Raw genomic sequence first — 52953 nt, 5'->3', positions numbered from 1 at the left:
ACAGCCTTTCAAGACCAACCTCGGCCAGCACTGCCACGATGTCGGCATCACTCGCGGGCGCATGCCCGTTCGCGTGATTGAGCACCTCGCGCAACGTGCCGGCCGGCAAATACGGCACGCGCGGCACGAAGATGAGGGTTTCTCCAGCCGGCAGGCCGATCTTTCCGCTGCCCCACGGCCAAAGCCCGGCAATGGCGCGGAAGAACAGCGTCTTGCCGGCGCCCGGCTCGCCGGTGATCATCACGCGTTCGCCGGGGCGGACTTCGACATGCTGGTCGGAGAGTTTGGTACAGCCCTCCGGCGAGGCCACCTGGAGCTTCTCGAACGTCAGGCTGCCATTGGCGTTTTGATCGAAGGTGATGCGCCTTTCGGTGTCGTGCAGCACGTCGGTTTCATCGAGCGCGATGCGGAAATCGGCGACGCGCATCAGCGTGGCGCGCCAGTCGGCGATGCTGCCGATGTTGTTGACGAACCAGCGCAGGGAAGAGTGGACCTGGTTGAAGGCGCCGACCGCCATCATTAGCCCGCCAAAGCTGATATCGCCTGAGAAATAGACCGGCGAGGCGACCAGGATCGGCGCCACGACGGTGATCCAGCCATATGTGTCGGTCACCCAGGACAGGTTGATCTGCGCGGTGTAGATGCGCCGCATGGCGCCAAGCACGGTGCCGAGGTCGAGTACGAGCCGTTGCCTGGCATCGGCTTCGCCATGGTAGAGGGCGATAGCATCGACATTCTCGTTGACGCGCACCATCGAGGAGCGCAGCTCCGCCTCTCGCGTGTAGCGGTCGCTGTTGAGGCTGATCAGCGGTCGCCCGACCAGCCAGCTCAGCCATGAGGCGATGCCGGCATAGAGGAACGCAGCCCAGACCATGTAGCCCGGTATGGCCAGCGACCAGCCATTGTAGTGGAAGACGAAGCCCGAAGACAATTCCCACAGCACACCGACGAAAGACACGAGCAGGATGAGCGACTGCAAGAGCCCGACACCGAGGTCGGTCGATAGGTCGGACAGATGCGCGGCATCCTGCTGCATGCGCTGATCGGGATTGACGCCGATGGCGCCGGCATTGGCCAGCCGGAAGGCACGCGCCGGCCGCATCCACTGATCGATCAGGTCCAGCGTCAGCGCCTCGCGCAGCTTCAGCCGGGTCATCTGGTTGAGCCAGGTCTGGCCGATATTGAGCACCAGCAGCCCGCCGGCGATCATCGCAAAGACGAGAAGCTGATGCAGGAAAGCCGCCATGTCGCGGCGTGCCAGAGCATCGTAGAAGGGCTGGTTCCAGCTGTTGAGCAGAACCTGGCCGATCGACGTCGCGATGATGACGGCCATGATACCGACCGACGTCCACAGCAACCATTTGCGAACCGGCGATCCCACCAGCGCCCGCTTGATCGTCGCCACTTGATCGCGCAGGCTGCTGACCACAGCGACTGGCTGAACGGTGGCCTGATTGTCCGGTTGATCAGCCATTGCCTGGGTCCTTGCGTTCAGTAGCGGTGCTGAAACCGGGTGGAGAGATGTGAAGGCATCCGTCGTTCAAATGGACTGGCATGCACTTGAGGCGACAGATAGGTTGGAAAACGCGGCGCCACTACCATGATCACGAAGGTGTCACCTGGCGCATCGCCGTTGTCGCGTTACCGGCCTCGGCCCGGCGGCCGAGCCGCGTCGCGCCGTGCGGCGACAGCACCGGCACGAAGACACGGCGGGACGCACGCTGGACCACCGGCACCCCCTGATAGAGCCGTTTTTGCGCCTCGACGACGATGACGCCGGAAAAGATCGGCCACAGCCGCCGGCCGGCCCGCTCCAGGACATTGTGGAAGCGCATCATGAAGCGCCGCCGCGATGGCGGGAAGAACAGCGCATCCGACCAGGAAGCCGGCGTGAAGTTCGCCTCGCGCAGCAGTTCCGTCAGCTGGCCGCGTGAAAACGGCCGGCCATTGCCGAACGGCGTATGCTCGAAGCGCGCCCAGACACCGCGCCGGTTTGGCACGACGATGACGACGCGTCCCGCCGGCGACAGCACCCGCCAGATCTCGTTTAGCGTCTCGCGCGGATTTTCGACATGCTCGAGCGAATGGACGAGCAGCATGCGGTCGATGCAGGAATCGACCAGCGGCAGTTCCTCGTCGAAGACCAGGGCGGTCGCCGCCGGCCCCGTCGCCGGCCAGACCACGGCGCCCTGCGTCGCCGGCATGAAGGCAAAGACCCGCTCGGCATCGGTGCCGAAGCGCTCCAGCCAGGGCAAGGTATAGCCGAGACCGACCAGCCGTTCATTGGGGACAGTGGCCCATATCGACGACAGCGCCATGGTGATCGAGCGCTCGGCGAACCGGCCGAGCGTTGTCGAATAGAAGGAGCGAAGATCGACGATGTCGGAATGCATGTGAGGGATGTAGCCGTGATATCGGCCGGATTCAACAAAGGCGCTCGGATGAGGCCGACTTTGGAGGAGTGACATTTGTCATCTCCGGGATGACATCCGGGCTTAGGCGCCCTATGTCTGCGGCGACAAATGGAGAGATGCGATGGCGGTCGAAATCGAACAGTTCATGTGCCGTAGCGACAATTTCGGCGTGCTGGTGCATGACCCCAAAAGCGGGCAGACCGCGATCATCGACGCGCCCGAGGAAGCACCGATTCTGGCCGCGATCAAGCGCACCGGCTGGACGCCGACGATGATCCTGACCACGCATCATCATATGGACCATGTCGAAGCCAACATGGCGCTGAAAGACCGCTTCAAGCTGCGCATCATCGGCCCGGAAGCGGAAAAGGCCAAGATTCCCGGCATCGACGAAACCGTCGAAGAGGGCTCCGTGCTGCATCTCGGCGATGAGCGCATCGACGTGATCGCCACCCCCGGCCACACCGCCGGCCACGTTTCCTATCACCTGCCGGCATCGAAAGTGGCGTTCACCGCCGACACGCTGTTTGCGTTGGGGTGCGGGCGACTGTTCGAATGCAAGCCGCCGGTGATGTACGAATCGCTGAAGAAACTTGCCGCCCTTCCGGCCGCGACGACAATCTACTGCGGCCACGAATACTCGCTCGCCAACGCCCGTTTCGCACTCACAGTCGACCCTACCAATTCGGCCTTGAAGGAGCGCGCCGCCCGGATCGAGGCGCTGCGGGCCGACAACAAGCCGACACTGCCGACGACGATCGGCGAGGAATTGTCGACCAATCCCTTCCTGCGCTGGCACGATCCGGCGATCCGCAAGCATCTCGGCATGGAAAAGGCTGGGGATGCCGAGGTGTTCGCCGAGATCCGCAAGCGCAAGGACAATTTCTGAACCCCGGGATTTCGGAGACCATGACCAGCTCCGCGGAAATCATCGCGACACTCGGACTGCAGCCGCATCCGGAAGGCGGCTGGTACGCGGAAACCTTTCGCGATGGCGCCGGTGGCACGCGCGGCCATTCGACCGCCATCTATTTCCTGCTGGAACAGCATCAGCTTTCGGCCTGGCATCGGGTCAAGGATGCCGCCGAGGTCTGGCATTTCCATGCCGGCGCGCCGCTGGCACTGTCGATATGGGAAGAACATACAGCCGTGATCGAGCAGGTGCTCGGCATCGAACTCGCCGCGGGCCAACGGCCGCAGATCGTCGTACCGGCGGGCTGGTGGCAATCGGCGCGCAGCCTCGGCGAATGGACGCTGGTCGGCTGCACCGTCGCACCGGGTTTTGATTTCGCCGCCTTCGAACTGGCCGAACCGGGCTGGCAACCTACCCGAGCAGGAACCCCAGCGTAATCGCGAGCTGGGCGGCGTAGTACAACACCCAGACGGCCAAACGCATCCAGCCGCGATGCGGCGAGATGGCCGCTACCAGGAATTTCTCGGTGGCGAGCAGCCCGTCCGAGGCCATGAACAGCACCGCGCCACCGATGACCCAGGCGCTGTTGGTGGTCAGCGCCGCCATGCCCATCGCCAGGATTGCCACGACATAACAGGCGATCGGAATACGCAGGCTGGGGCCGACGCGACGCCAGAGCGCCGCCAGCATGACGACCACGAACACCGCCAGTGCCAGTGCGATCGCCCCGCGCCAGGATTCGGCGCCAAGCAATCCCACCCCGCCACCGCTGCGCAGGAACAGGGCGATGTAGACAATGTGGGCGACAAGGAAGCTGGCCAACCCGCCGAGAAACGCCTTCTCGCCGTCGCGCGACAGGAAGGCGTCACCCACCGCGCTGAGCGCCAGCGCCACAATCAGCAACAGCGGGCCACCTTGCAGCGCCGCCAGCACGGCAAGCATCGCCACCGCGAGCGTCTTTGCCGCCGAGCGGGCGAGGCTCGGTGGCACGCCCAGCGTGAAAGCGTAGATCACCGCCGCCACCAGCGAGAAGATCAGCGTCGCATTGGCATTGGCTTCTATGCCGCCGTCGAATGGCATCGTCATGCTCCGGCTCCGCTTTCGGATCCCTCGGCTCCGCTCTCAGCCGCGGCCGGCTTGCGCAGGAACAGCGACTTCGCCGACAGTGCTGCGCCTCCGGTGATGAGCACGCAGGCGGCGAGGATGCGCAGCGACGGCTCGGCAACGCCGGCCGCGATCAGCACCAGCGTCGACAAAAGCGGCGCCCCATAGCTTGCCGCGCCCAGCACCTGGATGTTGCCGCGTTTGACGCCAATGTCCCAGGCATAGAAGGCAGCGCCCACCGGCATCAGGCCAAGGCCAAGCACCGCCAGCCACTGGCCGGTGCTATCAGGCAGCACCGTTTGTTCCAGCGCCAGATGGCAGATGAGCGACAGCCCGGCGGTTGCCGCGCAGAACCAGGTGACGATGCTGGTCGGCACCGAGGGAAACCGCCGCGACAAAAGCGAATAGGATGACCACAGCACGGCGCAGACGGCGGCCATGGCGTAGCCGAAGGCGTAGCGCGCATCAAAGGCCAGCCCACCGCCCTTGGTGACGATCAGCACGGTGCCGGCAAGGCCGAGCAGCGCGCCGACGACATGATTCCACGCCAGTTTTTCGCCCGGCATCAGCGCCGAACCGAGCACGATCAGCAGCGGCCATAGGTAGGCGATCAGGCTCGCCTCGACCGCCGGCGCGTTGCGCAAAGCGGTGAAATAGAAAAAGTGGTAGCCGAACAGGCCGGCAATGCCGATGAGCCACACCTGGGGCGGTATTTTCTGGCTCTTGTCGGCGGCCGGCATGAACAGCCGTGCGACAAGCCCGACCCCGGTGCCGATCGAGAAGGTTATCGCCGACAACAGGAACGGCGGCACCTTGCCGGACGCATCGGTGAGCAGCGCCAAAAGCGCCCACATGGCGACCGCAGAAAAACCGATCAGTGTTGCGCGCGCCATGTCCTCTCCAGTGGCGCACCCTTTCTGTCCCGAGGGGCGCGCCTATTGTACCGCTTCGAAACGCCCGGCGTTGATAGTCAAGGTGCCGATCTGCGTTCCGACCGTGGCGTGGATCGGCGCATATACGCCGGTTTGGCCGAGCGGCGCAAACGTCACCATCATGCGGCTTTTGTTCTTGAGATAGTTGAGCGCCTTGCGGCCCTTGCGATAGCCCGCGACCGGCTCGAAACCCATCCGGCAGGTGATGGTATCGCCCTTGTAGCCCGGCACCGAGATCGTGCCTTTCGAGACGTAGGTCAGTGTCAGGTCGGCGCGCATCTCGCCATCATAGAACTTGACCGTGCGGCCGCAGACCTGGTCGAGGCTGTCGGCATGGACGACGGTGGCGGCCATCGGATCGAGCACCGAAGCCAGGTCGCCGGCGCCGATCGGCACCCAGGCATTGGGGTCGCGCTTGCCCGGAGCGGGGATGACCTGCGTCGAAGTCACGGCACCATTGGTGAAGCGGATGTCGACCACCGACGCCTTCTTGCCGGAGGTGTAGTCGGCACGAAATGCCTGCGGCAGCAGCTTTTTGCCTGAAATCGTGCCCTTGGACGAGATCGTGCCGCGCGTGTCGTCGAACAGCTTGGCCAGTCCCGCGGCGGTTACGCTGCCTTCGATCGCGTAGGCGCCGTTCTCATAATGACTTGAGAACGTCGATCTCGCGATGGAGAGGCCAAAGAAGGAGACCGTGTATTCGCCTTTGAAGGACTGCGGTGAGGCCGCCGACGCGGTGGACGGCAAGGCGATGGCAAGCACGGCAGCGAGGGCTTGAGACGAACGAGGCATGGCGGGATCGGATCCTTGATTTTCGACCGGAGGCGGGCAACTCCGGTCTGGCATGTCCCTATGAGACCGCTTATAGGATGAAATCCGGCCTTAATATGAAATGCCGGGCGCTTCCGTGGGCAAGCCGGAGCTTGACGCCCCTGCGAAATGCAACTATGGAACGCCAACTTTTTCCATAAGGCCGCCTGACCAGAACCGCGCGCCACCCGGCGTGGGCACAAAGGTTTGGCAGGTCCCGAGAGAATTGAAGGTTAGAATTATGTCCCGCACCTGCGAACTCACTGCCAAGGCAGTCCAGACCGGCAACAATGTGAGCCACGCCAACAACAAGACCAAGCGTCGCTTCCTGCCGAACCTCGTCAATGTGACGCTGATTTCGGAAGCGCTGAACCAGAATGTGCGCCTGCGCATCTCGGCCAATGCGCTGCGTTCGGTCGAACATCGCGGCGGTCTCGACGCCTTCCTGGCCAAGGCCGACGTCAAGGAACTGTCGCAGCGCGCGCGTCTGTTGAAGAAGCAGATCGCCAAGAAGCTGGCCGAACAGGTCGCTGCGTAACATCGGATAGAGGCGGGGGACGACCGCCCTGGCCAATCTCTTGTTGGCCTCTGGCCAACCTTGTTGGCCTCGGGGCATCGGATAGATCCGCAAGGTTCGACATCCGGTGCTCACCTACGAAGCGAGCGTCGCCCGGTCGGTATGATGCTCCGCTGGTTCCATTACCCAGGATAAAAAAATGAGTTCCTTCTCCAGATATTTGCCCTTCGTGGCCGCCATGGCGCTCGTCGTCGTGGCGTCGAACATTCTCGTGCAGTTCCCGATGCAGGGCCAGATCGGCGGCCTGTCGCTGGCTGACCTGCTCACCTGGGGCGCTTTCACCTATCCCTTCTCCTTCCTGGTCACCGACCTCGCCAACCGCCGCTACGGGCCCGCCGTGGCGCGCAGGATCGTCTTTGTCGGCTTCATGACAGCGGTGGTCTGCTCGATCCTGGTTCCGCCCTTCCTGTTCCGCCATGGCCTGATCGAATTCGAGACCGCAGCCGACCGGCTGGTGCGCATTGCCGCGGCTTCGGGCGCCGCGTTCCTGTCCGCCCAACTGCTCGACGTCATCGTGTTCAACCGGCTGCGCCGGCAGAGCTGGTGGCGGGCGCCCATCGTCGGCACGCTGGTCGGCTCGGTGTTCGACACCATGGTCTTTTTCACCATCGCTTTCTCGGCCGCTTTTGCCTTCGTCGGCCCGAATGACAGCTTTGCGCTCGAGACGGCGCCGCTGATGGGTGTCTTCCACGTCGACGCCATGCGCTGGGTCTCCTGGGCGCTCGGCGACCTCTCGGTGAAGCTGATCATCGCCGTGGTCGCGCTCATCCCCTACCGGCTGCTCGCCGCCCGCTGGAGCCAGCCCGCCGTGGCCGTCTAAACCATGATCCCCTGGGTCCAGCTCGATTCGGCAAAGACCGGGGATGGTGTCCGAGAACTTCGCCTCAAGCGACGCGGCAGCGAATTCTCGATTATGCTCGGCACCAACGAGCTGATGAACAGCCGCCTGAGCGGCTCCGAGAAAGCGCTGGCGAAACTGTCCTGTGAAAGGATCACGGGCCATCGCCAGCCGAGGATCCTGATCGGCGGGCTTGGCATGGGTTTCACATTGCGCGCCGCCTTGGCCGAGTTGGGCAACGATGCCGAAATCGTTGTCGCCGAGCTTGTGCCGGCGGTCGTCGCCTGGGCACGCGGCCCAATGGCCGAGGTGTTTGGCGGCTGTCTCGACGATCCCCGCGTCACCATAGAGGAGACCGATGTCGGGCAGCTGGTACGGTCCGAGACCGCAGCCTGGGACGCCATTTTGCTCGACGTCGACAATGGCCCCGAAGGCATCGTCCACAAGGGCAATGACGCCCTGTACAGCCTGGCAGGTCTCGGCGCAGCGCGCATTGCCCTCAAGCCCGGCGGCGTGCTGGCGGTATGGTCGCAGGGGCCGGACAGCGGCTTTGTCAGGCGGCTGAAGCAAGCGGGCTTCGCGGTCGACGAGGTCAACACGCGCGCCAACGGCAAGCGTGGCGCGCGCCATGTCATCTGGATCGCCACCAACGGCTCACGGTCCTGACCGAAGCCGTCGCTGGCGGCATTCAGGTTTACTTTGATTTCTGGAGTTCCGCGCCAAGGGCCTCGAGCAGGCCCCGGGTTCCCTCCTCCCGCCCCTTGGCGGAATCGACGCCATCGAAGAACGCGCCTTGCTCGGTATAGGTCAGCCGCGTGCCGTCACCCGAAGGCGCCAGCTCCACAGTGGTCAGCGATGCCGACATGGGCTGTGGCCCGATTGCCATCCGGTAGGAAAACACGATGCGCTGGTCCGCAACGATGTCCTGGAACTGCGCGTCGAGCCTGATCTCCGGGCCGCCACCATAGCTGAAGCGCGACACCTCGCCGCCACCGACGCGAAAATCGAAGCTGAATTCGACGACGGTGAAACCGTCGCCTTCGACCCGCCAGCGCCGCACCGTGGCCTTGTCGGCAAAGGCGTGGAAGACCTTGGCCGGCGATTGCGGATAGGTCCGCTCGATGGTGAATGTGGAGTGGATGACGGACTGCTCGTCCTTCACGGGGGCGATCTGGTTCATTGCTGTTAGTCCTTTTCCTGATTCTTCTTGGGGGATTGGCCTTTTGGGGATGGGTCTGGCTCGGCCAGAATCTGGCCAAGCCGGTCGAGGTGGCGTTCCGCTGGTATGCGGCGTTCGGCAATCCAGTCGGCGAGCGGGGCGAGCCCGCCCGGTTCGATCCGGCAGGTGCGCACCCGCCCGATCTTTTCGCTGCGGATAAGCCCGCAGGCTTCCAGCGCCTGCAGATGCTGCAGCACGGCGGCAAAGGTCATGCCGAACGGCTCCGCCAGCTGGCTGACGGTGGCCGGTCCGCGGCTCAACCGTTCCAGGATCTGCCGGCGGGTCGGCTCGACAAGAGCGCGAAGAATGCTGTCGATCTCGGAATAGTTAAGCATGGACTTGAGTATTGCGCTGGCAGCGACAATTGTCAAGTCTCCACTAAAGTGTTTTGGCGAGCGCAATCGAGGGGTGGGGCAGTCGACCCCCACTCCGTCGACCTTCGCTCGTTTCCAGCCAATAGATGGGTAACAGTTCTCCGCCTATGTGTCCGTCGCAGCGCCAGGCGATTTGATGGCGCGGCGGCGCTACGGCGACGGAGTGGGGGAAGGTATCAAACCAAACCAAACCCGCCGTTGAAACCGTCAACTTCAGATTCGCAGTTGGAGCACCGCTCAATCCTGATGCAGGATAAATTCCAGGTAGAGGTTGCGCTGCAGGATCGAATGGTTGTCGTCGGAGATCAGCGACACCATCAGCGCGCCGTCGTCGCGGGTCCAGACGTCGAGCCCTTCCATATTGTCGATCTGGTAGCCCATGTCGGCTTCCAGCAGCACCGGTCCGTCGGCGACAGCGCCCTTCTCGACGCTCTCGCCATAAATGCGCCGCAGCCGCATCTTGAGGCCGCCAGCCATCGAGAAGCTGCGCTCCAGCAGCAAAAGGTCGCCATCCGGCAGGAAGGCGCCATCGGTGATGTCGAAGTCGCCGTTGCGCTTGACGGTGAAGACACCCTTGTGTGGCCCTTCGATGATGGCGGCATAGATGTTGCCTGATTTGTCGAGGCTCTTTTCCGAGACCACGACCAGGCCGCCCTGATGCTGGCCATTGGCATTGGCGTGGGTGACGGTCTCGAAGCCGCGGTTCTGGCGCAGTTCCCGCGCCGGCACCAGAAAATCCAGCTGCCGGAACGGCGCCTTCATGTTTGCCGGGTCGATCTTGAACTGAGCGACGCGATGGTTGCGCTCGAAACCAACGGTGGCGATGCCGTCCTTGACCGCGAGGCCTTCGGCATCGACTTCCCATTTCTCGTCGATCGGCTGACCCTTCTGGTCGACCATCTGCTGCATGCGGAAGTTCTGGATGCCCACGGGTCGCTTGTCGGCGTCGCGGGCCACCGTGCCGAAGAACCAGTATCCGGTGTCGGCCACGCCGATAAAATCGCTGCCCGCTTTCAGAAACCGAAAGGCCGACAACGCGCCAAAGTCGCGTGATGGCGAGGTCAATTCCAGCCCGCCAACGAATTCGAGCGGGCCGAACTGCTTGTCGGTGCGGCCAATATGGAATTCGGTGATCGGGCGGGCCGAGACTTCGATGGGCTCGACCGAGGCTGAGCCGGCTGACGCCGAAGCCACGCCGGCGAACAGGGCTATGACGGCGAACAGCGTCTGCCGAAACCCGCCGCGCGCAAAGATCATCCAGCGCGCCGCATGCCGCCGCGCCGCGTGTCGCGGGCGCTTTCCTCGGCAAACAGCGAAGCCAGTTGCTCGGTCATGGCGCCGGCCAGTTCCTCGGCATCGACGATGGTGACGGCGCGGCGGTAGTAGCGCGTGACGTCATGGCCGATGCCGATGGCCAGCAGTTCCACCGGCGAGCGCGTTTCGATCAGTTCGATAACGGCGCGCAGATGGCGCTCCAGATAGTTGCCCGGATTGACCGACAGCGTCGAATCGTCGACCGGCGCGCCGTCCGAGATCATCATCAGGATCTTGCGCTGCTCCGGCCGGGCGATCAGCCGGTTGTGCGCCCACAGCAGCGCCTCACCGTCGATGTTTTCCTTGAGCAGGCCTTCGCGCATCATCAGGCCGAGATTGCGCCGTGCCCGCCGCCACGGATGGTCGGCGGATTTGTAGATGATGTGGCGCAGATCATTGAGCCGGCCGGGGTTCGGCGGCTTGCCGTCCTTCAGCCATTTCTCGCGCGCCTGTCCGCCCTTCCACGCGCGCGTGGTGAAGCCGAGGATCTCGACCGAGACGCCGCAGCGCTCCAGCGTGCGCGCCAAAATATCGGCGCAGGTGGCGGCGACCGTGATCGGCCGGCCGCGCATCGAGCCCGAATTGTCGAGCACCAGCGTCACCACCGTGTCGCGGAATTTGGTGTCGCGTTCCTGCTTGAAGGACAGCGGCTGCATCGGGTCGATGACGACGCGCACCAGCCGCGCCGGGTCGAGGTAGCCTTCCTCGAGGTCGAAATCCCAGGAGCGATTCTGCTGCGCCATCAAGCGGCGCTGCAACCGATTGGCCAGCCGTCCGACGACGCCGGACAGATTGGCCAGCTGCTTGTCAAGGAAGGCGCGGAGCCGGTCGAGCTCTTCTTCTTCGCAAAGCTCCTCGGCGCCAACCGTCTCGTCGAAAGCGGTGGTGTAGACCTTGTAGTCGATTTCCTTCGGCAGATTGGTGAAAGGATTGTCATTGCGCCTAGCCTCGCCGGGCGTCTCGGCATCCGCATCGTCATCGTCGGACAGGTCGTCGGCGGTGGCATCGGACGCCTCCGTCTCGGACGACTGCTCGTCATCGGCCGACGCCTCGGCATCCTCGGACTGCGACTGCTCGGAGCCGGAATCCTCTTCGCCGCCCTCCTCGCTCTGCTCCTCGCCTTGCGGCTGGTTGTCGTCATTGTCCTCGGAGTCTTCGGTCTCCTGGTCGTCGCCGAGTTCCTCGGCCATCTCCATGGAGGCGAGCATCTCGCGCACGACGCGGGCGAAGGCCTGCTGGTCGCCGAGCTTGGCCGACAGCCCGTCGAGGTCGGCCTTGGCCTTTTCCTCGACCCAGGGCCGCCACAGCTCGACCAGCCGCTCGCCGCTCTTCGGCACCGGCCGGCCGGTCAGCTTCTCGCGCACCATCAGCGCTAGCGCTTCCTCGATCGGTGCGTCGGCCTTGTCCTTGACGTCGACAAGGTTGGCCTTGGCGTATTTGTCTTCCAGCATCGAGCCGATATTGTCGGCGACGCCTTGCATGGCGCGGCTGCCGATCGCCTCGACACGGGCCTGCTCGACCGCGTCATAGATGGCGCGGGCCGCCTTGCCTTCCGGTGCAAGCTTGGTGTGGATGCGCGCATCGTGGCAGGCGCGCTTCAGCGCCATGGAATCGCCGAGCCCGCGGGTGATCGCAATATCTGTCTTCGACGCCTTCTTCGGCAGTTCGGGCAAACGCGCGCGGCTGCCGGCAAGCGCCGGCCTGTCCTTGGCGAAACCGACTTCCAATTCCTTGTCGCCGGCAATGGCGCGCATGCAGACGGTGACGGCGCGCTTGAAGCTGTCGGCTTCAGACCCCGTCTTCGACTTGTTACGCGTGTTGTCGCCCGGACCCGCCATCGAGACCCTGCTTAGCCCAGCACCACGTTGGCGGCGCTTTCGGGCAGATCCTCGCCGAAGGCGCGCTGGTAGAACTCGGCCACCACCGAGCGTTCCAGTTCGTCGCACTTGTTGAGGAAGGTCAGCCGGAACGCCATGCCGATATTGCCGAATATCTCGGCATTCTCGGCCCAGGTGATCACGGTACGCGGGCTCATCACAGTCGACAGATCGCCATTGATGAAGGCCGAGCGCGTCATGTCGGCGACGCGCACCATCTTGTTGACGATGTCCTTGCCCTTGCCGTCGCGATAGTGCTTGGCCTTGGCCAGCACGATGGCGACTTCATTGTCGTGCGGCAGGTAGTTCAGCGTGGTGACGATCGACCAGCGGTCCATCTGCGCCTGGTTGATCTGCTGCGTGCCGTGATAAAGACCTGTCGTGTCGCCCAGGCCCACCGTGTTGGCGGTCGAGAACAGCCGGAACGCCGGATGCGGACGGATGACCCGGCTCTGGTCGAGCAGCGTCAGCCGGCCCGACGATTCCAGCACGCGCTGGATGACGAACATCACGTCCGGACGGCCGGCATCGTACTCGTCGAAGCACAGCGCGACATTGTGCTGGTAGGCCCAGGGCAGGATGCCGTCGCGGAATTCGGTGATCTGCAAACCGTCCTTGACGACGATCGCGTCCTTGCCGACGAGATCGATACGGCTGACATGGCTGTCGAGGTTGACGCGCACGCAGGGCCAGTTGAGCCGGGCGGCAACCTGTTCGATATGGGTCGATTTGCCGGTACCGTGATAGCCCGACACCATGACGCGGCGGTTGTAGGCAAAGCCGGCGAGGATCGCCAGCGTCGTCGCCTTGTCGAACAGATAGTCCGGATCAATGTCAGGCACATGTTCGCTGGTTACCGAATAGGCCGGCACCACCATCTTGGACTCGAAGCCGAATTTCTCCTTCACCGACACCGTCGTGTCGGGCAGGTTGGCGATGTCGCGATCGACCTTGTTCATATCTCTCAACGTCTCCACGGGCGAAACGTCCCGTTTCGCCGGCAATCGATTTTGTTCGGGGGCGGTCTTAAAGCGTTTTCCAACCTTATGAAAGTTGGAAAACGACACAAACCATAGGGTCGCTCAGCACAGGCCCGCCTGTTTGAGCACGCGATAGGCCTGCAGCACATCGCGGAACCGGTCTTCCGAACCTCTGTCGCCACCATTCGCATCCGGATGGTGACGTTTCACCAGTTCCTTATAGCGCGCCTTGATATCCTTGCCAGTCGCCTTTGTATCAAGGCCAAGCGTTTCCAGCGCCTTGGCCTCAAGCGGCTTGGCCTTGCGCTCGCGCGCCTCGCGCGGATCCTTCGGCCCCTTGAACAGGTCGAACGGGTCGCGCATGCGGTTGTAATAGCCGGCGCGGCCTGATCGATGCTGGGCAATATCGGGCGATGAACGCGTCGAGGCGCCGTTGACGCCCATCTTCCAGGTCGGCCGATGGCCGGTCATGGCTTCCTTCTGGAAGCGCGCGACCTCGGTGTCCGGCACGCCGGAGAAATAGTTGAAGCCCTTGTTGTACTCGCGCACATGGTCGAAGCAGAAACGGAAATACTCGCCTTCCTTCATCCGCCCGACCGGCGCGCGATGAGTGCCCGCTTCCTTGCAGCCGTCCCACTGGCAAATCGGCGAGTGCGACTTCAGCTCCGCGTCCTTGTCGGGGCGGACGCGAATCTTCTCGAAATATTTGGGATACGGCTTCATCTAACCCATTTATGGGGCGTTCGCAGATGCGAAACAAGAATTGACATTTTCGCGATCATCGCCCTAACCGCTGAATCGCGGCCTAAAGCAGGCGAATGGCGAATTTAGTTGCGAAACAGCGCCCCCCCTTGTGAAACCGGTTTCCGGTTTTCACGCTGGTGCGCCAGGCATATGTGGTGAAGGGAGACGGCGATGTCCATACAGACGACCATGGAAGACAAGCTCAACAAGGCATTTTCGCCGGAGCGGCTGGTCATCATCAACGAAAGCCATCTCCACGCCGGCCATCACCATCACGGCTCCGACCATCACGGCGCCTATGACGGAACTGGCGAAACACATTTTCGCGTCCGTGTCATCTCGCCGGTCTTTGCCGGCATGAGCCGCATCGACCGGCACCGCGCCGTCAACGAATTGCTGGCCGACGAACTGAAAGCCGGCGTGCATGCGCTGGCGATCGAGCCGGCCGCTCCCGGCGAAAAGACCCGCTGGTAGGCTAGACCCGCTCTCGCGTCTGCGGGGCGCTCAGATCACCGCTTGGATGAGAAACGGCCCGCGACGCGACAGGGCGCTGTCCAGCAGTGCGTCGAACAGCTCGCATGTGTCGGCACGCGCCGCCTCCACGCCCATGCCTTTGGCCAGCAACACCCAGTCCAGCGCGGGATGGTCGAGGTCGAGCATGCGTCTGGCGTTCTCGCCGATCGCATTGACGCCGACATTGCGCATCTCGCCGTGCAGGATTGCGTAGGTGCGGTTGGCAAAGACGATCGTCAGCACGTCGAGGTTTTCCCGCGCCTGCGTCCACAGACCCTGCACCGTATACATACCGCTGCCATCGGCCTCCAGATTGATCACCTTTCGGTCCGGGCAGGCGATCGCCGCCCCGGTGGCCATCGGAATGCCGCCGCCGATCGATCCGCCGGTGCCCATCATGTAGTCGTGCGGCGCGGCAAAGGCCGACAGCGCGAAGAAGCGCCGCGCCGAGGTGACGGCCTCGTCGCAGACGATCGCATTGTCCGGCAGCTTGCGCGCCACCGACAGTGCGATGGCGTCGTCCGTGAGCTTGCCGCTCGGCGCAGTTTCGTCCGGGAAAGCGGTCGCGACCAACGTCTGCTGCGATGGCTTGACGCCGAGTTCGTCGCGCAGTGCTTCCAGCGCCGCATTCAGGTCCTGACCATGCGAGGCAAGCGTCAGCACCTGGCAGTCGTCGCGGACCAGCCGTCCCGGTTTTCCCGGATAGGCGAAGAACGCGACCGGCTCCTTACCGCCGACCAGCACCAGAACATCGATGTCCCTCAGCAATGCCGTCGCCGCATCGATTGGATAGGGAATGCGGGTCGGCGCGACGCGCCCGCGGCCGCGTTGCATCCGCGCGATCAAAACCTCGCTGAACAGGCGGACATCGCAGGCCGTCGAGATCTGGCCGGCGATCTCGAGCGCATCGGCCCGCCCCGCCCGCCCACGAACGATCATGCCGACACGGCCCGGAGCCGCACGGATCGCAGCGGCGGTCTGGCGCACGACATCCCTGTCGACGGCCGGTGGCGGTGAAAGAACGACCTTGCCCGGTGTGACCGGGTTGGCGCCGCCCCATGCAGCATCCGCCGGCAGGATCAGCGTCGTGACGCAGGGCGGCGTCAGCGAGGCGCGGAAAGCCGCCTCGGTGGCCGGCTGGACGTCGGCTGGCCCCGAAATACGTCGCACCCAGTTGGACATTGGCGCCGCCAGGCCTTCGATATCGCTGGTCAGCGGCGCATCGAGCGGCAGATGGTAGGAGGCATGGTCGCCGACGATGTTGATCATCGGCGTTCTGGCGCGGCGGGCGTTGTGCATGTTGGCCAGCCCGTTGGCCAGGCCCGGGCCTGTGTGCAGCAGCGTCGCGGCCGGGCGGTCGGTCATACGCGCATAGCCGTCAGCGGCACCGGTCACCACGCCCTCGAACAGGCCGAGCACGCAACGCATCTGCGGTTTGCGGTCAAGGGCGGCAACGAAATGCATTTCGGACGTGCCGGGATTGGCGAAACAGACCGTCACATCATTGGCCAGCAGCACGTCGCACAAGACATCGGCGCCATTCATGCAATTTTTCTCCCTCTCATGAAGAGCAATTGCACCCACGGATGTCCGCACGGCAATATCCCGCCGCCGCTTTTGGCATGATCCAGTTGCAGGGATGGTCAAACGGAAAGTCGGCAGCGATCAGCCGACCGTCGATTTCAGGAATGTCAGCGCAGCCGCCGTCAGCGCATCACCATCTTCGCCGAAATCGTGATTGATCGACATGTGCGTATAGGCGCTGCCGTCGAACAGGGTGACTTTGGTACCGGTGGCGCGCAGGCGCTCGGCGAAGGCTTTCGAATCCTCGCCACGGCCGGACGCCCTGGAATAAGCGATGAAAGTCGGCGGATGCTTGCGGCCATCGACATAGCTTGCCGGCGACAGTGCCGTCCATTGCGAGGGATCGGAAAACACGCGGGCATAAGCCCTCACCATGCCGCCATTTTTCTCAAGCCCCGCGAGATCATAGGCCCTGGTATCGTCGAGCAGCAGCCCAGCGACACCGGGCAATCCACCGCGCATGCTGGTCAGCGCAATCAGGTGGCAACCGGCCGAATGGCCCATGCCAACAATGCGCTTGGGGTCGCCGCCAAGCCCGGCGATGTTGGCCCTGACATAGGCATGGGCCTTCTCGACGTCATTGGCCTGAGTGGCGACATCGGCATCGGGCAGCATGCGGTAATCGATCGAAACGAAGCAGAAGCCATTGGCTAGCAGGAAGGCCGGCTTGGCGCCCACCTGGCTGCGTTTGCCAAACTCCCACGCCCCGCCATGGACGAAAAACACCACGGGCAGGTTTTTCGCGCCGTCCGGCGCATAGACGTCGAGCTTGGCCGGGCCGTAGTCGAAGGTTTTGGGAGATGGCGACCACTGGCGTGCAAATGTCGTGGCCGGCAGAAAAGCCGCCATCGAAGCCAGAAGCAGAGTTCGCCGATCGATCATCATTTTCTCCTGGCTGCCCGGCGCAAAATGCACCGGGACGCCACGAAGTTCCAATGAAGGATTGGTAACGTGGCTGACAGCTCTTTGTTTGACGCAATTCCCAAGGGAAAGCGCTACGCGCTTTTCCCGGGAAAACCGTTCACACTCTTCCTGGAATTGCGTTATGTGACCGGCCTGATCCTCAACCGGGCGATACGGTTCTTGTCGCGCTTCATGACGATGAAGCGTTTGCCGTGGAAGGTGAAGGCCTGCTTCTCATCGGGGATCGACTGCGCCTCGTGGATGACGAGACCGGCAATGGTGGTCGCCTCCTCGTCCGGCAGGTTCCAGTCGAGCGCCCGATTCAGGTCGCGGATCGGCACATTGCCGTCGACGACGACGGAGCCGTCGGCCTCCTGCTTGACGCCCTGTATATCGACATCGTGCTCGTCGGCGATCTCGCCGACGATCTCCTCGATGATGTCCTCCAGCGTCACCAGCCCCTCGACCTCGCCATACTCGTCGACGACGACGGCAAAATGCGCCTTGCGGCGCAGGAAGGCGTTGAGCTGTTCTTGCAAGGTCGTCGTGTCGGGCACGAACCAGGGTTTCGAGGCGATCTTCATCACGTCGATCCTGGAAAAGTCGTTGCCGACTTCGTTCAACGCACGCAGCAGATCCTTGGCGTGCAGCACGCCGACAATGTTGTCGAGCGAGCCCTTCCAAAGCGGCATGCGGGTGTGCGGGCTCTGCAGAATCTCGCGCACCACCGCTTCCGGTGCATTGTCGGCATTGACCGAGCGCATGTTGGTGCGGTGGACCATGATGTCGGAGACTTCGAGCTCTTCGAGATCGAACAAGCCGCCGATACGGTCGCGATCCTCGCGCACCACCTGGCCGTCGCGGCGGAAATCGTCGACCGCGCCGCGCAACTCGTCCTGGCTCGAGCGCTGCGGCTCGATGCGCGACAGTTCGTAGCCGAACATGGCGAGAAGGCGCTTGCGCACGGCAACGACCAGCAGGATGAGGATGGCAAGAACGGCAACGACGGTCCAGCCATTGTCCATCTCAGCCGGCTTTCCCGTTGGCTGGATGGTTTTCCCTGAGGAACGACAGCACTTCCGAAGCCGGCACGTCCTTGGCAATAAAAGCCTGGCCGATGCCGCGCGTCAGGATGAAGGTCAGCGCGCCGCGCAACACCTTCTTGTCCTGGGTGATGAATGAAAGCAGCGCTTCGGCATCGGGCAGGTCGCCAGGAATATCGGCCATCCGCCAGGGCAGTCCGACGGCACGCAGATGCGTCTCGACGCGCGCCGCGTCGTCCGGGCTGGCGAGGTTGAGCCGCGAGGAGAAGCGATGCGCCAGCGCCATGCCGATGGCGACCCCCTCGCCGTGGACGAGGCGGGTTCCATCATACTGCGTGGCGGCTTCGAGCGCGTGGCCGAATGTGTGGCCGAGATTGAGCAGCGCGCGGTCGCCGGTCTCGAACTCGTCGCGGGCGACGACATCGGCCTTGGCGCGGCAGGCTTCGGCAATGGCCTCTCCCCTCTCCGGCCCGCCGGCGAACACTTTTTCCCAGTTCGCTTCCAGCCAGGCGAAAAATTCCGGCCGGTCGATCAGGCCGTATTTGGCCAGTTCGGCATAGCCGGCGCGGAATTCGCGGATCGGCAGCGTGTCGAGCACTTCCGTGTCGGCCAGCACCAGCTTGGGCTGCAGGAAGACGCCGACAAGGTTCTTGCCGCGCGGGCTGTTGATGCCGGTCTTGCCGCCAACGGAGGAATCGACTTGCGCCAGGAGCGAGGTCGGGATCTGCACGAAATTCATGCCGCGCCGCACGATGCCGGCGGCAAAACCGGTGAGATCGCCGATGACGCCGCCGCCAAGCGCAATGACGACGTCGCCGCGCTCCAGCCTGGCGGCCAGAACGCCGTCGACCACCGCCTCGAGATGGGCAAAGCTCTTGGTCTTCTCGCCCGGCGGCATCGTGATGACGGTGGGCTGGATGCCACCCTTCTCGAGTCCGGCCTTCAGCGTATGGAGATGCGCCGCGGCGACATTCTCGTCGGTGACGACGGCGGCGCGCGTGCCGGGCAGGCGGCGCGAAATCTCCTCGCCGGCGCGCGACAAAAGGCCGGAGCCGATCAATATGTCGTAGGCACGGTCGCCAAGCCCGACTTCGACGGTGACGGGCTGATCCGCGCTCACGATTCGACCTCGCCCGTCGCGGCGATTTCATCGATGCCGAAATGCCGGCACAGTGCGTCCAGCACCTCGGCGGCAATGACCTCCTTGCGGTCGTCGCGGGTCGGCACGGTGATATCAGCGGTCGCATAGACGGGATAACGCTCGCCCATCAGCCGCTCCAGCACGGCGCGGGGATCGGCGCTTTTCAACAATGGCCGGTTCTGCTTCTTGGAAACGCGGTCCATCAAAAGGTCGAGTTCGGCCTTCAGCCACACCGACACGCCATGCGCAGCAATAGCCTCGCGCGTCTGCGCGTTCATGAAGGCGCCGCCGCCGGTCGACAGCACCTGCGGGCCGTTCTCCAGCACGCGCAGGATGACGCGCTGCTCCAGCGCCCTGAACTCGCTCTCGCCATAGCGCTCGAACAGCTCGGGCACGGTCATACGCGAGACGCTCTCGATCTCCTGGTCGCTGTCGATGAAGGGCAGCGAAAGCATGGTCGCCACCTTGCGCCCGATCGCCGTCTTGCCGGCGCCCATCAGGCCGACAAAGACGATGGACCGGCTGCCCAGCCGGCCAAGCAGTGCGGTGTGGGTCTCGCCTGGAGGATTTGCCTGGTGCGCGTTCATCAGCTGTTTCTTGGACCCTCTTTGCCGGCGTATCGACATGAAAAGCCGGTTTGCGTCAAGCGTGCCGAGCACGGGGAAGCCTATATCGAGCATGGGATGCCTGCATCAGAAGTTGCTGACAGGCCTCCGCTTCTTCCTTGAATTGGCCGGATTGGCGTCCCATAAGGGCACAGGGTTTGGAAACGCAGAACAAGAAGACGGGCGAAAATTGATGCCGACACTGTTTCGCTTTGTCGTGACCCTCGCGATTCTGGCCGGCATTGCCTATGGTACGATGTTCGCACTGGTGATGTTCGTCGAGCCGAAAAAAGCGGAGATGAGCGTGCGCATCCCGCCGGAAAAGCTGAACCCCAACAAAAACTGAATCCCGAAGAAAAACTGACCGACAGGAAATGAACAGCGCCGCCCGCATCGAGGCCTTCCTGGAAATGATGAGCGCCGAGCGGGGTGCTGCCGAGAACACGTTGTCCTCCTACCGCCGCGACCTCGAAGACGCTTCGAGCGAGATGGGTGGCGGACTCGCCGGTGCGGCCGCCGCCGATCTCCGCGCCTATCTCGACGACATCGCCGCGCGCGGCTTCGCGCCGACCTCGCAGGCGCGCAAACTGTCGGCGATCCGCCAGTTCTTCAAATTCCTCTACGCCGAGGGCCTGCGCGCGGATGACCCGACCGGCACGCTGGACAGCCCGAAAAAAGGCCGTCCGCTGCCTAAGACGATGAGCGAGGCCGACACCGGCCGGCTGATCGACCGCGCCGCACAGGAAGCCGACGACGCCGGGCTCGGCTACGCTGACAGCCTAGCGGCGCTGCGCTTGCACGCTCTGGTCGAGGTGCTCTACGCCACCGGTCTGCGCGTTTCCGAACTGGTCGGCCTGCCGGTGACGGTCGCCCAGCGCGACGACCGTTTCTTCATGGTGCGCGGCAAGGGCGACAAGGAGCGCATGGTGCCGCTATCGGCCAAGGCGCGTGTGGCGATGAAGACCTGGCTTGCCGCCCGCGCCAAAGTGCCTGCCTTCGCCGACAGCCCGTTCCTGTTTCCGGCAGCCTCCGACAGCGGCTATCTCTCGCGCCAGGTCTTCGCCCGCGACCTGAAAGGGCTGGCGGCGCGCGCCGGCATCGCCTCGGCGAAGATATCGCCGCACGTGCTGCGCCATGCTTTCGCCAGCCATCTGCTGCAGAACGGCGCCGATCTCAGGGCCGTGCAGCAGCTGCTTGGCCATGCCGACATATCGACAACACAGATTTACACCCATGTGCTGGAGGAGCGGCTGGTGCGGCTGGTCAACGATCATCATCCGCTTGCCGACTAGGCCTCATATCGCTATGTGAGGACGACATTTCACCGCCCGGAGCCTTGGTTTCAACGGTTCCGCAGTCCTTGCCTTCCGAAATATCGGTCCGCTCAAGCATGTACAACTACCTCGATTTCGAAAAGCCGGTGCAGGATCTTGAGCTCAAGATCCTCGAGCTGAAGAAGCTTGCCGAGAACGGCGAGGCAGTCGATGTCGCCGATGAGATCGCCAGACTCGAGAAGCGTTCCCATGACGCGCTGCGCGAACTCTACAAGGCGCTCACGCCATGGCAGAAGGTGCAGGTGGCGCGCCATTCAGACAGGCCGCACTGCGTCGACTACATCAAGGGCCTGTTCAGCGATTTCACGCCGCTCGCCGGCGACCGCAATTTCGGCGAGGACCAGGCGATCGTCGGCGGCTTTGCCCGCTTTCGCGGCGAGCCTATTGCGATCATCGGCCAGGAAAAGGGTTCGGACACGACGAGCCGCCTGAAACACAATTTCGGTTCCGTGCGCCCCGAAGGCTACCGCAAGGCGGTGCGTTTGATGGAGCTTGCCGACCGTTTCAAGATCCCGCTTCTGACCTTGGTCGACACCGCTGGCGCCTATCCCGGCGTCAGTGCGGAGGAACGTGGCCAGGCCGAAGCCATCGCGCGCTCGACCTCAGCTTGCCTTGGCCTGAAAGTGCCGTCGATCTCGGTGGTCATCGGCGAAGGCGGTTCGGGCGGCGCGATCGCCATCGCCACCGCCAACCGCGTCTACATGCTCGAACATGCCATCTATTCGGTGATTTCGCCTGAGGGAGCGGCCTCGATCCTGTGGCGAGACACCACCCGCTTGAAGGATGCGGCGACCAATATGAAGATCACCGCGCAGGACCTTCTGCAATTGAAGATCATCGACGCCATCATTCCCGAGCCGATGGGCGGCGCCCAGCGAGGCCCCGAAACGGTTATTGCCGCGACCGGCGACCTCATTGCCAAGACGATGAAGGAATTTGCCGGCGCCAACACCGACTTCCGCGAGCAGCGCCGCGAGAAATATCTGGCGATGGGCCGGAGCCTCTGACGACCGCTGACAGCGGAACAAGGCCGTCGGAAGACCCGCGCCCACGGCAATGTGGCGGCAATAAGCAATTTCGCCACAAAAATGCCGCCGCATTCGGGTCAATGAAAGTGCCGCGAGCGGTTGGCCGAGGCTTGTGGTAAGGAATTTTCAAGGTTAACGGGCTTACGGTCCGTCAGTGTTCAGCATGCGGGCTCGGCCGTTTCAAAGCCATTGGCCCGAGGGAAAAGACATAGCCGTATCCATGTTTGCCAAGCTCGCCCGTACCGGAGTCCTCGCCGCCTCGATAGCCATTGCCGGCTGCAATGATTCGTCGATGAAGGACTTTGCCCCGGAAGCCAACAAGCCGCTGCCGGACAAGATCCTTGCCGACATGAAGGCCAAGGGCATGATCCGTACCTCCTCGGTGATGGCGCGCATCTTCAAGGAAGAGGGCAAGCTCGAGATCTGGAAGGCCAAGACCAACGGCCGCTACGACATGGTGGCGAGCTACGACATCTGCAAATGGTCGGGAAAGCTCGGACCGAAATACACCGAAGGCGACCGCCAGGCGCCCGAAGGGTTCTACACGGTCCGCCCGGCGCAGATGAATCCGCGCTCGAACTACCATCTGTCCTTCAACATCGGCTTTCCCAACGCCTATGATAAGGCCAACGGCCGCACCGGCCAGAACCTGATGGTGCACGGCGCCTGTTCGTCGTCAGGCTGCTATTCGATGACCGACGCGCAGATCGAGCAGATCTATGCCTTCGGCCGCGACGCCTTCCAGGGCGGGCAGACCGAATTCCAGGTCGAGGCCTTTCCGTTCCGCATGACCGCCGCCAACATGGCGCGCTATCGCAACGACCCGAATTATGAATTCTGGAAGATGCTGAAGGTCGGCTACGACAATTTCGAGGTCACCAAGGTGCCGCCAAAGGTGGACGTCTGCGAAAAGCGCTACGTCTTCAACCAGGTCGCCGCCGACGGCCAGACATTCGATCCGACCGGCGCTTGCCCGGCAACCACGCAGCCGGATTCGCTGAAGAGCGCCTACAACGCCTACCAGAGCACCTACGACGCGGCGTTCAACAGCGCGCTCAAGGCCAGCGTGCCGCCGCCCAAGCCGACCATCGCCGGCGTCAAGGAAGCCAGCATCGTCTCCGACTGGTCGAAGCGCCGGGCGCGCGGTGAGCGTGTGCCGATCGATCCGCCGTCGCTCAACTCCAATGGCACGGTAACCGAGACGGCGCGCATGGGCCGTATCGATTCGCCGGCCGGCCGCAAGATGGCTGCACTCGACGCCGAGAAAGCCGCCAAGCAGAAGGCCGAGGAGCAGCGGCTGGCCGCCATAGAGGCCGCCAAGCAAGCCAAGGAAGCCGCCAAGGCACAGGCGCTCGCCGAAAAAGAAGCGGCCAAGGCGCAAGCCGTGGCTGCAAAGGAAGCGGCCAAGGCCGCCAAGGAAGCCCCCGTCGCCACCGCCACCATCGCGGCCCCCACCGAGGCCGCGCCGGAAACCGAAACCCAAGCTGCAAGCGCCGATGAGAGTCGGGTGACGAAGCTGAAGAACAAGCTGCTCGGCATGTTCGGCGGCTGAGCCCAGGCTTGGACGCGGATACCGCTATCTATGACCTCAAGGGCCTGAACTGCCCGCTTCCCGTGCTCAAGGCGAAAAAACGCCTGGCGGGTATGCAACCAGGCAGCCGGCTGTGGCTCGAAACCACCGACCCGCTGGCGGTCATCGACATCCCGGCATTCTGTGCTGACAGTGGCCATCATCTGGTCGAAACGTCAGCCGTTTCCGGTGGTCATCGCTTTCTGGTCGAACGCGGCGAGACTGTCTGAATTTCGATCTGAACAGCTATCTTCCGGAAATCGCCAGCGGATTGTTTTCCAGCGCCGCGCGGTCGGGCGTGTCGATCGACGGCCGGTTGGTGAAGGCGGCAAACAGCCGGCGCACATAGTCTTCCGGCATGTCGAGTGTGATCAGCACCAGCCGTGTGCCGCGTTGGCCGTCAGGCCAGGCCGGCAGCCTTGCCGGCGGATGCAGGATCTTCTGCACGCCGTGGATAACCAGCGGACGTGACCGATCTTCCTGCAATTCAATAACGCCCTTCATGCGCAGCAGCTTCTCGCCATGCGTCGAACGCAACAGGTCGAGGAACATTTCTATGGCTGAGAACGGCACCGGACCATCATGGACCAGCGAATAGGAGCGCACGCGCTGATCGTGTCGGTGGCCATGATCGTGATCGTGGTCATGCCCATGATCATGGCCGTGATGATGGTGGTCGTGATCGTGCGCCGCCTCCTCGCCGAGCCAGCGGCGCACGTCGGCGGATTTGGTGGCGGGATTGTAGAGGCCGCAATCAAACAGCGCCGCTACGCCTGTTTTTGAGTTGCCAGCATCGAGCAGTTCGGCGCCCGGATTGATCTGCCGCAAGCGGCTCCGCAGTGTTTCGAGGTCGCCGGCATCGGTCACCAGGTCGGCCTTGCTCAGCACGATGCGGTCGGCGACGGCGACCTGCTTGACCGCCTCGACATGCGCATCGAGCGTGGCATTGCCATTGACCGCGTCGACAAGCGTGATGACGCCGTCGAGGCGGAAGGCCTGGACAAGTGCCGGATGCGCCATGATCGACTGCAGCACCGGCGCCGGGTCGGCAAGCCCCGTGGTCTCGACGATGACGCGAGCAAGCCTGGCGATACGGCCGGTCTGCAACCGGTCGACCAGGTCGGCAAGCGTGTCGACCAGTTCACCGCGCACCGTGCAGCACAGGCAGCCATCCGAAAGCTGGATGATGCCGTCGGAAGCCTGCTCGACCAGCAGATGGTCGATCGCCACCTCGCCGAGCTCGTTGATGATCACCGCCGTGTCGGCCAGTGCCGGATCCTTCAAGAGCCGGTTGAGCAATGTCGTCTTGCCGGCGCCGAGGAAGCCGGTCAGCACCGAGACGGGGATAGGAAAGCCGCTCATCGGGTTAGTTCGCGACCTTGACCGGCTGATCGCCCTGTGCGGCGGAGCCGGCAACGGCCGGACCGGCGCCGGTAGGCGCCGGTAGGTCGGGCCGCCAGGTCGGGATCGGGACGTCGGCATAGTCCTGGCCACCTTGGTCGAGCATCGCCTTCGGCGCCGGCCCGGTGGCGCCGCCGAGGCCGACGGCAACCAGCGTCGGCACATGGTCGAGCTTTTCCTGATAGGGCGACTTCGGCACATCCTTGGGAGCCTCGGCCGGCGGTGCTTCCGACTGCTCCTCCTTCGTCTTCTTCTTGCAGATCTCGTCATGCATGTCGTTGGGCGAGACCGTGTCGCCGTAAGGCGCCAGCGTTGCGATGGTGGCGGTGCCGGCGGCCGGTGTATCGAAGCCCTGGTCGAGCAATTTTGCCGCAGCCTCGGCGCGGCTGACCGCCGACTTCTCGCCAAGCACGACCGCAACCAGCGTGCGCCCGTTGCGGGTCGCCGAGCCGATCATATTGAAACCGGAGGGACAGACGAAGCCTGTCTTCATACCGTCGGCGCCGGGATAACGGCCGATCAGGAGATTGTAGTTCGGGATTTCCTTCTTGCCGACCGCAAGGCCCTCGATCGAGAACCATGGCGCATATTGCGGAAACTCGCGGCGGATCGCCATCACCAGAACCGACAGGTCGCGCGCCGTCGTGTATTGGTCCGGCGAATAGAGCCCATTCGGGTTGACGAAATGGGTGCCGTTCATGCCGAGCCGGGCCGCCTCGGCATTCATCCTTTCGGCGAAGGCGGCTTGCGAGCCGCCGACATTCTCGCCAACCGCCATGGCGATGTCATTGGCCGATTTGACCAACATCATCTTCAGTGCATTGTCGAGCCGCATCACCGAGCCGGGCTTGAAACCCATCTTGCTCGGCGGCTCGCCGGCCGAGCGTTTCGTCACCTTGATCGGCGAATCGAGCTGGACTTCGCCAGCCGCGATCGCCCGGAAGGTCACATAGGCGGTCATCAGCTTGCTGAGCGAGGCCGGATACCAGCGCTTGAAGGCATCCTGATGCTGCAGGATCTGGCCGTTCTTCAAGTCGAAGACAACCACCGGATTGGCCAGCGCCGGCCCGGCCAGGGCCGACAGCATGATTGCGCCAGCCGAGAATAGTTTGAGGAAATGCCTGTGCCGCATGATCGAATCCGAAATCGCCTCTTGCCCTGCTTGCCCCTGGCTCCGTAAGATTTCGTTACGTAACCGCCAGCATAATGAGTCCGACCCTCAAAAACGGACCGCATCAATGCGGTGCTATTTACCCTATGTGACGCCAACATGGCAAAGTGCCTGATAATCTCAATCGCAAAAGACCGGCCACAATTGCAGAACACCAGGCTGAAGCCGGCTGCTCCAACGACGAAATGGAACCATCATGCCAATCCTGAACCGCGCCGCTGAAATGCAGGACGAAATCGCCGGCTGGCGCCGGCATCTGCACCAGACACCGGAGCTGAACTTCGACGTCTTCAAGACGGCAGCTTTCGTCACCGAAAAGCTGAAAGAGTTCGGCTGCGACGACGTGGTCACCGGCCTCGGCAAGACCGGCGTCGTCGGCATCATCCGAGGCCGCCAGGGCGAAGGCGCCACCATCGGCCTGCGCGCCGACATGGATGCGCTGCCGCTCAACGAGATCACCGGCAAGCCCTATGCCTCGACCGTTCCCGGCAAGATGCACGCCTGCGGCCATGACGGCCACACGGCGATGCTGCTGGGTGCTGCGAAATATCTGGCCGAGACGCGCAATTTCGCCGGCTCGGTGGCGGTGATCTTCCAGCCGGCGGAGGAAGGCGGCGGCGGCGGCAACGAGATGGTCAAGGACGGAATGATGGAGCGCTTCGACATCGCAAAAGTGTTCGGCATGCACAACATGCCGGGCCTGCCTGTCGGACAGTTCGCCATCCGCCCGGGCCCGATCATGGCGGCGACGGCCGAATTCACCATCACCGTGAAAGGCAGGGGCGGCCATGCCGCGATGCCGCACGGCACGATCGACCCGATCGTCATCACCAGCCAATTGGTCGGCGCGCTGCAGACGATCGCCTCGCGCAGCACCGATCCGGTCGAGGCCGTAGTGGTGTCGGTGACCAAGTTCCACGCCGGCGATGCCTACAACATCATTCCCGAATCGGCCGAGATCGCCGGCACCGTGCGCACCTTGCGCAAGGAGATCGCCAAGAAATCCGAAGAGCGCATCCGCACCATCTGCGACGGCCTGGCGACCGCGTTCGGCGCCAAGATCGAGGTCGACTACCAGGCAAATTACCCCGTCACCTTCAACCATGCTGAAGAGACGGTGTTTGCCAGCGATATCGCCGCAAATGTCGCCGGCGACGCCCAGGTCCACCGCGGCATCCAGCCGGTGATGGGCGGGGAGGATTTCTCCTACATGCTGGAAGCCCGGCCCGGCGCCTTCATCTTCATCGGCAATGGCGACACCGCCGGCCTTCACAACCCGAACTATGACTTCAACGATGAGGCCATCCCGCACGGCATGAGCTACTGGGTGAAATTGGCGGAAACCGCGCTGGCCGCCTGAGCCCCGCCGCGCGAAGTGCCGGCCGATTTGCGTTCGGCCGGCCTCTTGGCGAAACGATCCGAAGCGGCTATGTGTCGGGCCGCGTGGTCCCGTAGCTCAGTAGGATAGAGCGGCAGATTCCTAATCTGTAGGTCACAGGTTCGATTCCTGTCGGGATCACCATGCAACCCATTGGTTTATAAGCTTTTTCTGACAAACCCACTTCGCTAGCCTTACCGAACCTAGCGCGGGTCGTCACCGGGGCGTCACGGCACCGAGAAAGCGACACGGGCAGAGGGTGGTCGTCACCCGTTTACGCAGGCGACGAAAAGCTTGATAGCGCGGCAACATTGTCAACTTGCCTCGGCGCGCGCTAGGACGCGAGGGACACTTCGGCGCTGTAGGACATCGGCCAGGGTGAACGCGCGCTGGCGTGGCGCGGCTGGCCGGTCTAATACCAAGAGTCATGGGGTTTGACCGACATGGGCCCATTGGCGCATCCCGATTGATGTGATGGTCTCGGAATCTGCGAGGAGTTTCTGCCAGGCGTCGCAGGCCGCATCGATGATATCGTCATAGCTGTCGAAGACACGGTTGGAGAGCCAGTTCTGGCGCATATACTGCCAGACGTTCTCGACCGGGTTCAGCTCCGGCGCGCGCGACGGCAGGAAGATCGGGGTGATGTTGTCCGGTATGCTGAGGTTTGCGGTGGTGTGCCATCCGGCGCGATCCATGACGAGTACGGCATGGGCGCCCTTTTCGACATGGCGGCTGATCTCGTTGATATGGAGTTGCATGGCCTCGGTATCGGCAAACGGCAGTGCGAGAGCCGCCCCGGTACCACGTGCTGGGCAGATGGCGCCGAACAGGTAGGCGCTCTTGTAGCGCTGGTCGGCCGGCTGTCGCGGCCGCGTGCCGCGTCTGGCCCACTGCCGTACAATCCCGTTCTTCTGGCCGATCCTTGCTTCGTCCTGGAACCAGATCTCCACCTTCGTGCGCGGCGGCAAGTCGCAAAGATGCGCCTTCAGCGTGCGAGGCCAGTTTTTTTGAATTCCTCGATGATATGGGCATCCTGCGCCGGATGACGCGGTCGCACACTCATGTGGGAGAAGCCGAGCTTGTGCAGCAGCTTCCCGACATAGCGCGCGTCATAATCAATGCCGAAGCGGTCCTTGATGGCTTTCTTCAGGTCGATCCGCCGCCAGCGAACGACGCCATCGACGGCACGATCCGGGCCCTTCTCCACAAGCGCGGCCAGTTCGGCCTGCTGCTCATGCGACAGCCGGGACGCTGGTCCCGGCGCCCATTGGTCCACAAGACCATCGGGGCCGGCCGTGTTGAACCGATGCACCCAGTCGCGTAGCGTCTGGCGATCCATCCCGCCGATCCGGGCCGCTAAAGGCGCATTCCCGATCCGGCCTGGTGTCTTGAAATATCATTGTTGCTGGTGGAACGGAATCAGCGGGCTACCCTTTTCCCGTCATGGTACGTTTTCTGCTTAGCCTCGTTCCGGTCCTATTTTGCAGCACGCTTCTTCAGGCACAGGCGTGGCAGCAGTTCGGTGTCAGGCAGTTCGGCTTCACATTTGATGTTCCGCCGGGCTTTGTCCTGGCACAGCGTTCGGACCAAGGCGCGGCGTTCCAAGGCGAAAACGATGCCTTCCTTGCTGTGTGGGGTGCCAGACTCGGGAACGCCAGTTTTCCGGCCGAGATCGAGCACCGCATGATTGAGGACGAAAAGGTTGGTTGGAAGCTGACCTATCGGCGCGTCACCCCGAGGTGGGCCAGTTACTCGGGCATTAGGAATGGCCAGATTCGATATGTCCGCGCTATCGCGATCTGCAACGACCGTGCCGCACTCTTCACCATTAATTACAGCAGATCGGAAAAAGTCCCCTATGACCCGGTCGTTGTTCGGATGGTGCGATCCCTGAAAGTGGAAGGCTGCTAAAGTTTTGGGCGTGGCGATCGTGCCGTTTTACGCCGGCTTGTCGACAAGCGGCGTTTTGCGCTTCGGCGCCACATAGCTGGTGACGAGCCGCACGGCACTGTGTTTTACCGTGATGCCCAGATCCTTGCCGCCTACCGTCACGGTATCATCGTCGACGCGAACCACTTCGCCGGTCAGCTCGATTTTCTGCCCGCTGTTTATGTATGGCGTGCTGTCTACGATCGAGTGCGGCTGACCGTACGTAGGGATAAGAACACTCACGCGGTCTTCCGTGACCCGCTTGCGCACGGTTGCAGTGATCGCGACGGTATCGCCGACTTTGATGCCTTGGCCCATGCGATGATTCTGTAGCAGCCGGCGCCGGCGTCAAGATGAGCGGAACCTAATATGCATGCGCAGATTATCGCGTCATGAGCACACGCGGCACAGATTTCCTTTACAAGTGGATTGGCGCCAACGTCCCCAAGACGGCCGGGGCTGACATCATCTCCGTTGCCGAATTGACCCAGAAGCTTTTCGCCGACGCCAGGGCGATCGGTATCTCCAGCACAGAGATCGAGGAGGACACCGGCAGCGTCTATGAAGCAATCCTCGATGCCATCGTTCACTACGACCCGGGTTTGCCCGAGTAGCGCTATAGGTACCGGTCGCCATCGCCGCGATGCTCGAAGCAAAACCAGTGCGGTTCGCTTCGCGGACGTGCGAAGCCCCAGCCAGCGGGCTTGCCGCAATCCTTATGCTCACATGTGTGGCCGAGCACTCTGGCGCGGTCGCGCGGCACTGCTGCCATGCCTTCGGCAAGCCTGATCGGTTCGTCGCTCATAGCGGATTGATCGGGCCGACCAAGGCAGGGTGGTCATTCGGCTGCTTGTTGATGGCGGCCGAGTTTACATCGCGTCCGACACGGTTGAATTGAAGCTGCCCGTCGATATCGTGGCTGAGAATGTCCTTCAGGTAGTCCTTCGGCGTGGCCGGGTCGAGCCAAGCGTCATAATAGGCCGGGTCGAGAATTAGGGGCTGCCGATCGTGTAGGTTGTTCATCGGATTGGCGGCCGGCTCGGTGATTATTGTGCAACTCGTGATGTCGAGGTTTGAGTTGTGCGCCCAGAGGCCTGCAAACGAAAAAGGCGCGTGGCCGGGCAGATAGATGTGCCAAGGGTCTTTCTTGCCGTCGGCGGGTGAGATTGTCCACTCGTAGAACCCGTCAGCCGGGATAAGGCAGCGCTTCGATTTGAAGGCGTCGCGAAACGCAGGTGCCGTGTCGACGCCTTCGATCCTGGCGTTGAACATGGCCGCCTTGGGCATCTCCTTTGCCCAAAACGGAACGAGCCACCAGCGACCCTCACGCAAGCGGTGATTGCCGTCCTCGCCGGCGGTGATGAAAGGCACGTCCTGTGTCGGCGCGATGTTGTAGCGCGGCTCGTCGTTGCGGCCGGTCTCCGCCGGCGCCGTCAGGCGGTAGAGCCGGTGGATCTCCGACCATGTCAGATATCGGGTGTAACGGCCGCACATAGCATTCCTCGACAGACAAGCTGCTCGCTCGCCTTGTGGCTATTCTGCCAGCAGTGAACAAAATGAGAACGGAAGAGTCAAGGCGGCCTTTACAGGACCGAGCATCAACTGGAATATCGCGCTCGGTGGGGCGACTCTCAAAAGGTGTCGCAATGGCTAGATCAAAACCTTCCAAGCAGTTATCGCAGGCTGAAATCGAGTGCTTTCTGACCGCAGCGGAAGCGCAGCACCTAAGCATCGTCAAGCCGTTCATATCGCCACATTGCGACCACTACCGGCAGACGCGTGTACTGCATGAGGCGCTGTTGAAGACGGTGCGCGAAGTCACCGGGAAGGAAGTCGAGTTCATCCGGTGGAACACCACAGGGCCGGTGCGGCCTTCGACGGCTGGGTAGACCTATAGGCCAATTGCGCGGTTGCTAATATGCCTATAATTTAGGCAGCGTGGGAGGGACGTCAAATGCCTCTCGCAGTGGCCGGTGTAGTCCGCCACCCCCAAGTGCCCCAGCCTGCACCGGCCATTCCCCTACGGCCGAGTAGGGACTTTAGTCTTAGTTGAGTAATCGCTAATATGCCAATAGCTTAGGCAGTGCGGGGGATGATCCCAAAGAGCTATCCCGCAATGGCCGGTGCGGCCCCGCTTACCCAAGCATCCCCCGCACCGGCCATTCTTTTGGGTTCGGTACTCGCCTACGGTTGGCAGTGCATGCCCTCGACTTTGTGCCGGGCGACCTGGGAACTTAGTCCCGCCTCAGAGATTGCTAACGCGCAATTAGCACCCGAGAGCGCTGGGCATGGCCGAACTGACTACCGCCGCAGAAATGGCGAACGCTGCGGGCATTGACGCTGACAAGTTTCGCGAGGCTTTGCGCGGCTCAGACTTTCCCTGGCACAAGCGCACTGACGACTGGACCGTTGAGATCGATAGCCCCGAACATGAGTCTATGCGGACCGTTCTGGTGATACTTCTCTTGAAGCGGAAAAATGGACAGGCGCCGGACTTAAAGGCGCGTGACTGTCCCCAGCGTTAGGCGCCTTGACGGAACATTAGTCATGTCTAAAAGTTGTTGCGTGCGGCAGGTGGTGCCATCCATCAACTGCCGACGATCGGGCCTCCGATCGGCCCGCGCTCTTCTCCGCCAGAGGGGTGCGGGCTTTCGCGCTATGGGGGATGAGATGACCGACAAGCCAGCCACAACCTACATTGTCAGCGTGTTCGAGCGCCGACAGAGCCGGCGGATAGCGAGCGCATCAAGTTCGCCATCGTAAATTCTCGTCAGCACGTGTTTCGCAGCTTCAGCCCTTTGGGCGGTGCATCCGAGAAGGTCGCCGCCGCCTAACCTTGCCGGCCTATCGGCGACGCGGTCCCAAACGCCCCAGGTCCCCTTGGCTTCGATATGGCAGTAGAATCTGTGCTGGTGATTTTCCATACAACCCAACGGCCATGTCGGGACTTTGGGTCCACGTCATCCACGAAGGTAGTTAATGTGGTTCATCAGGTGGAACCTTACACAGGACCGGCGCGGCCCGCCTACGGTTGGGTAGCGCCTACAGGCGGCTTGACAGCCAAAGCATCAATCAACTTCGGCGGTGCTCTCAACCCTTCCATAGCCCTACGCAGCGCCACGGTGATGGCGGCTAGGTGATCTTCCGGCTTGCCGTTGTCGTTGGCTATGTCGAGCGCTACGGGCGTCTTCATAGGGCGACTATGCGCCTTGTGGCCGCGCAGCGCTACAGCCGCTTGAAGTCGGCAAGGCCTAGCCGTATCCGCTGGCCTTCCGCAAAGGCTAGGGCAAACGATTCCAGTTCGAATGAGCGGGTAAGTTCCTGGTCTTCCTCGACCACGCGGACGAACCATTCGCCGCAGGCCTCGACCACTTCAACGCAAGGATGAACCTTGCCGTTCATGGGCACGCTATCCATCGCGGTTGCCTCTTAGCAATGGGGAACGCCGGGCATTGTATGATCGTGGATTGGGTGCTCACAATTAAAAAAGATGTGTCGCCCGCTGGGCGAGCTTGTCAGCCGCCACCGTCCAAGCCGCCGCTGCCGCCCGCTTGGCTAAAGACGACCGTGCCGTCGTGTTTGCGAACTTCTACCGCCACGACGCCGTCATCCTGCTGTCGAGCAGCGAATGTCGCCTGGGCATGCTCGCTGGCGTCCTTCTCTGCATCGAACGGTGCCTTTTCAACCACGCCTTGCTTGCCGTACCAAATCACTGTGTAAACCATCATTTACGACGCTCCAGTCGCCGAACGCGAAACTATGCGCCGTGTCACTGGGCGGGTCTATAGCCGCCGGCCGGCGCCCGATCCTTCTCAGTCGATGCGCCGGATACGGCCCTTTTCGAGCCGGAAGACCCCGGAATTGCCGCCTTGCTTCTCGAAGTCGGCCTGTAGTTCATCCCATGTGCCGAGATACTCCCCGCAATCATCGCAAGCGATTTGCGCCTCCGGGCGAGCATCGTGCGGGATTCTCAGACGGATAGTTAGGCAGTAGGGGCATTCGAGACGATGGTTCAGGTATTGCGGTTCGGACATGTGCGGAGAATGCCTCCAGTGCTTCAGTGGCAGGTCAGAGCCGATCGAGGAACAGCACGATCGCGAGGCTGGATCCGGCCGAACGCGGCATCGCCGATAAGGCGGCGCTGACCTTCGTCACGGCTGAGATGTCGAGGCGGCGCCGACTTGAGAGACGGTGAGCAACAAACCAGCCGGCCTCGCGAGCGGCCGGCTTTCTCTCCTTACGGTGAGTTTGGCCCACTAACCGTAAAGGCAGGAAGTCGAGGCGGCATTATGGCCGCAACAATCTCACCATCGCGCAAGGTGGATCGGTCCAACAGCGCGGCGGCTAGCCGCTCGATTGAGGGCCAATAGTTGTTCACCAAATCCTTTGCTCGAACCTCCAGCCATTTCAATAGGGCTGTTGCGCTGTCCCCGGAGCCGGCAATGCGCAAAGCTAAATCAGCGGCGAGTTCACGGTCGCTGCCTCCATGCCAAGTCCGGATCGAACTTGGTCGATGCCGCCGCTGCGCAATCTCACCAGCCAGGGCTATGATTATTGCGGCTTCGATTTTCATGCGTCCCGCTGGGGTTATGCGTAAGTCGGGGCGAAGTCTCCGCATTGGGCTATCATACGCGACAGATCCGGTGGCGCCGTGCGCGGGATCTATTGTAACAATTCGTACATGGCCTCCATATGTGAGCGCCGCCACAGCATGGCCAGCCTCGTGATAAGCCGTCGCGATCCTTCCTTTTGACCTAGCCGGCACAGGCAATCCTATCACGCGTTTCGAGCGCCAATATGCTCATTGGAGTTTGCAGAAAGGCCCGCTCCGACGCACCAGAGCGGGCTGTCCTAAACGCTCGACAAGCTATGGAACTTACATGCAGTCTTTGAGGAGCTTCATCGCCTTTTCGGCATTGGCCTGAGAGGTGTAGGCCTTTGTGCCGGCGTCGGTCATTTTCTTGCCGTCCGGTTTCGTGGAAACTACCGAGCACTTCTTGGTCGTGGCGTCCTTCGCCACCCAATATTGCGTGGCGGCAAATGCCGGCATGCTGATAAGCGCAACAACTGAAGCTGCGACCAGAACTTTGCGGATCATGATGTTTCTCCCAAATTGAGTACGGCTCGGCCCGTTCATCCCGGAAGTACTGTTGCCCAAAAAAGTGGGTGCCGGAACCGAGCCGCCAGCTAGCCGTAACGCGATGTAGCTGCACAGGGCAATTTACAAAAGTGTAAACTTCGGCGGCGTTCGGGTCAGCTACCCGGCAGAGAGTGCCGGTAATCGCGGCAGCTTGTGACTAAATACCGGCAGCCGTTTAACGGTGCGGATCATTTTGAGACTCCTGGCTTTGCCAGCCTGACACCGGCACCGCCACCGTTCTCGGGGATGAAGATGACGCCGGTGGCCTCCAAGGCCTTGATCATTGCCGCCAGGTTATTTGCAACCGGTGTGGAGCGCCCAGCTTCAAAATTGCGCACGGTGGACAATCCTACGCTGGCTGCCTTTGCCAGATCATCCTGAGAGATATTCGCTAGACCGCGAGCGGCGCGACATTGTTCCGGACTCATTTGATGCTCCTGACTATTTTGCGTCACTATAACGATTTTCGTTTGACATTGCCAGAGGCAACCTTTATCGTTCTAGTTAACGCTAATCGTTAGCTATGGGGCCGCAATGTTCAACCGCTCGGAAATTATGAAAGCAGCATGGGCCAAGTGGAACGCACATTTCGACGCTCGTGCCCATCTGGCGCGCAAACTCAACCGGTCTGACTTCGGCTTCTATCTGGCTCAAGCATGGCGCGAAGCAAAGGCGGCCGGAATGACCGACGCTGCGACCCGTGCCGAGCGCATCGCCATCGAAATCGATCGCCTCAAATACCAGTCGTCTCGCATCAATATCGAACCGCGTCGCCGCCAACTCGAAACTGAACTCGCAGCGCTGGCCGGGTAGCCAGCTTTCAACATCGGGAGATTTGCAATGCCGAACACCACTGTTCGGGCAGCCGCCGAAGGTATGCCCACTCTCAATCGCCGCACCGCCCTAGCCGTCACCAGCGCGGGGCTCATCTCTGCGATCACCGTTCTCTCGACGCCTGCCAAGGCTGTGCCCGCCGAGACCGCGCCAGTCTCCACCGAATTGCTCCGGCTGATCGAGGCCAAGCATGCCGCTTACGCCCGCTTCGAAGAGGCGATCGAACGCGCCACCCCCTTGGAAGAGAAATACCTGCCGAAGACGGCCGAGCTTTATGTACCGCTTTCAATCGGGGGCGGGCAATCGCACAGCCTTCGCTATTCGGAACTGGAGCGCGTGGAAGACGATCTGCGCGGTGACATCAAGCGCCGCTACCGTGAGCAGGCGTCGAAGTTGGTCGCGCTGCACAAGGTCGCTCCCGATCTGGGGAAACAGTCGGCTGCCGCGCTTCGCAAAGCCGAGCAGGCCGACCTGCGGACATTGAAGCGCCTCGTCACGCAAGAGCGCGCAAGGCGTAGCGCTGTGGGCCTTGAACAGGCCATCAACGAACGCAATGAGGCATCCGACGCTGAGCGCTCCGCACTGAACGCCGTATGCGACTACCGCTGCACGACCATGGAAGAATGCCGCGTCAAGGCCACTTTCCTGCTGGAGTTCGCGACCGGTAGATATGGCGACCTCCAGCCCGAGGACGTTGACGCGCTGCTCTGGTCATTCCTGCCGGTCGAGGCCTTGGAAAGCGCGGTTAAGGCTTCGGAAGGTGGTGCAGCATGATCGCCGTCTTGAAGCCCCTTGGGATGCCAAGAGGGATAGGCCCTCGCATATGGCGCCAGTCTGTCGAGAAGCGCTTGAATGACCTCCTGGACCGCGCCATGAGCCTGATTACCGCGCTGGATCTCATGGAAGCCGATTGCGATCTGGAGGACACGGCCGACGATGAGCCGTCGATCGGCTGGACGGATCGCGGCCCGCAAGCTCGCGGCCTAAACGATGACTGCGAAATGGACTACTGCGACGACGAGGACGCCCATGACAGAGAGGCTGATGTCTGCGACGGCGAAACCGTCATGTGGCCCGACGATCTGAAGTCGCAGGAAGTGCTGGTGTCGCTATGAACCGCAAACCTGATCTAAACGACCTTGAAGGTGATATTGGGCAGATGGCCACGCTCTTGGATTTGCTGGTTGATAGGTTGGTAGACTCGCCGGAATACACCGACACGTCGTCCGTAGCATTAGGCCAGTCTGTTTCGCTTTCGATCGTCCTGCGCGATATGGCAGAGCGGATGCGCGTCACCATGGCGACCGTTCACCAAGCATGGTTGGACGAACGTCGCGCGCCGCACTGACCGAGTGGACAATTTGTCCAGACGGCCCGCTGCCTTCACGGTGGCGGGCTTTCTATTTTTTGTGCGGAACGATGTAGCTATTGCTGGTCATTCCACGAGTCACCGTAACGGATGAATAGCCGTCCGGGAGCGCGCCTGTCACCGTTGCGTCTACCCGGCGGCAGCGCCCGATGATTTTACCCCTTGGTGCGCTCGCCAGCCTGTTCCTCAGTGCGGTCCGGCACTGGTCAAGGGATGCAAATATCGCCGGCGGCATTTCAATCGGTTTGCAGACAAGAGCGTCGATTGGGCTGCACGAAAGCAGAATCATCACTGCTGCGGTTGCCGGGTCCATTTTCGAGGCTCCTTTGGACGAGCCTTTAACGCGGATCTATGGCCTTTGTTGCACCTCCGGGTGCCCAGCTGCCTAGCGGTGGCGGGCTTATCTGTTCTCTTAGTCGCTCCACCGAACTTTGCTGCCTAGAAGGTGCCGGGTGTCAGATGCAAATTGCAATTGTGCCATGATGGCCGCCTGTTCCACGCTTGGCGCAATCGCGTTGATCAGGGCATCTATGGCCGGAATGAAACTCGAAGGTCCAGCGACCGAGAGGATGAAGCCAGTAGGATAGCGCAAATCGAAGTCTTGGTTGATGTGCGCGAGCTGCTTCGCCAGCGGCTTCATCAACTGGTCCGGAACGACAAGACCGCGCCGCTCGCACTCGGAGAACATGTAATGGACGTGGTGGCCATACGGCTTGTAGCGCAAATCCCGCTTTGAGACGCCGTCGGCGGCTAGGGACGATTTGAGAATGACCTCCACGGCGTGCGCGAGAAGGAAATAGGATAGCTGAGACCGGGTTCGTTACGCTCGGCAAGGATCTGGAACGCCTGATAGTAGGATCTTCCCCGCTTGAGCAGCTCGCCGGCGTAATCCCCGTAAGGCTGGGGCATCTCCCATAGTTTCACGGACACTTGTTTAAGGCCCACGGCCGCCGGCATTTGCTTGGTTCCTCCCGGTCTGGGCAGTCATTGAAGCATGAGCTGACCTGAGCGGCTACCCGAAAGTCGCTTCCAGGGTCTGCCGCTATTCGAGCCTCGAGGACAATGCATCCTTCGGTGAGCGGATCGACCGCGTATTTGACCAACAGGCTTCAATTTTCAGGCACTCCAACATGGCAGCGAAACTGCTTTTGGCCTTGGCGTTGGGCTTGTGCCTCGCCAGCCTGAGCCTTGCGATCAGGGAACCATCGTCAAGACGTTTGAGTTGAGCCACATGTCGCCCGACTGAAGGCCGGGGGTCGCCGGGGGTATGCTTGCAATCAAGCCTCCGTTCCCGTGATGTTGGCTTTCGTGGGGATGGACGTTCCGCTATGGGAGAGTCGGCTCTTTTGTGAGCGATAGGCGCACACCCCGGAGCCACGGGAGGATATCCACCATGCATCTGTCGAATGAAAGCATCATTGTCATCGTGCTTGTCGGCCTTATCGCCGGATGGTTGGCCGGGAAGATCGTGCGAGGAGCCGGATATGGTCTGATAGGGGATATAATTATCGGGATCATCGGCGCGTTTATCGGTGACTGGCTGCTGCCCCGCCTGGGCATCCATCTTGGGAGCGGGACGGTCAGCTCAATAGTCAACGCAACCATCGGCGCGATTGTCCTTCTCCTCATTATCCGCTTGGTTGCTGGCGGGGGCCGCTTCGGTGGCGGATGGGGTCGTCGAGGGCGGTAGCAAGCAGAGCGCCCCGAATTTAGCCGATTGTCGATCATGTCGGCACGGGAATGGTTAGGTCAACAAAGGCCAATAGGGACTTGCAGCCCCGAGAGAAGGATTGAAGAGACGATCGTCAATCTCGCTACCGTCCTGGGCTTCAATACGATCGAACGGCAGACCATTCGAGACGCCACCGAAATGTACAGGGTTGGCGACATGCCCTTTCAGCGAGGCGCCAATGCCATCCTTGATCTCTCGCGCCTCCTGCTCGGCAGGCAACCCCCGGCCGGATGAAGGTTTCGCAACAGCGCCCTCTGTTCGCTGAAATCGTCAAGCACTCCCTCCGGGGAGCCGGCTTGCGTTTGCGCTCAACTGCGCGCCTGTGTGCACGGCTAGCGCGCCTTTTTCGAGAGGGACATCAGTGTCCATCCAAGTCCCGCGCGCTCCTTCATTCTTTCAACGCGGCTGCCGAAAATTGCGCGTATCGGAGCATTAAGCTTCCGGGAGTTTACCCATCGCATGATCCCTACTCGCGCAATCGGTGAAACTGTGAACAATTCCAATGACTCAAATTCAGGCGCGAGCAAATTGGCCAGTTCTTGCTTGTATACCCAGCGACGTAGCTGACCAGGGGCAGGCGGAGAGACAGAATTATACTTTTCGAGAACATAGCGGTTTTGCGTCGCCAGCATCAGAAGGCCGCCGGGCCGCAGATGGGTGGAGAGTTTCTGGATGAAGGCTTTTTGATCGAAGACATGCGGCAAAACCTCAAGCGATACGATTACATCGAATGTCGAAATGCCAAGATCAAGGGCCATGAAGTCACCTGCGATGAAATTCGCCTGAGGCCAACGCCTCGCCGCGCGGTTTAGTACTTCGTCAGAAAGATCAGTCGCCGTCACTACACCGTATCGACTTAGCCCTGGAGCAAACCACCCGGAGCCGCAGCCAACGTCAAGAATATCAAGATTTCTTCGACCAATATCTTCAAGCCATCCCAAAATGACTTCCGCCTGACGAGCGCTAATTTCGTTCATCTGGTTCTCGCGATGGTCGGCATTCCATCTGTTCCAGAACGATGTCTGAAGCTCGATCGGCGCATCGCCTTGCGAAAAATTGTACGGCGTCGACATGGGCTTTCCTCCCACTATGGGCCGAGCCACCGCCCCAATTGGAAATGGCCCGGCACGCCTCAAAGTCGGGTGGACATCGGCACGCCGGGCCATTTGCGGGTGGGTGTGGTTCGGGGTTATTGGCCCGCAAATGCCCAAGCTATAGGCATATTAGCGCTTGCTCAACTAAGACTGAAGTCCCCAGTCGTCCCGCCGCCCTGATGCATGGCCGGCGTCATCCCCAAAGCCACCCAGATCCCAACTCGGCGCCGGCCATTTTCAAGGAACATCCAGACGTCAGCGACGTTTGCGCACATGGCTCTCGTTACCGGGTTCGCATCTGCAGTGGTGGTTCTGTTTGTCGTCCTGCTGCTCACGCACGCAGCCCGAGACCTTCAAAGCTCGCCAATCTATCACAGATTATGTCGCCGACTGCGCCGAGCTTTTACCGCTTCTTCGGCTTCGGAGTGATCTGCTCGACACGGGCCTTCACGCCATCCTGGAGCATTGCCTGCTTAGCCGCCGCTGCTTCGGCCTTGTCTTTCGTGGTCACTATCGTGCGCCAGTTCGGCTTTTCGAACACGCTGACGATGTAGGTTGTGGCCGGCTTGTCGGTCATCCGTTCCCCTAGTCTAAGAAAAGCCCACGCCACTGGTGAGGGCCAATGACGCGGGCCAACTGATGCTACCGCACCAGCTTGCTCGAATGCCAAGCAGCGGCATCCGAGCAGCTTCAACTATTCGAAACAGCTAATGTTCCGCAACTCAGCCAAAGGTAGGCTTCCAGTCGCGATTCCGCTCCCGATTTTGGCCGTCGTAGTCGGGAATGAAGGTGAAGAACACCGGGCGCCGCTCACGGCCGGCTGCTTTGCAGTGCGAGCAGACGAACAGTCCGACAAGATCCTGGTGCATCGAGCCGTGGTCAGGCCCGAGGCGGTCTATCAGCGCCTGGACGTCAAGCTTGGTCGACTTGCAGCACATCGGGTGCCCGCAATTAACGTAGACGGTTTGGCGCTCGGCAAGGGTGTCGGCGAGGGTCTTGAGAGACATGGCGATTCTCCGGTGAAGGGTTCGCCGCAATGAAGGAATTTATTCCTCGTATGTATCTCGGTGGCAAGGGCTATTCGGGCAAGCCCGGCTCGTAATGCACAATCGCGTCTAGGATCGTTTCATAAACACTGCCAGTGTCTTCCTCGATCTCGGTGCTGCTGATGCCTATTGCCTTGGCATCGGCGAATAACTTCTGCGTCAATTCGGCAACCGATAGCACGTCGGCGCCGACAGTCTCGGGAGCATTGGCCGAAATCCATTTGTACAAGAAATCTGTGCCGCGCTTGCTCATCCAAACCACCCGAACGTTACGCTGACCATCACCACCGCGATCAGGATGGAAACCGGGATCGCGACGAACAGCGCCGCCTCTAAAATCTGGGTTTCCTTATCTCTGAACATTAGGCGCGCCTTATGCATGCTTCGGGAGCGCTAAGAAGCTGCGAACCCCGATTCGGTTCCAATGCCCGCGCGGAGAACGGGTGCCTTAGGGCTACGTGCGGTGCTCTAATGCTGCCCCGGGCTCAACAGTCGCGCCTCTCGCACAAGGGATGACCAGTTGAGCCCTAAAAAGGCGATAAGCTCCATAGCTTGTGCTTCTGTAATGCCAGTTTCGGCCACGAGGCGTTGCACTACAGGAAGCCATGGAACCCCGCTCGGCGGCGGCGTTACGATTTGAATCATTTTGGATGTTCCCTTCCGAGTGACCCAACGTCAGCTGGCAGGAATTGGTTGCGCCGAGAACGGAAAGTGAAAACTAGGAGGCTTATTGCCCCATTCCGCTACTGCGCGATTGCGGCTAGTTGCAGGGGCCGGAACAAATCAAGACCGCTACCCAGTCGCTTCCGAATAGGCCGGCGCAGTACCCCAACCAACTGCACCGGCCACACGGGAACTAGCAAAACCCGTTCTGAAGGCATTCTATCGGACATTAGCAGCCCCTTAAATGAGACTGAGTGCCCAAGGTGGCTGGGCACAAAGACGCAAGGCATGCGATACCCAGCCGTCGCATTGCCGGAACGTCTCTTGCGCATTAACACCTTAGTTGGTTCCTGCATGTTAGTGTCAGCTAATGATCGCATTGAGGGGTGCGTTTGCACGGAATCTGATCATTGCCATGACCATTCTTATTGCGGCACTCGCAGCGGCATCGGTAGCAAGCTTTATCGTGGCGGTCTTCAAATCAGGCCGCGTCAATAAGGCTCCCTCAACAAACAAGCGTTTTCGAACCGTGTTCGCGATCACGTCGGAAGATCGACGCGAGTCTCTGATTGCCCATTATTCACAGAAGTATTCATGCGGGCGGGAGGAAGCTATGCAGCGAGCCATCGACCATAAGGCACAGGACGAACGGAGCTGGTAAGACGTTGCCAGCGCGCTTTCACCCTTGGCCGCTGTCCTACGCCGCCGAAGCCTGACGCGCGTCCTGGCGCTTCCCTGTGACCAGCGCCATGCATTGCGAAGCCATGGACCGCGACAGGCCTTCCTGCTTTTCCACCGATGGCCCGAAATGCTTGCGGGGGGTAAGCTTTGCGCGCGATACGACCAATACTGCGCCTCAAGTGACCCATCAGTGAAAGCCTGTGAGGTGCCTTGCACATTGTCGTCTCGTACGCGATTGTGTCCGCGCCTTGGGGAGGGATGAAGCAAGTCACACTGACGTGCTCGAATGGCTAGGAGCTGCGTCGAAAGGACCGTGGTCGCCAACGGCATTGCAGATGCAGCGGCGATAATCGCTGGGGCGCCGTGTCGGTCGATTGACAAGGGGAGTGTCGCTTTCGCACGATCATGTTAGCCGCTCTTTTGGCTTCGGCTCCCGCAGATTTGGCGGCTGCGCAGGAATCTTGAGCAGGATATCGTGAGATGACGAATGACGAATATAGTTCCCGGCATGAGACTTAGGCAGGAGCAGCCGCCAATGTCATTTCGGCGGGTGCCGGCTCAATCCTACGTCTTGGCTTGATCGAAAGCTGCCGTCCAATCCAGATGCTGCCCTGCTCGATCACAGCTTCAGAGAAGTGGGCCACCGGTATCGTGCAAAGCGTCACGAGAATGCCTACGGCGATCCCTCCCCATAAAGGGCCGATGCTCATCAGGCCCAAGGCAGGCCGCAATCCGATGAACACCCATATTATGGGAACGTTCAGCAGGTAGAGGCTGTAGCTGATCTTGCCCAGATATAGCGCTGGCGCGGTATTCAGCATCCCCACGATCCCTGTCGTGCCGGCGGATCGATAGCATCCGCCAACCAGAACCGTGCAGAGGAGGACATTCAGCACGTAGCCTTCGAGCGGTGCCGGCGGGATAAACATCTTCAACGCAACAAGCGCAAGGACCGTCGCCGACAGCCAGGCGCCGCCGACTAAGAAGAAAGGCCGAGAAAGCCTTGGGTCAGCAATCACAACACCGGCCATAAACGCTACGAAAGGTCCCCTTAGGGGTGTCAGGTTGAACACCAGTGACGGATGCCACAGAGCATAGAGCCCATAGCAGAGACACAGGAGCGAGCCCGCGAGCCCCAGTTTCCTGCTCACCATGAAAGCGGCGAACAGGAAGGGAATTGCAACGACCTCAGTTTGCAACGTCCAGGTTGCGCCATTGACCTTGGCATCCAGGAAGATCGCATTGCTCGTCAGCTTAGACAAATCGGTAGCGTTGATGAAATGTGGCAACGTGCTGCCTAGGCTAATAGCTACCCAGGACGTGAGAAAACAAAATGCCAAGGCGAAGAAGATGGCCGGATATAACCGACAAAGTCTCTTGATGGCGAAGTTGGCCGAGTCCATCCAGATGCCGTCGTGAAGCCGATCCGCCGATACGCGCAATACCAACCCGCTGAGGACGAAGAAAATAAGAACTGCGTTGGCGCCGCTGAAGATGGAAAGGGCAAGTTTCGCAGGGATATCAACTGGTTCTAAATTCTGCGCAGGGTTTAGGACACTCGCCAGTCGAGGATCAAGCAAAATGGAGTGGTAGAAGATGACCGACACGGCAGCTATGCCGCGAAGACCGTCCAGCGTACCGTTCCTGTAAGAAGTCCCACCCATGTATTGGCAATATCGCGAATCAATTCTGGCGTCTAGGCCGCACTGGTCACTCAGCGGGGACAGGTTCTGGCGGGTGCCTCGTTCGCAACGAAGAAGCCAGCCGCTTGCCCAGGTTGTGGCTGGGTATCTCAACCGTGATGTGCAGCAACCAAGCCAAAGCGATAGCGCCTGCGGTGACGATGGCTAGGCTGACCCAGGCCTTGGCACCGAGATCTAGCAGCACTCGCAGAGCGGCGTATCCGGCAACGCCATGGATGACATAAAGCGGATAGCTGATGTCCGCGAAGAAGTCGCCTATTCGCGTAGACCGAAACACTCGAGGAAAGGTTGCAGCGCTCGCGAATACGATGACAGCGAACCCATAACTCCAGAGCATCGGTAAGAACCCAGCGTCGAGAATGGTGGCAAAGAGCAGGAACAGAGCCGCAGCCCCCAGCACTGCCGCCTCGCCATGGATCGCCTTCTCCCTCAGATAATAAAAGGCTACCCCAATGAACATGAAGATAAGAAACGGCGCGGAATACGAGAATGCCAGGCTCATCCGGTAGATCGATGGCGGACCAAGCGCCAAATCTGCCATATGCCTGCTGCCCCAAAGATCCAGCACTGCCACCACAACAGGAACCACAAAAACCCACGGCGAGCGTCGCCGAAGCAGCACGATCGCCAAGGCACATAGCGCGTAAAATTTCACCTCGATTTCAAGCGTCCAGACAATGCCGTCGATGCTCGGCAACCAAAGAAGATCGCGCAAGCCAGGCACGTAGTGAATGGCGACATCCCGAAGGCCGAACGGCCACGGCACATCGAAATAGCGCCCTACCAACCAGATTGCAGCGAGAGTGACGGAGAACCCAACCATGTAGAGCGGCACGATGCGAAAGAAGCGTCCAACGACAAAGGCCGGCCATGTGGCGTTTCGAAGCGAAAACGGGATGACAAAGCCGCTAACCAGAAAGAACAGAGCAACTCCGAATGCCCCCCAACTGAATTGCGGGACAGTCGTATGAAGCCAGCTCAGATACGTCGGAAAGGCAAATTTATCCAAGGGCAGCGCCGGAGCATGTATGAGGTTGGCAACGCTGTCGCGATTATCTAACCAGAAGGCTCCCGTGTAATGAGAGATCAATACGGAGACGGATGCAATTCCGCGCAAAGTGTTCGCGAATTGAACTCGGTCCGCCCCTGTATTTTCCATGATAGTGCCGTGCCAGAAGCGGACTTCCATTTCAAGGCTTTGCCGGCGTAGTGCACCGTCTTCTTGACTGGCAGGGTACTAGTGTCGATGATCACGGCTGCGCCTCGGTAACGTTACGAATCGTTTCGTTTGCGCTAGCCAACAGGGCGGCGATGATACGTCTGTTAGCCAAAGCCTCGCATGTGAAACGTCCGTGCTTATACAGCCCATGCGCTGGTCCTCTTGGCGCTCCGCCGCCTGCCCCGTGAAACCGGCATACCCTGTGCCCGCGTTTTGCCGGCGCCTTGCAGCCAACTCCAGTTCGTTTGCTGCGGGCCTGGCACCTCGGTGCCGCATGTGCCTTGTCCATGGGGTTACTGGTCATTTTTTTGGCCCACCCCACCCCCGTGGGCGACGTTACCAACGATGGCCTGGCCGCCTTCCTGCACCGTGACGTGCTTCACGATAACCCTCTGCTCGCCCTTGCTACGATACCGCTTCAACGCCTCTACCTGGGCGGCAAATGTCCTGGCGAGCCTATTCATGCTTCGCTCGTAAGCCTCCAGGTGACTGTTGTTCGAGCTGTTCGCGGGCAAGGTCGCCACGAGATTTGCAAACCTCATCATGGACATATGGATGGCCGCCATCTGTGATGCGATCAGAGCTTCGGTCGGGTCTTGCGGGTTGATTCCACGGGCGATCGATACGGCATAGTTCATTGAGTTCGCATCGACGGCGCTGCCGGTTTGCGCCAACCCGGCAAGGTCCTTCAGGAGCCCTTCAAGTAAGGGGAATTCAGTTACCGCGAACGCCTCCATCATCAGATCATAGGCAACGCCTCGGTCTGCATGATCGGGCTGGACACGAGCCTGGACAGTATCTCCGCACTCAACAGCCTCGGTTTTGAGGTAAGGCGCCTTGCGGGTGGCTTCTTTGCGCCGTCTTAAGGAGGACAGCGCTGCCTCTTCGCGGGGTGTCGGCTCGTAGGCCTTCACCACGCTGGTGGTCACTTTGAGATTATGAACCTTACCCATCAGTGATGCTTTCAGAACATGAGGCGTATTCGCATTTTGATGTGATGTCATCAATTTGCTAGTGCACCATCTTCTTGGCTGCGAGTGTCCCGGTGTAGGTAATCACCACCGCCTGCCCCGGATCGAGGTCAACTGTCATGGGGACATTCGCGGCCAACGCCGCCGGCAAGATCGACGTGCCACCACTTTGCGTAATCGCTGAAATACCGGTCGAAGCGCTGAAGTACAGCGTCTCAGGAGAAGCCCCAGCAGTGTAGGTGTACGGGCTGGCACTGGTGGTGACTGAGGCGGCGCCGACTGGATTGTAGCCAGTGATATCCTTGATCACGTTGCCTGCACCGGAGGCGGTGTTTGAAACAGCGGTCGTGTTGCCATTCATGCTGCCCCCAAGGAATTTCACATTAGCGGAGGTGCCTTGGATGGCCAGGCCGAAGCCGTTCGTATTCGTCACGGTGCCAGTAAAGGTGATCCGATTGTTGGCATTCACGGCGGCGATAACAGATCCCGTCATGTTATAAGCCAGCGTCGTTCCAAAGGTCAGGTCTGTGCAGGTGTCGAGATAGAGTCCCTGAGCGCCCGCCGCCGCGCCGGTAACGCCCGTGTTTCCGTTTATGAGGGTATTGGCAAAAACCCCCTTTGACACAGTCGTCAATAGGATGCCCAAGCCGTTGCAAAGCGATGTCTCAAGGTAGTTCGAGAACATATAGGAAGCGGCGTTGATGAAAATGCCCACGCCCAGATAACTGTCTACGAACACCCGCGTGAGCCAAAGCGCCTGGCCATTGTTGATAACAATGCCGTACAGAGAACCGTTATAGGCGCGGGTGCCGGTTCCCCAGCCCACCACATCGACGCGCTCCAGTTCCAGCCCCGCGAAGTCCTCTAGGCGGATACCTTCCCAAGCTACAGGGGCGCTGTCCTGCGTAAAATCCACATTAGTCGACCTGATCAGGAAGAACCCCCGCGACCGGCGAATATACATCTGGCGCCCGCGCGTCTTCCACGCCATGCAATCATCGATGATGACATCAACGACATAGTTCGTAGCGTGCACTTCGTCGCCGATCGCTTCCACGCAGTTGGCGAAGCGAAGCTTTGAGAAGCGGACTCGATATACAGGGGTGCCAGAGTTGGTGCCGAACCGTATGGCCGTAGAAGATGCCCCGGAACCGGTCATATCGATGCTGACGTTGTGGATGCCGCTGGTGAGGTCGAAGCCAGTAAGCCGGAAAAGTGACGTCGTCGCAGTCGACAGGAGGAGTACTTGGCTCTCTCCCAAGATCACCTGTCCTGTGCCCACCGGGATCTGGTTTGTCCCAAAATGGTAACCGGCGGCGGTCCACGGTATCCATACTTGCTTGCCAGTTGCCAGGGCGTTGGTGAGTGCCGTAGCGTTGATCGAGGCATTCGAGATATTCCCATCACCGATGGCGCCATAATCAACAATTGATACAAAGTCGGAAGTCTTGCTTTGCCACGTCCTTGTGGTCGGGCTGGAGCCGACAGGCTGCATAAAGCCTTGATAGCTTGATGCTGAAGCGCCATTGCCCATAAGCGCAAAGCCGCTAGTACCAAGTGCGAGGTTGGCCAGAGGAAGCACGCCGGTATTCGCAAACGTGTCGACGGCCGCAGCGCGGGTGATAGCGGCCCATGATGTCAAATTGGCACTGGCCGGCTGATATGTTCCACTGCCGCCAAACTGGGTCCAGGTGATCGCAGTAGTACCGATCGTACCGCCTGCATTCGAGGTGCAGACCCAAGCGGTATCAGCGTTTGACGTACCTTCCTCGACCCACACGTTCGCGCCGGGAACCTCAGTCCACGAATCCATGTCGCTGGCGCGCGTCCATGTGCCAGCAGCCACCACGTAAATGCCATTCTGCGATGTAGTGGTCTGGGTTTTGACCAGTACCCGGTCACCGGCGATGGCACTGACGCCATCAATGGTTTGCGTCGCGGAAAGCGTAATGTTGGCCGTGGTCGCGAGACGCGCGCTTGGCTTCACATCAAGTCCGGCGGCCACGTTATCAACGTATTGTTTCGTCGCGGCTTCAAGAGACCCGACTGGATCTTGGCCGAGCGTAAACGTGCCCGACATCACCGCGTTGGTATTGAAGACGCTGCTGCCCGTGCCCGTCTTCGTCGTCAGCAGCGAAAGGAAATTGGCCGAGGACGGAGCCGCCGCGAAGGTATCGAAACCTGTGGCCCGAGTGACGCTGGCCCACGAGGTGAGATCGCTGTCGAGGGGCTGGTACGCGGCGGATATCTGGGCAGTCGTGGAATAGCTCGACGGATTGACGGCAGACCAAGCCGTCAGGTTTGGCGAATAGGGCTGTACAGTGCCACCAACGATGATTGCCGGGTCAGATAGGATGTAGAACGCGCCGTTGTACCAGAAGGAGTGATCATTCCCGGCAAACAGATCGCCAGCCGCGAGTGGCACATAGCCGGACCCACCAGCCTTGACGATCGTGCGTGGATTGGTGCTGCCGAATTGCAGAGTAGGCGTGGTGCCGACGTTCGAACGATCAATGCGAACAGTGAGGAGTTCATAGAGATTGATCTGGTCAACGCCGACTTCGGTCTGGACAACGTAATTATCGCCAGATCCCGTGGTCGCATAGACCGGGTTGATCTTGTTCCAGAAGCGCTTGGTTGCGCCCATCATCATGCGGCCCGTCTGGTCTACATACGCGGGCATGCTGCCTTGCGGCCAACCGGCAGGAACAGGCTCACTGTTTCGGTCGTCGCGCTCGGACCAGGCTACGTCTGCAATATCGGGCATTTTTGGCGCACTAGGCTCCTGTTATTAGTCAGGACCAATGGACCACGCGCACGAGCTTTTGAGGATTGGAAGCGTGTATACTTGTGTGAACCTCTGTGCCCGCGTTTAGCCTCTGGAAGGATAAAAACTCGTCGCCGGCTGTTGCTTCTAGTTAGTGCCACTGTTGCTGGACGCGTAGAAATTATTGGTGCTTTCCAGCAGGAAGTCGAATTGCTCATTTACAATGATGAATGAGCCAGTTTGCAAAGGCCTCCTTCGGTTCGTCTCAATCTTGTGAAATTGCGGGTTTCGTATTAAATGCGCGGCATGCGCAAAATTCTTCTGGCAGTTTTTTTCGGATGGTTTCCCACTTCTGGACTAGCTGAAGATCAGTCCCTACCGACGCAATCTTGTTGGACGATAAGCCGTCCGCAAGTCGCGACCAGTGCCAATGCCGTCCTGCTACTCAATCAATGCACGGGCATAACTTATGTTTTAGGGTCTTCTGACCAACAAGGCGGCTTCGCATGGGAATGGCATCCCGTGGGTGTCGCTAACACTCCAGCCGTTTTCAAGATCAATTGATGCGCCGCGCCCTAGCTTATGCGCTTTGCACCGCCGGCATGATCGGGGTGTATTTCATCGTCGTTTTTTTGGTTACCGGTATCAGCCGGGATTTCGGATATGGCGCGGCGGTCGGATTTATGATCTGCGCTCTTCTGTTCTGGATAAACGAGCGCATCGATAGACGCGCGCGCCGGTAGTCACTGTTGCAGCAGTTTGTTCGGCCTGACCGTTAGTTCCAAGGGCTGGCGCTGATTTACCTGGGGCACCGCAACACCCTGCGGCACTGACCTGAGCAGGTAATTCCCCAAATCAGGGGCGCCCGTCCCAAGCGCGTTTTGAACCATCTTGTTGCCGAGGTATGGGCTGCGCAGAACCGTCCCAAGGCCGCGCGATGCAATTCCGCTGGCGACGGCACCACCAATTGCGTACGGGATCGCAGCGGGGTTAGTTGCCAAGCCCCAAGCGCCGGCGCCACTTAGCAGAGGGTTATTTAGCAACATCGAGCGTTCAGCCGTACCGCTGGAAGGGGCTTCCTTCAGGAACTGCTGACCAATGCGCCCGAGGTCAACGAGATCGGCACCTTTGCCATAGGCCGCATTGCCATAGGATTTCGCAGCCTGGGTCATCAGAAGCGCAGGCGAGATGTCACCGGTCGTGGATTTGGTGGCAAGCGGCTCGACTGTTTTCAGCGCCTTCCATTGCGAGCGTGCTGTGCGTAGATCCGACAGAACATCGGCGGGCGCCGAGCGCTCTAAGGTGCCGTCAATGGCCTCCCTGATCTGGCTCGCAGAATAGCTGACGTTCGGGTCTGCGGAATTGATCAGGCGATCGAGGGGGGCGCCTTTGCGGGTGATCGCCTGATAAGTCTTGCCGTCGATCGCATTGCCGCCGTCCTTGTACTGCTTGACGAGCGCGAGAAGCTGGTTGCGGAGCGGAGTGACTTCGGACGGCTGAAGCGTCTGCTGGGCCTCGTTATAAATCTTCAGGATATCGGTCTGAAGCTGACCATCCGCCTTGATGGTTGGCGTGCGCGTGGCCACACTGTCGAAAACACTGCCGATGCGGCTTTTCGCAGCGTCGATGACTTCCGGCGTAACGGCCTTCGCGGTCTCGCCGAAGGAATTGGCCACGGCGCTGTTGAAAGCCGTCTGCTGCGCTTCCTTTGCCGCTGTGCCGCCACTAAACGGCAGGCGGTTCACAACGCTATCCAGAAACTTGATCGTCGGGTTGGTCGAAAGCTGTCCGGGGCCGATATCAATGCCGAATTTGTTTTTGGCGAGTTGAGCGAGCTGGGCAACGCGCTGCGGGACACTCCCGCCGCCGATGAGCTTGTTGACGCCCGCGCCAATAGCCTTCCCTGCGATAGGCATTGCGCCTCCGAAAAGCAGGCCAGTCGCCGCGCCGCGCTTTATAGCTTCAGGATCGCCACCAGACCGAACCCCCGCGTCGCCGCCACCAATGACGGCACCAGACGCAGCACCAAGAGCCGTGCGCGCGCCAATGCTGCCAGACATACCAAGCGCGGTGCCGAGAGCAGGAAAAGCCGCCGCTGCCCCGCCCATCGCACCAATACCGCCAGCAAGTTGAGCGCCAGTCGAAAGCACCGGATGTGCCGCCTGAAACTGCTGATCCTGTCCATTCTGCTGATTGAGCGAATTCTGATAGCGCTCGCCGAACGTGCCGCCCTGAAGCTTCCACGAATCCGGCAACAACGGATTGATCGCAGGGGCAATCGCGGCGTTGGTCGCGGCATCCATGCTGTTCAGCGCACCGCCGATGATAGGCACGCCCGTGCCGACCTGGCGGATGAGGTTGTTCCCCATCGACACAACTGGACTGCCGTATTTGTCGGCGAGGCCAATACCCTTGTCTATCGCGCCGCCAATGGTCTGCCCGATTGACCCAGACGACTCGGCGGGTGTAGCGGCTACGGCAGCGGCGGGTTCAGCAGCAGCAGCGTCATCCAAATTGATGCCGAACGCCTTGAGGGGGTCGACTTCCTGCGACGCGGGCGCTTGCGGTTGTGGCGCTACCGCGTTGTCATCCAGTTTAATTCCGAAGGCAGCAAGCGGATCAGCGTCTGGCGCGGCCACAGGCGGCACAGAAGCGGCTTGCGGTGCTGCCGGGGCTGATGCCTGCGGTGCGGGCTGCTGATCACCTAGGAGCGGCTGGAAATTGGCTTGCTGACCGCTGAAGGGCGGCGGGACATAGTTGACGCTCTGGACCGGGTTGGCAGGCTCACCTTGAGCCAACTTGTTCACGGCGCCGACTGCCGGCGATGTAGCGCCCTGGCTTGCAAGCGCCAGCGCAGTTGACCGCTGATCCGCAGGTACCGTAAGATTTTCGAGGCCTTGCGGCTTGTGGTTGGCCATCTGATAAAGCGCGGCTTGCTTATCGGTCAGGCCCTTGTCCCAAGATCCGCCAGCCATTCCGAGGCCGTTTCCGCCGCCAAGGTCGAAATGCATGAGGTCCATGGACCCATATTTGCCCTTGCCCCCGCCGAAATAGCCGCCCCAACGGAATTGATCCGCCAGTTCGGGATATTTCTCCTGTTGAACCTGGCGCGCGGCCTGTGCAAGCTGCTCATAGGTCTGGAATGTAGCTGGCGTCTGATAATTGGGCAGCGGCTTGCCGTCAGGGCCAATGATCCTGATATCGGTCGCTTCGCCCTTGCCATGAAAACGCGGATCTCCCGGACGATAGCCGGAATAGGCTTCCACCTGCATACCCGTGCGGGCGGCTGCCTCTTTCAGGATATCGATCAAAGCCGGATTTACCTTGCCAGCGCCACGCGCCACAAAGTTTCCGACTTCGGAGAATTGACCCGTCATTCTGAAACCCTCCAGCCGGGGGGCGAGCAGATCCCCAGTTTGTGCGCGGTATTAAGCGAGGCAACTAGGCGCGTCTTTTCGGCAGCCGAGAGCGAATCGAAGTAGCGCTGCCGATCCTGCTGCCCGAGCAAGTCGAAGGCATAGGCGACGGGGTCCTGTTCAAGGCTCCAGGCCGCAAGCCAATTCAAAAAATCGTGCTCGTCCTCACCCGATAGCTCGAAGGCTCGGGCCTGTGCGATGCGCAAGCGCTCCAGGATGGCGGCATCCTTGGTCGACGAATTGCCCGCCTCTTTCAGCACAGGGAATCCGTTTATCGGCTGAGACTGGCCCATTGGTCAGCGTGCCGCCATGTCGCCGGGATGGAACACGCCGCTGAAATGGCCGCCCGCGTCGCGGAGCTTCTCCGCTGTAGCGCGCAAAACTAGCTCATTTACGGATATGCCACGTCTGGCGGCGGCATCGAAAAGAGCTTCCCTGAAGCCAGACGTAACCCGGCCGCCATTGAGGGCAACGGGGACGATTTCATCGGCTACGGGCCGCGATCTGCTTTCAGAAATGACATTCATTTTGGCGAGCAGCGCTCCCTGTTATCAGACAGGGAAATTAGACCACGCTGGAAGGCCCTTGAGGATTGGAAACGTGTGCCCTTGTGTGTACCTCT

General features: G+C 61.0%; 61 protein-coding genes, 1 tRNA gene and 1 pseudogene (1 of these 63 cut by a window edge). 24 read left to right on the top strand and 39 right to left on the bottom strand.

The features are described from left to right. Both HGP13_RS07770 and HGP13_RS07765 read right to left on the bottom strand, forming a co-directional pair. Nucleotides 1-1474, bottom strand: partial view of an ABC transporter ATP-binding protein/permease gene (locus tag HGP13_RS07770; RefSeq protein WP_172223538.1) — the 5' portion only. It extends 344 nt beyond the left edge of the window; the window shows 1474 of its 1818 coding nt (coding positions 1-1474); it begins with the start codon at nt 1472-1474; its stop codon lies off the left edge, out of view. A gap of 130 nt (nt 1475-1604) precedes the next feature. Beyond that, the gene (locus HGP13_RS07765; RefSeq protein WP_172234640.1) at nt 1605-2393 is read right to left on the bottom strand and encodes a methyltransferase domain-containing protein; all 789 of its coding nucleotides are present in this window, start codon (nt 2391-2393) and stop codon (nt 1605-1607) included. A 142-nt stretch (nt 2394-2535) separates the two neighbouring features. On the opposite strand from HGP13_RS07765, the gene gloB reads away from it, so the two are divergent. Both gloB and HGP13_RS07755 read left to right on the top strand, forming a co-directional pair. Then, nucleotides 2536-3303 carry a hydroxyacylglutathione hydrolase gene (gene gloB / locus HGP13_RS07760; protein WP_172223535.1) on the top strand — a complete coding sequence of 256 codons (768 nt, stop codon included), beginning with the start codon at nt 2536-2538 and terminating at the stop codon, nt 3301-3303. Between the two features lie 20 nt (nt 3304-3323). Next, nucleotides 3324-3764: a cupin domain-containing protein gene (locus HGP13_RS07755; RefSeq protein WP_172223531.1), complete on the top strand. Its 441-nt coding sequence runs from the start codon at nt 3324-3326 to the stop codon at nt 3762-3764. Here the strand turns inward: HGP13_RS07755 and HGP13_RS07750 are convergent. From HGP13_RS07750 to HGP13_RS07740, 3 genes are read right to left on the bottom strand one after another with little or no spacing between them, the layout of a single operon-like run. Continuing rightward, nucleotides 3739-4413, bottom strand: a complete 675-nt coding sequence (locus HGP13_RS07750; protein WP_172223528.1) for a lysoplasmalogenase — start codon at nt 4411-4413, stop codon at nt 3739-3741. The genes HGP13_RS07755 and HGP13_RS07750 overlap by 26 nt on opposite strands. Further along, entirely contained in the window at nt 4410-5324 is a 915-nt protein-coding gene (locus HGP13_RS07745; RefSeq protein WP_172223526.1) for an EamA family transporter, read from the bottom strand. The genes HGP13_RS07750 and HGP13_RS07745 overlap by 4 nt, the downstream gene beginning before the upstream one ends. A 42-nt stretch (nt 5325-5366) precedes the next feature. Then, the gene (locus HGP13_RS07740; RefSeq protein ID WP_172223523.1) at nt 5367-6155 is read right to left on the bottom strand and encodes a DUF3108 domain-containing protein; all 789 of its coding nucleotides are present in this window, start codon (nt 6153-6155) and stop codon (nt 5367-5369) included. Between the two features lie 259 nt (nt 6156-6414). On the opposite strand from HGP13_RS07740, the gene rpmB reads away from it, so the two are divergent. The 3 genes from rpmB to HGP13_RS07725 all read left to right on the top strand — a co-directional run bounded on the left by rpmB (nt 6415) and on the right by HGP13_RS07725 (nt 8254). Beyond that, nucleotides 6415-6711, top strand: a complete 297-nt coding sequence (gene rpmB, locus HGP13_RS07735; RefSeq protein ID WP_010911765.1) for a 50S ribosomal protein L28 — start codon at nt 6415-6417, stop codon at nt 6709-6711. Nucleotides 6712-6889: 178 nt separating this feature from the next. Beyond that, nucleotides 6890-7570 carry a queuosine precursor transporter gene (locus HGP13_RS07730; RefSeq protein ID WP_172223521.1) on the top strand — a complete coding sequence of 227 codons (681 nt, stop codon included), beginning with the start codon at nt 6890-6892 and terminating at the stop codon, nt 7568-7570. A gap of 3 nt (nt 7571-7573) precedes the next feature. Next, complete coding sequence (locus tag HGP13_RS07725; protein WP_172223518.1) at nt 7574-8254, top strand: hypothetical protein; 681 nt, start codon at nt 7574-7576, stop codon at nt 8252-8254. A gap of 28 nt (nt 8255-8282) precedes the next feature. Here the strand turns inward: HGP13_RS07725 and HGP13_RS07720 are convergent, their stop codons facing one another. The 6 genes from HGP13_RS07720 to HGP13_RS07695 all read right to left on the bottom strand — a co-directional run bounded on the left by HGP13_RS07720 (nt 8283) and on the right by HGP13_RS07695 (nt 14075). Next, nucleotides 8283-8768 carry an SRPBCC family protein gene (locus tag HGP13_RS07720; protein ID WP_172223515.1) on the bottom strand — a complete coding sequence of 162 codons (486 nt, stop codon included), beginning with the start codon at nt 8766-8768 and terminating at the stop codon, nt 8283-8285. Between the two features lie 5 nt (nt 8769-8773). Next, a complete protein-coding gene (locus tag HGP13_RS07715; RefSeq protein ID WP_172234639.1) occupies nt 8774-9142 on the bottom strand; it encodes a metalloregulator ArsR/SmtB family transcription factor in 369 nt (122 codons plus the stop codon). A 276-nt stretch (nt 9143-9418) separates the two neighbouring features. After that, nucleotides 9419-10438 carry an esterase-like activity of phytase family protein gene (locus HGP13_RS07710; RefSeq protein ID WP_172223512.1) on the bottom strand — a complete coding sequence of 340 codons (1020 nt, stop codon included), beginning with the start codon at nt 10436-10438 and terminating at the stop codon, nt 9419-9421. Beyond that, complete coding sequence (cobT, locus tag HGP13_RS07705; protein WP_172223509.1) at nt 10435-12333, bottom strand: cobaltochelatase subunit CobT; 1899 nt, start codon at nt 12331-12333, stop codon at nt 10435-10437. Before cobT ends, HGP13_RS07710 begins: the two co-directional genes overlap by 4 nt. Nucleotides 12334-12344: 11 nt before the next feature. Next, the gene (gene cobS, locus HGP13_RS07700) at nt 12345-13331 is read right to left on the bottom strand and encodes a cobaltochelatase subunit CobS (RefSeq protein ID WP_027031308.1); all 987 of its coding nucleotides are present in this window, start codon (nt 13329-13331) and stop codon (nt 12345-12347) included. Nucleotides 13332-13454: 123 nt separating this feature from the next. Then, nucleotides 13455-14075 carry a J domain-containing protein gene (locus HGP13_RS07695; RefSeq protein ID WP_172223507.1) on the bottom strand — a complete coding sequence of 207 codons (621 nt, stop codon included), beginning with the start codon at nt 14073-14075 and terminating at the stop codon, nt 13455-13457. A 192-nt stretch (nt 14076-14267) separates the two neighbouring features. Between HGP13_RS07695 and HGP13_RS07690 the strand changes: the two genes are divergently transcribed. Then, nucleotides 14268-14570 carry a BolA family transcriptional regulator gene (locus HGP13_RS07690; RefSeq protein WP_172223504.1) on the top strand — a complete coding sequence of 101 codons (303 nt, stop codon included), beginning with the start codon at nt 14268-14270 and terminating at the stop codon, nt 14568-14570. A gap of 30 nt (nt 14571-14600) precedes the next feature. Here the strand turns inward: HGP13_RS07690 and HGP13_RS07685 are convergent, their stop codons facing one another. The 5 genes from HGP13_RS07685 to HGP13_RS07665 all read right to left on the bottom strand — a co-directional run bounded on the left by HGP13_RS07685 (nt 14601) and on the right by HGP13_RS07665 (nt 19867). After that, nucleotides 14601-16154, bottom strand: a complete 1554-nt coding sequence (locus tag HGP13_RS07685; protein ID WP_172223502.1) for an acetolactate synthase large subunit — start codon at nt 16152-16154, stop codon at nt 14601-14603. A gap of 120 nt (nt 16155-16274) precedes the next feature. Continuing rightward, complete coding sequence (locus HGP13_RS07680) at nt 16275-17075, bottom strand: alpha/beta hydrolase (protein WP_172234638.1); 801 nt, start codon at nt 17073-17075, stop codon at nt 16275-16277. 161 nt (nt 17076-17236) lie between these two features. After that, nucleotides 17237-18121, bottom strand: coding sequence for an HlyC/CorC family transporter (locus tag HGP13_RS07675; protein ID WP_172223499.1), 885 nt, complete (start codon nt 18119-18121; stop codon nt 17237-17239). Between the two features lies 1 nt (nt 18122). Then, nucleotides 18123-19259, bottom strand: a complete 1137-nt coding sequence (gene aroB / locus HGP13_RS07670; protein ID WP_172223496.1) for a 3-dehydroquinate synthase — start codon at nt 19257-19259, stop codon at nt 18123-18125. Next, nucleotides 19256-19867, bottom strand: coding sequence for a shikimate kinase (locus HGP13_RS07665; RefSeq protein WP_172223492.1), 612 nt, complete (start codon nt 19865-19867; stop codon nt 19256-19258). The genes aroB and HGP13_RS07665 overlap by 4 nt, the downstream gene beginning before the upstream one ends. Before the next feature lie 211 nt (nt 19868-20078). Between HGP13_RS07665 and HGP13_RS07660 the strand changes: the two genes are divergently transcribed. The 5 genes from HGP13_RS07660 (at nt 20079) to HGP13_RS07640 (ending at nt 24047) form a co-directional block, all read left to right on the top strand. Next, nucleotides 20079-20231, top strand: coding sequence for a histidine kinase (locus tag HGP13_RS07660; protein WP_172234637.1), 153 nt, complete (start codon nt 20079-20081; stop codon nt 20229-20231). Nucleotides 20232-20259: 28 nt separating this feature from the next. After that, on the top strand, nt 20260-21177 hold the full coding sequence (locus HGP13_RS07655; protein ID WP_172223489.1) for a site-specific tyrosine recombinase XerD: 918 nt from the start codon (nt 20260-20262) through the stop codon (nt 21175-21177). A 98-nt stretch (nt 21178-21275) separates the two neighbouring features. Then, on the top strand, nt 21276-22226 hold the full coding sequence (locus tag HGP13_RS07650) for an acetyl-CoA carboxylase carboxyltransferase subunit alpha (RefSeq protein ID WP_172223486.1): 951 nt from the start codon (nt 21276-21278) through the stop codon (nt 22224-22226). A gap of 241 nt (nt 22227-22467) precedes the next feature. Next, on the top strand, nt 22468-23799 hold the full coding sequence (locus HGP13_RS07645; protein ID WP_172223484.1) for a murein L,D-transpeptidase family protein: 1332 nt from the start codon (nt 22468-22470) through the stop codon (nt 23797-23799). 8 nt (nt 23800-23807) lie between these two features. Then, complete coding sequence (locus tag HGP13_RS07640; protein ID WP_172223481.1) at nt 23808-24047, top strand: sulfurtransferase TusA family protein; 240 nt, start codon at nt 23808-23810, stop codon at nt 24045-24047. 16 nt (nt 24048-24063) lie between these two features. Here the strand turns inward: HGP13_RS07640 and HGP13_RS07635 are convergent, their stop codons facing one another. Continuing rightward, on the bottom strand, nt 24064-25179 hold the full coding sequence (locus HGP13_RS07635; RefSeq protein WP_172223478.1) for a GTP-binding protein: 1116 nt from the start codon (nt 25177-25179) through the stop codon (nt 24064-24066). 4 nt (nt 25180-25183) lie between these two features. Then, on the bottom strand, nt 25184-26350 hold the full coding sequence (locus HGP13_RS07630) for a D-alanyl-D-alanine carboxypeptidase family protein (RefSeq protein ID WP_172223476.1): 1167 nt from the start codon (nt 26348-26350) through the stop codon (nt 25184-25186). Nucleotides 26351-26585: 235 nt separating this feature from the next. Here HGP13_RS07630 and HGP13_RS07625 point away from each other — a divergent pair, with 235 nt between their 5' ends. Next, nucleotides 26586-27749, top strand: a complete 1164-nt coding sequence (locus HGP13_RS07625) for a M20 aminoacylase family protein (RefSeq protein WP_172223473.1) — start codon at nt 26586-26588, stop codon at nt 27747-27749. An 85-nt stretch (nt 27750-27834) separates the two neighbouring features. Beyond that, nucleotides 27835-27911: transfer RNA gene (locus HGP13_RS07620), tRNA-Arg, on the top strand. 281 nt (nt 27912-28192) lie between these two features. On the opposite strand, the pseudogene HGP13_RS07615 reads toward HGP13_RS07620, so the two are convergent. After that, nucleotides 28193-29124, bottom strand: a pseudogene (locus tag HGP13_RS07615) (IS630 family transposase); the annotation flags it as partial. A gap of 86 nt (nt 29125-29210) precedes the next feature. On the opposite strand from HGP13_RS07615, the gene HGP13_RS07610 reads away from it, so the two are divergent. Further along, the gene (locus HGP13_RS07610; RefSeq protein WP_172223470.1) at nt 29211-29678 is read left to right on the top strand and encodes a hypothetical protein; all 468 of its coding nucleotides are present in this window, start codon (nt 29211-29213) and stop codon (nt 29676-29678) included. A 27-nt stretch (nt 29679-29705) separates the two neighbouring features. Here the strand turns inward: HGP13_RS07610 and HGP13_RS07605 are convergent, their stop codons facing one another. Next, entirely contained in the window at nt 29706-30014 is a 309-nt protein-coding gene (locus HGP13_RS07605) for a hypothetical protein (RefSeq protein ID WP_172223466.1), read from the bottom strand. 74 nt (nt 30015-30088) lie between these two features. Here HGP13_RS07605 and HGP13_RS07600 point away from each other — a divergent pair, with 74 nt between their 5' ends. Next, nucleotides 30089-30310, top strand: coding sequence for a DUF768 domain-containing protein (locus tag HGP13_RS07600; protein WP_172223463.1), 222 nt, complete (start codon nt 30089-30091; stop codon nt 30308-30310). A 187-nt stretch (nt 30311-30497) separates the two neighbouring features. Here HGP13_RS07600 and HGP13_RS07595 read toward each other — a convergent pair whose 3' ends face one another. Further along, nucleotides 30498-31190, bottom strand: a complete 693-nt coding sequence (locus HGP13_RS07595; RefSeq protein ID WP_172223461.1) for an SOS response-associated peptidase — start codon at nt 31188-31190, stop codon at nt 30498-30500. A gap of 152 nt (nt 31191-31342) precedes the next feature. On the opposite strand from HGP13_RS07595, the gene HGP13_RS07590 reads away from it, so the two are divergent. Both HGP13_RS07590 and HGP13_RS07585 read left to right on the top strand, forming a co-directional pair. After that, nucleotides 31343-31585, top strand: a complete 243-nt coding sequence (locus HGP13_RS07590) for a hypothetical protein (RefSeq protein WP_172223458.1) — start codon at nt 31343-31345, stop codon at nt 31583-31585. Between the two features lie 399 nt (nt 31586-31984). Then, the gene (locus tag HGP13_RS07585; RefSeq protein ID WP_172223454.1) at nt 31985-32221 is read left to right on the top strand and encodes a hypothetical protein; all 237 of its coding nucleotides are present in this window, start codon (nt 31985-31987) and stop codon (nt 32219-32221) included. A 500-nt stretch (nt 32222-32721) separates the two neighbouring features. On the opposite strand, the gene HGP13_RS37550 is transcribed toward HGP13_RS07585, so the two are convergent. From HGP13_RS37550 to HGP13_RS07560, 6 genes are all read right to left on the bottom strand, one after another. Then, nucleotides 32722-32889 (bottom strand): hypothetical protein, encoded by a 168-nt coding sequence (locus HGP13_RS37550; RefSeq protein ID WP_210267852.1) that lies wholly within the window; start codon nt 32887-32889, stop codon nt 32722-32724. A gap of 32 nt (nt 32890-32921) precedes the next feature. Further along, entirely contained in the window at nt 32922-33113 is a 192-nt protein-coding gene (locus HGP13_RS07580) for a hypothetical protein (RefSeq protein ID WP_172219727.1), read from the bottom strand. 98 nt (nt 33114-33211) lie between these two features. Next, entirely contained in the window at nt 33212-33424 is a 213-nt protein-coding gene (locus tag HGP13_RS07575) for a hypothetical protein (RefSeq protein ID WP_172223451.1), read from the bottom strand. Between the two features lie 84 nt (nt 33425-33508). Beyond that, nucleotides 33509-33730: a hypothetical protein gene (locus HGP13_RS07570; protein ID WP_172223448.1), complete on the bottom strand. Its 222-nt coding sequence runs from the start codon at nt 33728-33730 to the stop codon at nt 33509-33511. An 842-nt stretch (nt 33731-34572) separates the two neighbouring features. After that, nucleotides 34573-34794, bottom strand: a complete 222-nt coding sequence (locus HGP13_RS07565) for a hypothetical protein (RefSeq protein ID WP_172223446.1) — start codon at nt 34792-34794, stop codon at nt 34573-34575. A 230-nt stretch (nt 34795-35024) separates the two neighbouring features. After that, a complete protein-coding gene (locus HGP13_RS07560; protein WP_172223443.1) occupies nt 35025-35264 on the bottom strand; it encodes a helix-turn-helix transcriptional regulator in 240 nt (79 codons plus the stop codon). 106 nt (nt 35265-35370) lie between these two features. Here HGP13_RS07560 and HGP13_RS07555 point away from each other — a divergent pair, with 106 nt between their 5' ends. The 4 genes from HGP13_RS07555 (at nt 35371) to HGP13_RS07540 (ending at nt 37018) form a co-directional block, all read left to right on the top strand. Next, entirely contained in the window at nt 35371-35649 is a 279-nt protein-coding gene (locus HGP13_RS07555) for a hypothetical protein (RefSeq protein WP_172223441.1), read from the top strand. Nucleotides 35650-35676: 27 nt separating this feature from the next. Next, on the top strand, nt 35677-36444 hold the full coding sequence (locus HGP13_RS07550; RefSeq protein ID WP_172223438.1) for a hypothetical protein: 768 nt from the start codon (nt 35677-35679) through the stop codon (nt 36442-36444). Nucleotides 36445-36518: 74 nt separating this feature from the next. Beyond that, nucleotides 36519-36785: a hypothetical protein gene (locus HGP13_RS07545; protein WP_172223436.1), complete on the top strand. Its 267-nt coding sequence runs from the start codon at nt 36519-36521 to the stop codon at nt 36783-36785. Then, a complete protein-coding gene (locus tag HGP13_RS07540; RefSeq protein ID WP_172223433.1) occupies nt 36782-37018 on the top strand; it encodes a hypothetical protein in 237 nt (78 codons plus the stop codon). Before HGP13_RS07545 ends, HGP13_RS07540 begins: the two co-directional genes overlap by 4 nt. A gap of 52 nt (nt 37019-37070) precedes the next feature. Here the strand turns inward: HGP13_RS07540 and HGP13_RS07535 are convergent, their stop codons facing one another. Continuing rightward, entirely contained in the window at nt 37071-37352 is a 282-nt protein-coding gene (locus HGP13_RS07535; protein WP_172223431.1) for a hypothetical protein, read from the bottom strand. Between the two features lie 99 nt (nt 37353-37451). Next, on the bottom strand, nt 37452-37817 hold the full coding sequence (locus tag HGP13_RS07530) for a hypothetical protein (RefSeq protein ID WP_172223428.1): 366 nt from the start codon (nt 37815-37817) through the stop codon (nt 37452-37454). A gap of 615 nt (nt 37818-38432) precedes the next feature. Here HGP13_RS07530 and HGP13_RS07525 point away from each other — a divergent pair. Continuing rightward, a complete protein-coding gene (locus HGP13_RS07525) occupies nt 38433-38729 on the top strand; it encodes a GlsB/YeaQ/YmgE family stress response membrane protein (protein WP_172223425.1) in 297 nt (98 codons plus the stop codon). Between the two features lie 374 nt (nt 38730-39103). Here the strand turns inward: HGP13_RS07525 and HGP13_RS07520 are convergent, their stop codons facing one another. The 4 genes from HGP13_RS07520 to HGP13_RS07505 all read right to left on the bottom strand — a co-directional run bounded on the left by HGP13_RS07520 (nt 39104) and on the right by HGP13_RS07505 (nt 41164). Further along, complete coding sequence (locus HGP13_RS07520; RefSeq protein WP_172223423.1) at nt 39104-39844, bottom strand: class I SAM-dependent methyltransferase; 741 nt, start codon at nt 39842-39844, stop codon at nt 39104-39106. 424 nt (nt 39845-40268) lie between these two features. Then, on the bottom strand, nt 40269-40442 hold the full coding sequence (locus tag HGP13_RS07515; RefSeq protein ID WP_172223421.1) for a hypothetical protein: 174 nt from the start codon (nt 40440-40442) through the stop codon (nt 40269-40271). Nucleotides 40443-40587: 145 nt separating this feature from the next. Then, nucleotides 40588-40872, bottom strand: coding sequence for a hypothetical protein (locus HGP13_RS07510; protein ID WP_172223419.1), 285 nt, complete (start codon nt 40870-40872; stop codon nt 40588-40590). A 70-nt stretch (nt 40873-40942) separates the two neighbouring features. Further along, nucleotides 40943-41164 (bottom strand): DUF768 domain-containing protein, encoded by a 222-nt coding sequence (locus tag HGP13_RS07505; RefSeq protein WP_172223417.1) that lies wholly within the window; start codon nt 41162-41164, stop codon nt 40943-40945. 825 nt (nt 41165-41989) lie between these two features. On the opposite strand from HGP13_RS07505, the gene HGP13_RS07500 reads away from it, so the two are divergent. Next, nucleotides 41990-42235 carry a hypothetical protein gene (locus HGP13_RS07500; RefSeq protein ID WP_172223415.1) on the top strand — a complete coding sequence of 82 codons (246 nt, stop codon included), beginning with the start codon at nt 41990-41992 and terminating at the stop codon, nt 42233-42235. Between the two features lie 535 nt (nt 42236-42770). On the opposite strand, the gene HGP13_RS07495 is transcribed toward HGP13_RS07500, so the two are convergent. From HGP13_RS07495 to HGP13_RS07480, 4 genes are all read right to left on the bottom strand, one after another. Continuing rightward, nucleotides 42771-43919: an acyltransferase gene (locus tag HGP13_RS07495; RefSeq protein ID WP_281410989.1), complete on the bottom strand. Its 1149-nt coding sequence runs from the start codon at nt 43917-43919 to the stop codon at nt 42771-42773. Nucleotides 43920-43965: 46 nt separating this feature from the next. Further along, the gene (locus tag HGP13_RS07490; RefSeq protein ID WP_210266346.1) at nt 43966-45147 is read right to left on the bottom strand and encodes an acyltransferase; all 1182 of its coding nucleotides are present in this window, start codon (nt 45145-45147) and stop codon (nt 43966-43968) included. Between the two features lie 323 nt (nt 45148-45470). Continuing rightward, nucleotides 45471-46130 carry a hypothetical protein gene (locus tag HGP13_RS07485; protein WP_172223410.1) on the bottom strand — a complete coding sequence of 220 codons (660 nt, stop codon included), beginning with the start codon at nt 46128-46130 and terminating at the stop codon, nt 45471-45473. A gap of 58 nt (nt 46131-46188) precedes the next feature. Further along, on the bottom strand, nt 46189-48915 hold the full coding sequence (locus HGP13_RS07480; RefSeq protein ID WP_172223408.1) for a hypothetical protein: 2727 nt from the start codon (nt 48913-48915) through the stop codon (nt 46189-46191). Between the two features lie 563 nt (nt 48916-49478). Here HGP13_RS07480 and HGP13_RS07475 point away from each other — a divergent pair. Next, nucleotides 49479-49658, top strand: coding sequence for a hypothetical protein (locus HGP13_RS07475; RefSeq protein WP_172223406.1), 180 nt, complete (start codon nt 49479-49481; stop codon nt 49656-49658). Here the strand turns inward: HGP13_RS07475 and HGP13_RS07470 are convergent, their stop codons facing one another. Further along, nucleotides 49659-52292, bottom strand: coding sequence for a hypothetical protein (locus HGP13_RS07470; RefSeq protein WP_172223403.1), 2634 nt, complete (start codon nt 52290-52292; stop codon nt 49659-49661). Then, on the bottom strand, nt 52289-52591 hold the full coding sequence (locus tag HGP13_RS07465) for a hypothetical protein (RefSeq protein ID WP_172223400.1): 303 nt from the start codon (nt 52589-52591) through the stop codon (nt 52289-52291). Before HGP13_RS07465 ends, HGP13_RS07470 begins: the two co-directional genes overlap by 4 nt. Nucleotides 52592-52953 lie beyond the last annotated feature (362 nt).

The organism is Mesorhizobium sp. NZP2077, assembly GCF_013170805.1.
Taxonomy (GTDB): Bacteria; Pseudomonadota; Alphaproteobacteria; order Rhizobiales; family Rhizobiaceae; genus Mesorhizobium.
The sequence above is the reverse complement of the archived record's forward strand: the minus strand, read 5'-3'. Positions and strand labels throughout refer to the sequence as shown.

What these genes read in the sequence shown, in the direction of transcription:
- HGP13_RS07765 (WP_172234640.1), bottom strand. Translation starts at nt 2,393, where the DNA reads ATGCATTCCGACATCGTCGATCTTCGCTCCTTCTATTCGACAACGCTC.
- HGP13_RS07475 (WP_172223406.1), top strand. Translation starts at nt 49,479, where the DNA reads ATGCGCCGCGCCCTAGCTTATGCGCTTTGCACCGCCGGCATGATCGGG.
- HGP13_RS07535 (WP_172223431.1), bottom strand. Translation starts at nt 37,352, where the DNA reads ATGGACCCGGCAACCGCAGCAGTGATGATTCTGCTTTCGTGCAGCCCA.
- HGP13_RS07505 (WP_172223417.1), bottom strand. Translation starts at nt 41,164, where the DNA reads ATGAGCAAGCGCGGCACAGATTTCTTGTACAAATGGATTTCGGCCAAT.
- HGP13_RS07500 (WP_172223415.1), top strand. Translation starts at nt 41,990, where the DNA reads ATGACCATTCTTATTGCGGCACTCGCAGCGGCATCGGTAGCAAGCTTT.
- HGP13_RS07635 (WP_172223478.1), bottom strand. Translation starts at nt 25,179, where the DNA reads ATGAGCGGCTTTCCTATCCCCGTCTCGGTGCTGACCGGCTTCCTCGGC.
- HGP13_RS07695 (WP_172223507.1), bottom strand. Translation starts at nt 14,075, where the DNA reads ATGAAGCCGTATCCCAAATATTTCGAGAAGATTCGCGTCCGCCCCGAC.
- HGP13_RS07660 (WP_172234637.1), top strand. Translation starts at nt 20,079, where the DNA reads ATGCCGACACTGTTTCGCTTTGTCGTGACCCTCGCGATTCTGGCCGGC.
- HGP13_RS07485 (WP_172223410.1), bottom strand. Translation starts at nt 46,130, where the DNA reads ATGGGTAAGGTTCATAATCTCAAAGTGACCACCAGCGTGGTGAAGGCC.
- HGP13_RS07650 (WP_172223486.1), top strand. Translation starts at nt 21,276, where the DNA reads ATGTACAACTACCTCGATTTCGAAAAGCCGGTGCAGGATCTTGAGCTC.
- HGP13_RS07560 (WP_172223443.1), bottom strand. Translation starts at nt 35,264, where the DNA reads ATGAGTCCGGAACAATGTCGCGCCGCTCGCGGTCTAGCGAATATCTCT.
- HGP13_RS07495 (WP_281410989.1), bottom strand. Translation starts at nt 43,919, where the DNA reads ATGGGTGGGACTTCTTACAGGAACGGTACGCTGGACGGTCTTCGCGGC.
- HGP13_RS07540 (WP_172223433.1), top strand. Translation starts at nt 36,782, where the DNA reads ATGAACCGCAAACCTGATCTAAACGACCTTGAAGGTGATATTGGGCAG.
- HGP13_RS07525 (WP_172223425.1), top strand. Translation starts at nt 38,433, where the DNA reads ATGCATCTGTCGAATGAAAGCATCATTGTCATCGTGCTTGTCGGCCTT.
- HGP13_RS07570 (WP_172223448.1), bottom strand. Translation starts at nt 33,730, where the DNA reads ATGTCCGAACCGCAATACCTGAACCATCGTCTCGAATGCCCCTACTGC.
- cobS (WP_027031308.1), bottom strand. Translation starts at nt 13,331, where the DNA reads ATGAACAAGGTCGATCGCGACATCGCCAACCTGCCCGACACGACGGTG.
- rpmB (WP_010911765.1), top strand. Translation starts at nt 6,415, where the DNA reads ATGTCCCGCACCTGCGAACTCACTGCCAAGGCAGTCCAGACCGGCAAC.
- HGP13_RS07490 (WP_210266346.1), bottom strand. Translation starts at nt 45,147, where the DNA reads ATGGAAGTCCGCTTCTGGCACGGCACTATCATGGAAAATACAGGGGCG.
- HGP13_RS07745 (WP_172223526.1), bottom strand. Translation starts at nt 5,324, where the DNA reads ATGGCGCGCGCAACACTGATCGGTTTTTCTGCGGTCGCCATGTGGGCG.
- HGP13_RS07555 (WP_172223441.1), top strand. Translation starts at nt 35,371, where the DNA reads ATGTTCAACCGCTCGGAAATTATGAAAGCAGCATGGGCCAAGTGGAAC.
- HGP13_RS07755 (WP_172223531.1), top strand. Translation starts at nt 3,324, where the DNA reads ATGACCAGCTCCGCGGAAATCATCGCGACACTCGGACTGCAGCCGCAT.
- gloB (WP_172223535.1), top strand. Translation starts at nt 2,536, where the DNA reads ATGGCGGTCGAAATCGAACAGTTCATGTGCCGTAGCGACAATTTCGGC.
- HGP13_RS07630 (WP_172223476.1), bottom strand. Translation starts at nt 26,350, where the DNA reads ATGCGGCACAGGCATTTCCTCAAACTATTCTCGGCTGGCGCAATCATG.
- HGP13_RS07675 (WP_172223499.1), bottom strand. Translation starts at nt 18,121, where the DNA reads ATGGACAATGGCTGGACCGTCGTTGCCGTTCTTGCCATCCTCATCCTG.
- HGP13_RS07575 (WP_172223451.1), bottom strand. Translation starts at nt 33,424, where the DNA reads ATGATGGTTTACACAGTGATTTGGTACGGCAAGCAAGGCGTGGTTGAA.
- HGP13_RS07680 (WP_172234638.1), bottom strand. Translation starts at nt 17,075, where the DNA reads ATGATCGATCGGCGAACTCTGCTTCTGGCTTCGATGGCGGCTTTTCTG.
- HGP13_RS07510 (WP_172223419.1), bottom strand. Translation starts at nt 40,872, where the DNA reads ATGTCTCTCAAGACCCTCGCCGACACCCTTGCCGAGCGCCAAACCGTC.
- HGP13_RS07565 (WP_172223446.1), bottom strand. Translation starts at nt 34,794, where the DNA reads ATGATCCGCAAAGTTCTGGTCGCAGCTTCAGTTGTTGCGCTTATCAGC.
- HGP13_RS07710 (WP_172223512.1), bottom strand. Translation starts at nt 10,438, where the DNA reads ATGATCTTTGCGCGCGGCGGGTTTCGGCAGACGCTGTTCGCCGTCATA.
- HGP13_RS07470 (WP_172223403.1), bottom strand. Translation starts at nt 52,292, where the DNA reads ATGACGGGTCAATTCTCCGAAGTCGGAAACTTTGTGGCGCGTGGCGCT.
- HGP13_RS07595 (WP_172223461.1), bottom strand. Translation starts at nt 31,190, where the DNA reads ATGTGCGGCCGTTACACCCGATATCTGACATGGTCGGAGATCCACCGG.
- HGP13_RS07590 (WP_172223458.1), top strand. Translation starts at nt 31,343, where the DNA reads ATGGCTAGATCAAAACCTTCCAAGCAGTTATCGCAGGCTGAAATCGAG.
- HGP13_RS07610 (WP_172223470.1), top strand. Translation starts at nt 29,211, where the DNA reads ATGGTACGTTTTCTGCTTAGCCTCGTTCCGGTCCTATTTTGCAGCACG.
- HGP13_RS07685 (WP_172223502.1), bottom strand. Translation starts at nt 16,154, where the DNA reads ATGAATGGCGCCGATGTCTTGTGCGACGTGCTGCTGGCCAATGATGTG.
- HGP13_RS07580 (WP_172219727.1), bottom strand. Translation starts at nt 33,113, where the DNA reads ATGGATAGCGTGCCCATGAACGGCAAGGTTCATCCTTGCGTTGAAGTG.
- HGP13_RS07625 (WP_172223473.1), top strand. Translation starts at nt 26,586, where the DNA reads ATGCCAATCCTGAACCGCGCCGCTGAAATGCAGGACGAAATCGCCGGC.
- HGP13_RS37550 (WP_210267852.1), bottom strand. Translation starts at nt 32,889, where the DNA reads ATGAAGACGCCCGTAGCGCTCGACATAGCCAACGACAACGGCAAGCCG.
- HGP13_RS07645 (WP_172223484.1), top strand. Translation starts at nt 22,468, where the DNA reads ATGTTTGCCAAGCTCGCCCGTACCGGAGTCCTCGCCGCCTCGATAGCC.
- HGP13_RS07690 (WP_172223504.1), top strand. Translation starts at nt 14,268, where the DNA reads ATGTCCATACAGACGACCATGGAAGACAAGCTCAACAAGGCATTTTCG.
- HGP13_RS07655 (WP_172223489.1), top strand. Translation starts at nt 20,260, where the DNA reads ATGAACAGCGCCGCCCGCATCGAGGCCTTCCTGGAAATGATGAGCGCC.
- HGP13_RS07665 (WP_172223492.1), bottom strand. Translation starts at nt 19,867, where the DNA reads ATGAACGCGCACCAGGCAAATCCTCCAGGCGAGACCCACACCGCACTG.
- HGP13_RS07600 (WP_172223463.1), top strand. Translation starts at nt 30,089, where the DNA reads ATGAGCACACGCGGCACAGATTTCCTTTACAAGTGGATTGGCGCCAAC.
- HGP13_RS07750 (WP_172223528.1), bottom strand. Translation starts at nt 4,413, where the DNA reads ATGACGATGCCATTCGACGGCGGCATAGAAGCCAATGCCAATGCGACG.
- HGP13_RS07515 (WP_172223421.1), bottom strand. Translation starts at nt 40,442, where the DNA reads ATGACCGACAAGCCGGCCACAACCTACATCGTCAGCGTGTTCGAAAAG.
- HGP13_RS07725 (WP_172223518.1), top strand. Translation starts at nt 7,574, where the DNA reads ATGATCCCCTGGGTCCAGCTCGATTCGGCAAAGACCGGGGATGGTGTC.
- HGP13_RS07730 (WP_172223521.1), top strand. Translation starts at nt 6,890, where the DNA reads ATGAGTTCCTTCTCCAGATATTTGCCCTTCGTGGCCGCCATGGCGCTC.
- HGP13_RS07550 (WP_172223438.1), top strand. Translation starts at nt 35,677, where the DNA reads ATGCCGAACACCACTGTTCGGGCAGCCGCCGAAGGTATGCCCACTCTC.
- HGP13_RS07740 (WP_172223523.1), bottom strand. Translation starts at nt 6,155, where the DNA reads ATGCCTCGTTCGTCTCAAGCCCTCGCTGCCGTGCTTGCCATCGCCTTG.
- HGP13_RS07520 (WP_172223423.1), bottom strand. Translation starts at nt 39,844, where the DNA reads ATGTCGACGCCGTACAATTTTTCGCAAGGCGATGCGCCGATCGAGCTT.
- HGP13_RS07720 (WP_172223515.1), bottom strand. Translation starts at nt 8,768, where the DNA reads ATGAACCAGATCGCCCCCGTGAAGGACGAGCAGTCCGTCATCCACTCC.
- HGP13_RS07715 (WP_172234639.1), bottom strand. Translation starts at nt 9,142, where the DNA reads ATGCTTAACTATTCCGAGATCGACAGCATTCTTCGCGCTCTTGTCGAG.
- cobT (WP_172223509.1), bottom strand. Translation starts at nt 12,333, where the DNA reads ATGGCGGGTCCGGGCGACAACACGCGTAACAAGTCGAAGACGGGGTCT.
- HGP13_RS07585 (WP_172223454.1), top strand. Translation starts at nt 31,985, where the DNA reads ATGGCCGAACTGACTACCGCCGCAGAAATGGCGAACGCTGCGGGCATT.
- HGP13_RS07480 (WP_172223408.1), bottom strand. Translation starts at nt 48,915, where the DNA reads ATGCCCGATATTGCAGACGTAGCCTGGTCCGAGCGCGACGACCGAAAC.
- HGP13_RS07605 (WP_172223466.1), bottom strand. Translation starts at nt 30,014, where the DNA reads ATGGGCCAAGGCATCAAAGTCGGCGATACCGTCGCGATCACTGCAACC.